The sequence below is a fragment of the Alicyclobacillus sendaiensis NBRC 100866 genome, assembly GCF_001552675.1.
In the GTDB taxonomy this organism is placed as follows: domain Bacteria; phylum Bacillota; class Bacilli; order Alicyclobacillales; family Alicyclobacillaceae; genus Alicyclobacillus; species Alicyclobacillus sendaiensis.
In genome coordinates this window covers 1-41482 of the sequence record NZ_BCRQ01000020.1, presented here as the reverse complement: position 1 = coordinate 41482, position 41482 = coordinate 1, and the positions used below count along the sequence as shown (strand labels likewise).

At 62.6% G+C, this 41482-nt stretch carries 43 protein-coding genes; 6 read left to right on the top strand and 37 right to left on the bottom strand.

The features are described from left to right. Window positions 1-143 precede the first annotated feature (143 nt). The gene (locus AS26_RS05890) at window positions 144-1376 is read left to right on the top strand and encodes an MFS transporter (RefSeq protein ID WP_062307139.1); all 1233 of its coding nucleotides are present in this window, start codon (window positions 144-146) and stop codon (window positions 1374-1376) included. Window positions 1377-1443: 67 nt separating this feature from the next. Continuing rightward, entirely contained in the window at window positions 1444-3414 is a 1971-nt protein-coding gene (locus AS26_RS05885; protein WP_245629640.1) for a glycoside hydrolase family 127 protein, read from the top strand. 58 nt (window positions 3415-3472) lie between these two features. Here the strand turns inward: AS26_RS05885 and AS26_RS05880 are convergent, their stop codons facing one another. The 3 genes from AS26_RS05880 to AS26_RS05870 form a co-directional block, all read right to left on the bottom strand. Beyond that, window positions 3473-4081 (bottom strand): nitroreductase family protein, encoded by a 609-nt coding sequence (locus AS26_RS05880; protein ID WP_062307132.1) that lies wholly within the window; start codon window positions 4079-4081, stop codon window positions 3473-3475. Window positions 4082-4252: 171 nt separating this feature from the next. Next, window positions 4253-6163: a DHA2 family efflux MFS transporter permease subunit gene (locus tag AS26_RS05875; RefSeq protein ID WP_062307124.1), complete on the bottom strand. Its 1911-nt coding sequence runs from the start codon at window positions 6161-6163 to the stop codon at window positions 4253-4255. Window positions 6164-6175: 12 nt separating this feature from the next. Next, window positions 6176-6871, bottom strand: coding sequence for an HlyD family secretion protein (locus AS26_RS05870; RefSeq protein ID WP_062307155.1), 696 nt, complete (start codon window positions 6869-6871; stop codon window positions 6176-6178). 206 nt (window positions 6872-7077) lie between these two features. Between AS26_RS05870 and AS26_RS05865 the strand changes: the two genes are divergently transcribed. Together AS26_RS05865 and AS26_RS05860 are read left to right on the top strand one after the other, a co-directional pair. Further along, window positions 7078-7755 carry a J domain-containing protein gene (locus AS26_RS05865; protein ID WP_245629639.1) on the top strand — a complete coding sequence of 226 codons (678 nt, stop codon included), beginning with the start codon at window positions 7078-7080 and terminating at the stop codon, window positions 7753-7755. Window positions 7756-7789: 34 nt separating this feature from the next. Continuing rightward, the gene (locus AS26_RS05860) at window positions 7790-8551 is read left to right on the top strand and encodes an SDR family oxidoreductase (RefSeq protein WP_062307121.1); all 762 of its coding nucleotides are present in this window, start codon (window positions 7790-7792) and stop codon (window positions 8549-8551) included. A 21-nt stretch (window positions 8552-8572) separates the two neighbouring features. Here AS26_RS05860 and AS26_RS05855 read toward each other — a convergent pair whose 3' ends face one another. Both AS26_RS05855 and AS26_RS05850 read right to left on the bottom strand, forming a co-directional pair. Then, window positions 8573-10651, bottom strand: coding sequence for a putative bifunctional diguanylate cyclase/phosphodiesterase (locus AS26_RS05855; RefSeq protein ID WP_169793473.1), 2079 nt, complete (start codon window positions 10649-10651; stop codon window positions 8573-8575). 237 nt (window positions 10652-10888) lie between these two features. Continuing rightward, on the bottom strand, window positions 10889-11998 hold the full coding sequence (locus tag AS26_RS05850) for a TDT family transporter (protein WP_062307116.1): 1110 nt from the start codon (window positions 11996-11998) through the stop codon (window positions 10889-10891). 106 nt (window positions 11999-12104) lie between these two features. Here AS26_RS05850 and AS26_RS05845 point away from each other — a divergent pair, with 106 nt between their 5' ends. Further along, on the top strand, window positions 12105-13022 hold the full coding sequence (locus tag AS26_RS05845) for a LysR family transcriptional regulator (RefSeq protein WP_062307113.1): 918 nt from the start codon (window positions 12105-12107) through the stop codon (window positions 13020-13022). A gap of 60 nt (window positions 13023-13082) precedes the next feature. On the opposite strand, the gene AS26_RS05840 is transcribed toward AS26_RS05845, so the two are convergent. The 19 genes from AS26_RS05840 to AS26_RS05750 all read right to left on the bottom strand — a co-directional run bounded on the left by AS26_RS05840 (window position 13083) and on the right by AS26_RS05750 (window position 29689). Then, a complete protein-coding gene (locus AS26_RS05840) occupies window positions 13083-13562 on the bottom strand; it encodes a 23S rRNA (pseudouridine(1915)-N(3))-methyltransferase RlmH (RefSeq protein WP_062307110.1) in 480 nt (159 codons plus the stop codon). Between the two features lie 52 nt (window positions 13563-13614). Further along, window positions 13615-14811, bottom strand: coding sequence for a S1C family serine protease (locus tag AS26_RS05835; protein WP_245629641.1), 1197 nt, complete (start codon window positions 14809-14811; stop codon window positions 13615-13617). Window positions 14812-14889: 78 nt separating this feature from the next. Then, the gene (locus tag AS26_RS05830) at window positions 14890-15696 is read right to left on the bottom strand and encodes an MBL fold metallo-hydrolase (RefSeq protein WP_062307105.1); all 807 of its coding nucleotides are present in this window, start codon (window positions 15694-15696) and stop codon (window positions 14890-14892) included. 47 nt (window positions 15697-15743) lie between these two features. Next, window positions 15744-16580 carry a two-component system regulatory protein YycI gene (locus AS26_RS05825; protein ID WP_062307101.1) on the bottom strand — a complete coding sequence of 279 codons (837 nt, stop codon included), beginning with the start codon at window positions 16578-16580 and terminating at the stop codon, window positions 15744-15746. Further along, the gene (locus AS26_RS05820; protein WP_062307098.1) at window positions 16577-17890 is read right to left on the bottom strand and encodes a YycH family regulatory protein; all 1314 of its coding nucleotides are present in this window, start codon (window positions 17888-17890) and stop codon (window positions 16577-16579) included. The genes AS26_RS05825 and AS26_RS05820 overlap by 4 nt, the downstream gene beginning before the upstream one ends. Further along, entirely contained in the window at window positions 17887-19653 is a 1767-nt protein-coding gene (locus AS26_RS05815) for an ATP-binding protein (protein ID WP_245629638.1), read from the bottom strand. Before AS26_RS05815 ends, AS26_RS05820 begins: the two co-directional genes overlap by 4 nt. After that, window positions 19653-20345, bottom strand: a complete 693-nt coding sequence (locus AS26_RS05810) for a response regulator (RefSeq protein WP_062307090.1) — start codon at window positions 20343-20345, stop codon at window positions 19653-19655. The genes AS26_RS05815 and AS26_RS05810 overlap by 1 nt, the downstream gene beginning before the upstream one ends. A gap of 14 nt (window positions 20346-20359) precedes the next feature. Further along, window positions 20360-20833 carry a hypothetical protein gene (locus AS26_RS05805; RefSeq protein ID WP_062307088.1) on the bottom strand — a complete coding sequence of 158 codons (474 nt, stop codon included), beginning with the start codon at window positions 20831-20833 and terminating at the stop codon, window positions 20360-20362. Further along, complete coding sequence (gene dnaB, locus AS26_RS05800; protein WP_062307086.1) at window positions 20830-22209, bottom strand: replicative DNA helicase; 1380 nt, start codon at window positions 22207-22209, stop codon at window positions 20830-20832. The genes AS26_RS05805 and dnaB overlap by 4 nt, the downstream gene beginning before the upstream one ends. Window positions 22210-22217: 8 nt before the next feature. Then, window positions 22218-22661 (bottom strand): 50S ribosomal protein L9, encoded by a 444-nt coding sequence (rplI, locus tag AS26_RS05795; protein ID WP_062307083.1) that lies wholly within the window; start codon window positions 22659-22661, stop codon window positions 22218-22220. Between the two features lie 92 nt (window positions 22662-22753). Then, window positions 22754-23059 (bottom strand): MazG-like family protein, encoded by a 306-nt coding sequence (locus tag AS26_RS05790; RefSeq protein WP_245629637.1) that lies wholly within the window; start codon window positions 23057-23059, stop codon window positions 22754-22756. A 191-nt stretch (window positions 23060-23250) separates the two neighbouring features. Next, entirely contained in the window at window positions 23251-23481 is a 231-nt protein-coding gene (rpsR, locus tag AS26_RS05785; RefSeq protein WP_012812131.1) for a 30S ribosomal protein S18, read from the bottom strand. An 87-nt stretch (window positions 23482-23568) separates the two neighbouring features. Continuing rightward, window positions 23569-24039 carry a single-stranded DNA-binding protein gene (locus tag AS26_RS05780; protein ID WP_062307081.1) on the bottom strand — a complete coding sequence of 157 codons (471 nt, stop codon included), beginning with the start codon at window positions 24037-24039 and terminating at the stop codon, window positions 23569-23571. Between the two features lie 17 nt (window positions 24040-24056). Then, the gene (rpsF, locus tag AS26_RS05775) at window positions 24057-24344 is read right to left on the bottom strand and encodes a 30S ribosomal protein S6 (RefSeq protein WP_012812133.1); all 288 of its coding nucleotides are present in this window, start codon (window positions 24342-24344) and stop codon (window positions 24057-24059) included. Between the two features lie 143 nt (window positions 24345-24487). Then, complete coding sequence (gene ychF, locus AS26_RS05770) at window positions 24488-25588, bottom strand: redox-regulated ATPase YchF (protein WP_062307078.1); 1101 nt, start codon at window positions 25586-25588, stop codon at window positions 24488-24490. A 364-nt stretch (window positions 25589-25952) separates the two neighbouring features. Further along, entirely contained in the window at window positions 25953-27989 is a 2037-nt protein-coding gene (locus tag AS26_RS05765; protein ID WP_062307077.1) for a molybdopterin-dependent oxidoreductase, read from the bottom strand. Beyond that, on the bottom strand, window positions 27961-28185 hold the full coding sequence (locus AS26_RS05760; protein WP_083515998.1) for a DUF951 domain-containing protein: 225 nt from the start codon (window positions 28183-28185) through the stop codon (window positions 27961-27963). Before AS26_RS05760 ends, AS26_RS05765 begins: the two co-directional genes overlap by 29 nt. A gap of 18 nt (window positions 28186-28203) precedes the next feature. After that, the gene (locus AS26_RS05755) at window positions 28204-29052 is read right to left on the bottom strand and encodes a mechanosensitive ion channel family protein (RefSeq protein ID WP_062307074.1); all 849 of its coding nucleotides are present in this window, start codon (window positions 29050-29052) and stop codon (window positions 28204-28206) included. Between the two features lie 34 nt (window positions 29053-29086). After that, entirely contained in the window at window positions 29087-29689 is a 603-nt protein-coding gene (locus tag AS26_RS05750; protein WP_245629636.1) for a hypothetical protein, read from the bottom strand. A gap of 86 nt (window positions 29690-29775) precedes the next feature. On the opposite strand from AS26_RS05750, the gene yyaC reads away from it, so the two are divergent. Next, the gene (gene yyaC, locus AS26_RS05745; protein WP_062307070.1) at window positions 29776-30393 is read left to right on the top strand and encodes a spore protease YyaC; all 618 of its coding nucleotides are present in this window, start codon (window positions 29776-29778) and stop codon (window positions 30391-30393) included. A 34-nt stretch (window positions 30394-30427) separates the two neighbouring features. Here the strand turns inward: yyaC and AS26_RS05740 are convergent, their stop codons facing one another. From AS26_RS05740 to rpmH, 13 genes are all read right to left on the bottom strand, one after another. After that, window positions 30428-30952, bottom strand: coding sequence for a DUF4446 family protein (locus tag AS26_RS05740; RefSeq protein WP_062307067.1), 525 nt, complete (start codon window positions 30950-30952; stop codon window positions 30428-30430). 108 nt (window positions 30953-31060) lie between these two features. Beyond that, window positions 31061-31765 (bottom strand): DUF554 domain-containing protein, encoded by a 705-nt coding sequence (locus AS26_RS05735; protein ID WP_062307065.1) that lies wholly within the window; start codon window positions 31763-31765, stop codon window positions 31061-31063. A 38-nt stretch (window positions 31766-31803) separates the two neighbouring features. Beyond that, window positions 31804-32652, bottom strand: coding sequence for a ParB/RepB/Spo0J family partition protein (locus AS26_RS05730; RefSeq protein WP_062307063.1), 849 nt, complete (start codon window positions 32650-32652; stop codon window positions 31804-31806). After that, window positions 32645-33412, bottom strand: coding sequence for a ParA family protein (locus AS26_RS05725; RefSeq protein WP_062307060.1), 768 nt, complete (start codon window positions 33410-33412; stop codon window positions 32645-32647). Before AS26_RS05725 ends, AS26_RS05730 begins: the two co-directional genes overlap by 8 nt. 208 nt (window positions 33413-33620) lie before the next feature. Further along, window positions 33621-34505, bottom strand: a complete 885-nt coding sequence (gene noc, locus AS26_RS05720) for a nucleoid occlusion protein (RefSeq protein ID WP_062307058.1) — start codon at window positions 34503-34505, stop codon at window positions 33621-33623. Between the two features lie 147 nt (window positions 34506-34652). Beyond that, entirely contained in the window at window positions 34653-35375 is a 723-nt protein-coding gene (gene rsmG / locus AS26_RS05715) for a 16S rRNA (guanine(527)-N(7))-methyltransferase RsmG (RefSeq protein WP_062307055.1), read from the bottom strand. Continuing rightward, complete coding sequence (gene mnmG, locus AS26_RS05710; RefSeq protein WP_062307054.1) at window positions 35368-37254, bottom strand: tRNA uridine-5-carboxymethylaminomethyl(34) synthesis enzyme MnmG; 1887 nt, start codon at window positions 37252-37254, stop codon at window positions 35368-35370. Before mnmG ends, rsmG begins: the two co-directional genes overlap by 8 nt. Window positions 37255-37270: 16 nt before the next feature. Continuing rightward, window positions 37271-38668, bottom strand: coding sequence for a tRNA uridine-5-carboxymethylaminomethyl(34) synthesis GTPase MnmE (gene mnmE / locus AS26_RS05705; protein ID WP_062307052.1), 1398 nt, complete (start codon window positions 38666-38668; stop codon window positions 37271-37273). Between the two features lie 75 nt (window positions 38669-38743). Continuing rightward, complete coding sequence (jag, locus tag AS26_RS05700; RefSeq protein ID WP_062307050.1) at window positions 38744-39394, bottom strand: RNA-binding cell elongation regulator Jag/EloR; 651 nt, start codon at window positions 39392-39394, stop codon at window positions 38744-38746. A gap of 69 nt (window positions 39395-39463) precedes the next feature. Further along, window positions 39464-40468, bottom strand: a complete 1005-nt coding sequence (locus tag AS26_RS05695; RefSeq protein WP_062307047.1) for a membrane protein insertase YidC — start codon at window positions 40466-40468, stop codon at window positions 39464-39466. Window positions 40469-40480: 12 nt separating this feature from the next. Then, window positions 40481-40699 carry a membrane protein insertion efficiency factor YidD gene (gene yidD / locus AS26_RS05690; RefSeq protein ID WP_062307045.1) on the bottom strand — a complete coding sequence of 73 codons (219 nt, stop codon included), beginning with the start codon at window positions 40697-40699 and terminating at the stop codon, window positions 40481-40483. After that, the gene (rnpA, locus tag AS26_RS05685; RefSeq protein ID WP_062307043.1) at window positions 40696-41058 is read right to left on the bottom strand and encodes a ribonuclease P protein component; all 363 of its coding nucleotides are present in this window, start codon (window positions 41056-41058) and stop codon (window positions 40696-40698) included. The genes yidD and rnpA overlap by 4 nt, the downstream gene beginning before the upstream one ends. Before the next feature lie 76 nt (window positions 41059-41134). Continuing rightward, on the bottom strand, window positions 41135-41269 hold the full coding sequence (gene rpmH / locus AS26_RS05680; protein WP_012812152.1) for a 50S ribosomal protein L34: 135 nt from the start codon (window positions 41267-41269) through the stop codon (window positions 41135-41137). Between the last annotated feature and the right edge of the window lie 213 nt (window positions 41270-41482).

The following is a 41482-nucleotide window of genomic DNA, read 5'->3' as shown; positions in this document are numbered from 1 at the left end:
GGAGAAGCCATGTTTGCATCACCATTTCTCAAACTTGAAGTTGGCCAGACAGCATTCGTTGCGATAGAGTCAAACTAGAACGTACATCGAAATCGCATTCGATATGACAAACCCGTTGCTTTGCGCGAAATGGGGTAACACGATTGGCTCTCAAGCTCCCGAAAAACGCCGTGACCTGTATTGTGGCTGAGCCTCTTTTTGTGATTCCCTACAACATGTATACCACATATGCGTCCGTCTACATGTTGCAACAGGGCCTGTCGAGCGTGCAACTCGGGTGGTTTACGACCATGAACTTGGTCGTTCAAATGATATCTGCCGCGGCTAGCGGATATCTCACAGACCGAATGGGGCGCCGTACAGCTCTGTGGGTGTTCGACGTCCTCAGTTGGTCGTGTGCGACACTCCTTTGGGCCATTTCGCACACCTGGATTGGATTTGGCCTTGCATTTCTCCTGAACGGATTGCAACGCATTCCGACGACGGCATGGTATTGCTTGCTCACCGAGGACACGCCCCCTCTCCAGCGAACGCGCGTCTTCACGCTGTTGCAGGTAGTCTCGACCGTCGCTGGCTTTTTGGCGCCGCTATCAGGCTACCTCGTGCACCGTCTAGGTTTGGTGCCCGCAACGCGAATCTTGTACACATACGCGTTTGTGAGCATGACGCTGATGATTGTCCTCAGGCACCTAGGACTCCGCGAGACGTCCATTGGACTTCAACGCCTGGCGGAAGCGCGGCCGTGGAATCTATCGGAGGAGATTCGCCGTATGGGGCGCGTGATCCGCGCGATTCAACAGAACAGAAACCTGTTCTGGCTGTTCAGTCTTTACGTCCTGTGGAATATTCAGGCGTCCATTCGCTCCACGTTCATCCCCGCCTACCAGATGGATGGCCTCATGATTCCTGCCTGGCTGATGGGCACACTCCCTGCCCTTTCGTCCCTCGTGATGGCGATTTGCCTCGTGTTATGGGCCTCGCGATTCCAGGACCATCATGGCTACCGGTGGATGCACCTCGGGCTGGCGCTCCTCACGGTCTCCGCCCTGCTTCTATGCATGTCTCCACCGCGTTCGTTGGCGCCAACACTCATGTCGACCGCCCTGGCGGCTGCTGGCACGGTGTTTGCAAATCCGTTTGTGGAGTCCATGGTGGCCAACGCGCTTGACGACAGCGAACGCTCCACAAGTCTCGCTGTGCTCAACACACTCATCCTACTCTGCAGTTCACCCGCCGGCGCAATAGCGGGCTACCTGTACGCCTGGCACCCCCGTTCGACCGCCGTCTGGACCGCCATCGTGATGGCTGCAAGTATGGTTTGCGTTGAAGCCGCCCGCCGCTTGACCAGACCCACGCCAACTCATCCCGTTCAGTAGACTTTTCGCGCAAATTAGTTTACGTTGAGCTCAAATGTTATACATTCATCCGAAGGGAAGTGGTGGCTTGGTCGCTCGAACCGCCAATCACTCATCCGTACAACTTCAGTCCCCCTTCTGGTCTCGCTATCAGGAACTCGTGCGCGAAACCGTCCTGCCTTACCAGTACGACATCCTGAACGATCGCGTCCCCGGCGTGGAGCCGAGCGGTGCCATCCGCAATTTCCGCATCGCCGCTGGCCTTGAGTCCGGTACCTTTACGGGCATGGTGTTCCAGGACAGCGATGTGGCGAAGTGGCTCGAAGCCGTGGGCCACGCCCTGAAGACCAAGCGCGATTCGGCGCTGGAACAGATGGCGGATGACGTGATCGATCTCGTCGTCGCTGCGCAGCAGCCCGACGGCTACCTGAACACCTACTTCACGATTCAGGAGCCAGGCAAGCGCTTCACCAACCTCATGGATTGCCACGAGCTGTACTGCGCGGGCCACATGATGGAAGCGGCCGTCAGCTACTACGAGGCGACGGGCAAGTGCAAGCTGCTCGACGCGATGTGCCGCTTCGCCGATCTCATCGCCGACACCTTCGGGCCAGGTGAAGGCCAGATTCACGGCTACGATGGGCACCAGGAAATTGAGCTCGCGCTCGTGAAACTGTACGGCGCCACGGGGGAGAAGCGCTATCTCGATCTCGCTCGCTACTTCCTCGACGCCCGCGGCACGGAACCGAATTTCTTCTTGCAAGAATGGGAGCAGCGAGGGGGAAAGTCATTCTGGTGGCCGTGGATGAAGGAGCCGGATCTCGCCTATTACCAAGCGCACAAACCGGTGCGTGAGCAGGACGTGGCGGTGGGCCACGCGGTGCGCGCGATGTACATGTACACCGCTATGGCGGACGTCGCGAAACTCACGGGCGACGACACGCTGGCCCAAGCCTGCGAGCGGCTGTGGAAAGACGTCACGCGGCGCCAGATGTACATCACGGGAGCCGTCGGATCGACCCATCAGGGCGAGGCCTTCACGTGTGACTATGATCTTCCGAACGAGACCGCGTATGCGGAGACGTGCGCATCGGTGGGTCTCATCTTCTTCGCCAAGCGCATGCTCGATCTCGCCCCCCGCGCCGAGTACGCCGACGTCATGGAGCGCGCGCTCTACAACACGGTCATCGGCAGCATGGCCCAGGATGGCAAGCATTACTGCTACGTCAACCCGCTCGAGATCTGGCCGCGCGCGAATGAGGCCAATCCTGATCGGCGGCACGTGAGGCCCACGCGGCAGGCGTGGTTTGGCTGCGCTTGCTGTCCGCCAAACGTGGCGCGGCTTCTGATGAGCCTCGGCGATTACGTGTACACGTGGGACGAAACACGCCGGACGCTCTATGTGCACCTGCACATCGGGAGCGACATCGCGTGGCGCGTGGACGGTGGGCACGTGCAGATGAAACAGCGGTCGGATGTGCCCTGGCAGGGGCGGACCACGTTGCGGTTCAGGTGCCCGGACGGATCGCGCCACTTCTCCCTCGCGGTGCGCATGCCGTCGTGGTGTGCGGGTGATCCGGTCATCCGGTTGAATGGCGAGCAGTTGCCGATCACGGACGTGCGAATGGAACACGGGTACGCCGTCCTGGAGCGGACGTTTGCGGACGGGGACGAGATTTCCCTGGAGTTCCCGATGCGCGCGCGTTTCGTGATGGCTCATCCCGAGCTCCGCGCCGCAAGCGGCATGGTGGCCATCGAGCGCGGCCCACTGGTGTACTGCGTCGAGGAGGCCGATCACGGCCCCAACCTCGCCGCGCTGTCCGTCGATCTCGACGCGCCGCTGGCGGAGGTGCCTTGCCGAATTGCAGGCGTGGATGCCATTGCGCTGGAATGCGACGCGTTTCGGCGCGACGAGGCGGCGTTTGGAGATGGCGCCCTGTACCGGCCGGCCACGGAGGAGGCTCGCCAGGAGCAGAGGGTGAAGATCCGCGCCATCCCGTATTTCCTCTGGGGAAACCGCGGCCAGGGCGAGATGCGCGTCTGGCTCAGGTGGCGCTGAAGGCGGCGCTAAGACTCAAAGGCCCCCGCAGGCGCTTCGGCCTGCCGGGGGCGATGCGTCATTTGAACACCTTGAACCGCTCTTCCACGGGCTGAATCTGCTTGTCACGCGGCGCGTTTTCCGGCGAGCCAAACGGCATCTGCGCCACGAGCCGCCATGTCGCAGGCAGCTTCCATTCCGCCTTCACGCGATCCTCCACGACGTTGTAGTGCTGCAGGCTCGCGCCGTAGCCATACGCCTCGAGCACCACCCAGACCGCGTACTGGTGCATAGCGTTGGTGTGCTCGGCCCAGACCGGGAACTTGTCCTGGTTGGCCGGGAACTTTTGCTGAAACGACTCGATCACGGCCTGATCCTCAAAAAAGAGCACCGTGCCGTAGCCGCCCCGGAATCCGCCGAGGCGCGCGGAGACCGCGTCCAGTTGCTCTGGGGCCACCACCGCGCGCATCACGTCGTGGACAATGTCCCAGAACTTCTCGTGCGCCGCGCCGAGGAGCAGCACGAGGCGCGTGGACTGCGAATTGTACGCGGACGGCATGTGCTTCACGATGTCCGCGAGAATTTGCTCAAGCTCGTGATCGGCGAGCGGAGATTTCTTTCCGACCGTGTGAATCGAGCGGCGATCTCGAATGGCGTCAAGGAATCCCTTCTCCGTCGTCACAGGCATGTGCTTTCCCTCCACTCATTTCTCTTTGAATTCGTAAGCAGGATATCACCCGGAAGCCTATCCATTGTAGCCCAGGCGCATGTGAAAATCACCCGCACCGGTCGTCGATCATGGCGAAAGCCACAAGGGGCGTGCCCCTTGTGGCTCTGCCTGTCCTCGGACGCCCGAGCGTCACTTCACCGGCTGTGGCTCGTCCTCCACGTCCGAGGGCGAATCTTCGTCTGTTGGCTCGTCACCCGGCGACTCGGCCGCCGCATCTTGCTCGGCTTCGCGCGGCGACTCTTCCGGCAGCGCGTCCACCACTTCTTCGGCTTCCGCCACGCTGTCCACAATCTGGATGTCGTGCTCGAGCGCTTGCTCCACCGGCCCTTCCGCGTGATGCGCGCCGCCGAGCGCAGCGGGCTCAGAAGTCGAGGGTGCCGCTTCGGCCTGCGCACGCCCCATGGTCACGGCGCCAGCGCCGGCCGCGGCCGCCTGCGCCAGCTTCGGCCGGCGGATGAAGAACGCCAACACAAACGCAACGAAGCTGGCCCAGGTCGCCCACCAGAACGCATCGTTGATGCCCATGATGGTGCTCTGCTGCTCCGCGAGGCCGTAGAGCACGTACCGAGCCAGTTCTTCAGCCGCCTGCAGCGAGTTGTGCAGGTGGATCATGAAGTACTCCACCATGGTCTGGTACATCGTGTAGATGTAGTGATTGTTCACGGTCACTGTGTTCTGGAAGTTGGCGTAGTGCACCTTTGCGCGATCCGTCATGATGGTGACGAGCACCGCCGTGCCGACCGACGAGGCCACCGTGCGCGCCGTGTTGGCTGCCGACGTGCCGTGGCGGTACAGGTGCCGCGGCAGCTGGTTCAGGCCGGCGGTCTGCACCGTCATCGCGAGCAGCGACATGCCAAACATGCGGAGCGTGTACAGCAGCATGATATGGCCGTAGCCGGTCTGCGCGTTCAGCTTCGTGAACTCCCACGTCGTCACCGTCGTGATGGCGAGACCCACCACCGCGAGCGGGCGAGCGCCGACGCGATCGAAGATGGCGCCCGAGACGGGCGACATGATGCCCATCAGGATGGCCCCCGGCAGCATCATGAGGCCGGACTGCAGCGCGGTGTAGCCGCGGATGTCCTGCAGATAGATGGGCATCAGGATCATCGCGCCGAACATCGCCATGTTCACGATGCATCCCACGATCGTGGTCATGGTGAACACGTCGTATTTAAACACGCGCAGATCGAGCATTGGCTCCTTCGCCGTCAGCTCGCGAAGGATGAAGAACACGAGGAACACGCCGCCCACGATAAGCGAGACCTCGACGGTCGCGTTGCCCCAGCCCTTGCTCCCCGCTTCGCTCAGCCCGTACAGCAGGCTGACAAACCCGACGATGGACAGCAGAAAGCCCGGGACATCGAGCTTGGGCCGCACCGGTTTCGAGACGTTGCGCAGCACCGCCACCGCCAGGATGATGTCGATGAACGCGAGCGGAATGATGATCCAGAACAGCCAGCGCCAAGACCAGTTGGTCACAATCCACCCCGAGAGCGTCGGACCCACGGCCGGCGCGAAGAACATCGCGATGGCCATTGTGCCCATGGCGCGTCCGCGCTGTTGCGGCGGGAACAGCTCGAGAATGACCGTCATCAAAAGCGGCATCATCACGGCCGATCCCGACGCCTGCACGATGCGGCCAAACACCATCACGCCGAAGTTCGGCGCGATGGCGCACAGGAACGAGCCCACGAGAAACAGCGACATGGCCGAGATGAACAGCTGCCGCGTCGTGAACGTCCCCATCAGGAACGCCGTGATGGGAATCAGCACGCCGTTCGTCAGCATGTAAGCAGTCGCGAGCCACTGCACCGTGTTGGCGTCCACGTTGAACGCCGACATCAGGTGCGGCAGGGCCACATTGAGCAGCGTCTGGTTCAGAATGGCAACGAACGCACCAAAGATCATCACAATCATGATGGGCGTCCGATGCGGATGTCCGTGCGCCGCCTCACCGCTTGGCGCGTGACTCGGCGCGTTGGGCGAGGCCGGCACGACCGCCTGGGACGCGGTCGGTTGCAGCGAATCGTTCGACATACGCCTCACCTCTTACTTGTGGATGCGAACCGTCGCGCTCATACCAGGAACCAAGCCACTGCCCGCCGTGGTGCCAATCGAAATCTCCACCGGAACGACCTGCGTCACAGGCGTGTAGTCCGCAGTCGTGCTCTGATCCGGAAGCAGCGAGAACGTGCTAGCCGTCGCATCGCCAATCTGCGTCACCGTGCCGCTGATGGAGCCCGCCTTGCCGGCGACCCAGACGTCCACCTGGTCACCCACCTTGACGTTCTGCAGCTGCGTCTCCTTGATGTTCGCCACGATGTACAGGTGGTTCATGTCGTACGCGTACGCCAGCGGCGTGCCCGCGGCGACGAATTCGTTGTTCATGACCTCGTTCTGCGCAATGGTGCCGTTGGCCGGCATGTCAATCGGCACGTCGACCGTCTTATTGCCGACCTGCGTCTGAATCTCGCCGATCTCGTCGCCCGCGCTGAACGTCGAGCCGTTGGTGCCCTGCCAGTTGATGAGCTTGCCGCTCGCCGGCGCGGACACGACAATCTGGTTGCCTGCGACCTGCGCGTCATCCGTCTTGAGATACAACGTCGACTGGTTGTAGAAGTAATAGCCTGTGATGGCTGCAGCGATGAGCACGATGAGGATGATCAAGTTCACCAGGATCATCCTGCGGAACGTGGCGCTCGAATTGTTCGGCGTGGGGTTCGCGTTAGCGCTCATGTTGGACATCTCCTCCTCGTCTCTCTTGTCGATCTCGGCGCCCTCACCATGCACCGCGATCATTTTAGAGATTCGACCTTTTAACCACTATGTATATTTAACCTATTTAGGTGTATGAGTCAAGCGCCTGGAGTGGAAATTGTTTCAGTTCTGTGTACGAAGCGTGGTACAATGGACGTAGAATGCCATTCTTCTGGCGAAAGGCTGGGCTCCGCGTGAGCGAATGGATGGTCATCAAGCAATGCGCGTCCTGCCGGGCGGTGAACCGCATCCGACTGGATTACGGCTTTTTGTGCCGCTGCGGCAGATGCAAAGCCCCGTTGGCCCTCACGCACTACGAGATCCTCGGCGTGCCGAAGAACGCCACGTTGCCCCAGATCAAGGCCGCCTATCGGCGAGCAGCGAAGCACTGGCATCCGGACGTCCACAAAGACCGGGACCGCGCCATGGCGGAACGGCACTTTCGGCGGATCCAGGACGCCTACCGCACGCTGTCCGAGCCGGAAGCCCGCAAGCGCTACGACCTTCTCCTTCACTTCGACGGATCGGAAGGAGCCTACCGAGAGACGGCGACGACACAGGCGAACGAAGCGCAGCGAGCGCCGGAGGACGTTTCCCGTCAGGCCACCGGTGCTCAGGGCCGGTTTCTGTTGCGCATCCCCTGGCGCCTCGCGGGCTTTGAGTGGACGGCTGGTCCTGGGCGGAATCGGCCCGTCTCGCTCTACACGGTGCTCGGCGTGGGCCTGTTCACCATCTGCACGATGGGCGGCGCCATCTTGACCGGACTTTTTGGCTCGAAGCTGGCACTCATGACCTTCTTGGGCCTGGGGATGCTCGGGGGTATGCAGCTTTTGTATCTGCTGACCAAAATGACACTCGACGCGGAATCCTGATGCGACACGGAACTTCGCTGGGAGTGAACGAAAGGTGAAATGGAACGGAAATACCATCCTTGTGACGGGCGGATCGAACGGCATTGGGCTCGCACTCGCCGCCCGCTTTCTCGCGCGCGGCAACCGGGTGGTCATCTGCGGGCGCAGACAGGAAAAGCTCGACGAGGCGAAAGCCGCTTACCCGGAACTCATCACGGTGCGCTGCGACGTCATGTTGCCGGACGAGCGGGCGCGCCTTTTGGCCTACATGAACGAGGCGCATCCCGAGTGGAATGTGCTCGTGAATAACGCAGGCATTCAGCAACACGTCAACGTGCGGCGCGCGGCGGAGCCGTGGGAACACTACGAGCGCGAGATCGCCATCAACTTCGATGCGCCCGTGCATCTGACACTCGCGGCCTTGCCGCACCTGCTCGAACAGCCGAGCGCAGCCGTGGTCAACGTGACCTCGGGCCTCGCGCTGGCGCCTGCGGCGTGGGCACCGGTGTACAGCGCCACGAAGGCGGGCCTCCGCTCCTTCACCCAGTCGCTTCGCCTGCAGCTTCGGGGTACCTCGGTGGAGGTCATCGAGATTGTCCCGCCCGCGGTCAACACGGATCTCGGCGGGCCTGGCCTTCACACCTTCGGTGTGCCGGTCGACGACTTCGCCGACGGCGTGTTCGAAAAACTGGAGGCAGGCGCCGAGGAGATTGGCTACGGGGACGCGGAACGCAGGCTTTCCCTCGTGCCTCGGGAACTGCAGAGCGCGGCCGAGCAGATGTGGGCCGGCTTCCGGTCGAGAAATCCGAACTTCTGATGCCCGTCCCCGGAGGCGCGCTCAGACCGTGTCCCCCTCCTCCGCCGCGACGCGCTTGCTCCAATCGGCCAGGTCATCGGCGGGGGCCGGGCGCGCCTTCCAAAATCCCTGCATCTCGTCGCACCCGGTGCGGGCGAGCAGCATTTCCTGCTCCCGCCGCTCCACCCCTTCGGCGATGGCGCGCATGCCGAGATCGTGCGCGAGGCGGACCACGCCGGCCATCAGGCGTTCCTGGCGCTCTCCCTCGGGCGCCACGGACAACAGCGACGGGTGCAGCTTGATGGCGTCGTACGATCCGGCCGACAGGGCCGCGAGCACCGCCTCGCCGTGGCCGAAATCGTCGATGGCGACGGAGACGCCCAGGCGATCGAGCTCCTGGGCGAGATCCCCGATGAGATCCGCGTACTGCGCGAGCAGGCTCGCATGCACCTCGAGCTGCAGGTGCCCGGGGGACAACTGAGCGCGCCGAAGGGCGTCCGCGACGCCGTCCAGGAACCGCGGATCCGCCATCTGCGAAAGCGACACGTTCACGGACACGCGCAGGCGGCGGTTCTGCCGCTGCCACCGCGCGGCCGTCTCACACGCCGTCTGGAGCACCCAAGCGCCTATCTCCTGCATCATGCCCCACTGTTCCGCAAACGGCACAAACACCCCCGGGGGAACAAACCCCAGCTCCGGCGAGTGCCAGCGCAAAAGGGCCTCGGCGCCCACCCACACGCCGCGGCGCACGTCGAAGATGGGCTGATAATCGAGGGAAAACTCGCCGCGATCGAACGCTTTCGCGAGCGCGTTGTGGAGGAGCAGCCGGTTATGGATGGCGCTGTCCCCGCTCTCGCTGTACAGGCACAGCCGGTGTCCGCCCTGCTCCTTGGCCGCGTACATCGAGATGTCCGCATATCGGAGCAACGTGTCGACATCGCGGCTGTGATCCGGATAGATGGCGGCGCCGATGCTGATGCCCATGGGGATCCATTCGTTCATCACGTGGAGCGGTTCACGAAACGCGTCCAGGCACCGCGCCGCGGTCTCCCGGACCTCCGCCTCGCCGCCGATCCCGGCTTGGATGACCGTGAATTCGTCCCCGCCCATGCGATACACCTTGGCTCGCCCGCGAAGGGTCTGTTGAAGGCGCTCGGCGATGGCGCGCAGCGTCGCGTCGCCGAACTGATGGCCGAAGGTGTCGTTCACGTACTTGAAACCGTCGAAGTCGAGGACGAACACGGCGAGCTTCTCCCCTCGCCGCTCCGCCTGCGCCACCGCCTCGCGGAGATCGTGCTCAAACTGCTGGCGATTCGGCAGGTGCGTCAGGGCGTCGGTGAACGCGAGCCGCTGCAGTTCCACCTGGTGAATCTTGCGATCCGTGATGTCCATGGCGAGCCCTTCGAGGTAGGTGACCTGCCCGTCCGGCCCGAAGTGCGGATACAAGTGGACGGCGACCCACCGCTCGGTGCCGTTCCGGTGGCGAATGCGGTACTCGCTGCGCCCGCCGGAGCCCGTGCGAACCGGTTCGGTGGCGACGGCGAGATCGTCCGGATGGACCAAGGAGAGCCAGAGGTGTGGGTTCTGCACGAGTTCGTCGCTCGAATAGCCGCACATCGCCTCGCACGCCTTGGAAGCGTAGATCAGCCGATTCGAGCCGACGTCGTAGGCAAACAAGCAGATGTCCGCCGCGTCTGCGATGCGCTCCATGAAGTTTCTGGACTGGGCCACTTCGGCGTACATCTCCGTATCGCGGACGTGGTCCGTCACCACGAAGACGAGCCCGCCTGCGCCGGTCGACCACGCCCACGTCTCCGACTCCAAGGCGATGCCTGCCTTCGTCCGCCATTTGACCAGGCGGCCGTTCACGCGGCGGCGTTGTTCGATCTCGCCGAGATATCGTTCGAAATCGCCGTCCGCCCACCAGAAGGGAGCTGCGCTGCCCAAAATCTCGTCGCGTTCCCATCCCAGCATGCGCGCGGCCGGGCTCGACCAGAGGTTCACGCGGTTGTCCCGGTCCACGCCGAATACGGCGAGAGGCGCCTCCCGGACGAGCCAATCTTCGAGCTGACGTGTTTGCAGACCGTGTTCATCACCGGATTGCGGAGAACGTGAATGCACCAGGACTCCCCATCCATTCGGAAACATAAAAAGTCCCCACCGGACCATGTCGTCGGGCCTTTCGGGGCAGACGCAGAGCCAAACACGCAAAATCCCGCTGGTCCGGCGGCACAAGGGCGTGCCGTCGGCCAACGCGGATTCCTAAGAGTTCTCTAACGATTATACTGCTTATCCTGCCAGCCTGACTAGTGTCTGTTGGATCCGGAAGCGGCGCTAAAATAACCTGTATCGGTCATTTCAAGCGCGCCGCGCCTTGAGTTCCGCACGATGGGCGTGATCGCGCCGCCACTGAATCAGGTGCCCTGCGACCACACCGTGTATCGTGCGCGCGATGACAATGACAAAGCACAGCCACAGAATCCCGAGTTGGACCAAACCGGCCACGGCGAAGAAAGGATGGCCTAGCAGGCGGTGCAGCGCGTACGTCCCATTGGTGAAGCTGCCGATGGGGAAGACGTAGCTCCACCAGCCGAGGTGAAAGGGCAGCCCGTCGCCCTTCGGCGACAGATGCAGGAACGTGTAGAGCGCCGAGAGCAGGATCCACCAGACGCCCACGCCCCACATGGCGATGGCGAAGACGGCGCCGAGATCGCGCAAACCGCCGACATACGGTCCGAAGACGTGCGGAGCGTTGAGCGGAATGCCGCAGAACGTTCCCATGGCCATCCCGATGGGGCCAATCTCAATCCACAAGGTCGGCGCCTCTTGGCCGCTCAGCCGCCTGTGAAAGACGAGGCGCGAGTACACCAGGGCGCTCGTCATAATGAACAGGAAGAAGGTCATCCCAAACAGGGCGAGAATGCCACTGGCCATGGAAAACTGCGCGGCGGGGCCGCCCGCGTAGGGAATCAGGTTGGTCCCGGTGGCCGCTGCGACGATGGGCGGCACGAGCGGGATCAGCCAGGAGGCCACCGTCTCGTCGCGCTCCACCTTGTGCTCGGTGAAGAGGAGATACGGGATCACGATGACGGAGAACACCGATGCGGCGACGCCGGCGAGCCAGATGACGAAGCTCGTGACGATGGCCGCGTGCTTCGGCATCATATGCGTGCCGATGAGGAAGTAATCGTTGCCGACGACGTTGATGCCCATCGCAAACGCGCCGTAGAACAATGCCCGGCCCGGGTGCCGGAAGTCGTCGATGGCGGCGTCCGGAGTCAAGAGCCAGCGCAAAAGCCACATCGCGAAGGCGAAGGCGAAGACCACATTGACGCAGATGAACAGGATCTCGCCGACCACGTGCTGGAACGGCAGGTGAATGGGCGATGTGTAGGTGAGCGCCGCCACAATGCCGATGCCCATGACGGTCGTAAACCAGTTGACGCCGAACTGACGTATGATGTGCATTCCGTCACCTCCCACTCATGTCAACTTCCATGGTATGAGGTGACTTGCATTAGGGGAAATACATCTTCTTGATGTAGACTATAAGAATAACTTATGTTGATGGGATGTGGAGCGCTTGGATCTGCAGTTGCGCGTGTTTGTCACGGTCGTGGAGGAGAACAGCTTCACCCGCGCCGCCGAAAAGCTGCACATCAGTCAGCCGGCCATCAGCCAGCACGTTCAGACGCTCGAACAGCGCCTCGGTGTCCGCCTGATCGATCGCGGCCGCAGGCGATTGCAGGTGAATCCAGCCGGAAAGATTGTGTATGAGCATGCCAGGGAAATCCTCGCCCTGTACCGCCGCATGGAGCGGCTCATCGCGGATATGCAGGAGGTCCCGGCGGGCCAGGTGCACGTGGGCGCCAGCCTGACCTACGGGGAATATGTCCTGCCGCACGTCATCGCGCGGTTTCGAAAGGCGTACCCCGCGGTAAAGCCGTCCGTGTCCATTGCCAACACCCAGACCATCGCCCATGGCGTGGCCACGCGCGATCTCGACATCGGCATCGTCGAAGGCCAGGACGTGGTCGAGGACGAAGTCGTGCTCACGCCGTTTGCGGAGGACGAAATGCTCGTGGTGGCAAGCCCTGCCTCGCCCTGGTGGGTCGAAGCGCCGGATCGCGCGCTGCTGGAGCGCGCCACCTGGTTCATCCGCGAGCCTGGATCTGGGACGCGGGAGATGACGGATCGCCTCTTTGCCCAGCTGGACATCCAGCCGCGCGATCTCGTCGAATACACGAGCAGCCAGGTGATCAAAGAATCGGTCGCCGCGGGCCTAGGGCTCGCGTGCCTGTCGCGCTGGGTGGTGGCACGCGAACTCACGTGGGGGATGCTCCGCGCCCTCCCCATTCCGTGCGCACCGGTGAAGCGGACTTTTTCCATCGTGACGCCGAAATCGGCGTTCGAGACGAAGGCGGCGAAGCTCTTGTACAGCTTTCTCATGGAACACGGATCGCCCGAGAACCCGAGTCTGACCGGCGCATGAAGAGGCACGCGCCGCGGCACGGCGCACCCCGCACGCCTCCGCACGCGCCGCTTAGGTCGGTCACTTGTGGTATGGCTCGCCGCGGAGAATCCGAATGCCGCGGTACAGCTGTTCCAGGAGCACGACGCGCGCGAGCGCATGCGGCAAGGTGATGGGACCGAAGCTCCAGCGGAAGACCGCCCGCCGCTTGATGCGCGGGTGCAGTCCGCGAGATCCCCCCACCACAAACACCAGCCGCCCGTACGAAGCGGCGCACAGCCTGTTGTATCGCTCGCTCCACGATTCCGAGGACAGCGCCTCGCCTTCGATGTCCAGCGCGATGACACCGTCCCTTGGGCGGAGCCGCCGCTCGATGCGATCCGCCTCGCGCGATAAAAGCGCCTCCACCTCGCCGGGCGACATCTCCTCGACGTCCGGCTCGTCGGCCACCTCCACCACCTCGAGGTCCACGTACGCCAAAAGGCGCTTCTCGTATTCGCGAAGCGCCTCCAGCCAGAATTTCTCTCGAATTTTGCCCACCGCTACCACGGCCACCCGCACGTCCGTCCCCTCCCTGTGGGGACGCCAGGTCACCCGCCGGCGCTCGCCCTGCCTAGCGCGCGAAGTCGAGCGCCGGCGCAATGGTGGGTCTCGTCCCCATCTGTCCGATTTTCACGCGGAGCGCCATCAACTTGTCGCCCCGATACACGCGCACCACCGCCACATCGCCCGGGTGCGTCTGAAACAGCGCGGTTCTCAGTTCCGCCATGGTTCGGACGGTCCGGTCATTGAACGAGACAATCACGTCCCCCGGCCTGATTCCGGCCGCGCGCGCCTCCGGCGAGGACACCCGCTTCACCCACACCCCGTAGTCCACCGGCACGTCGGGCCACATCTGCTGCGGCAGCGACGCGAGCGAGTATCCTTCCACGCCGAGCGCTGGGTGCACGGCGTGCCCCTTCTCCATCAGCTGCTTCGCGACGACCTTCACCTCGTTCGAAGGAATGGCGAATCCCATGCCTTCAAAATTCTGCGCCACGATTTTGCAGCTGTTGATGCCGATGACCTCGCCGCGGATGTTGAGCAAGGGGCCGCCGCTGTTGCCCGGATTAATGGCGGCGTCCGTCTGGATCACCGTCTGGTAGTCGAGCGTCTGCCCCGTCGCCTCATCCTGCACAGGCATGAGGCGCGACTTCGCGCTCACAATGCCGCTCGTCACCGTATCCGCAAAATCCAAGCCGAGCGGCGTCCCGATGGCGATGGCGGGTTCGCCCGCTTCAATCCGGCTCGAGTCCGCGAACGTGACCGGCTCGATGCCGCGAAACACCGACGCCGGCACGCGCAGCACGGCCAAATCCGTGTACGGATCCGTCCCCACCACGTCCGCGTCGTGATGCTTGCCCGGGTCCACCACGATGTCCACCTTGGCCGCGCCTTCCACCACGTGATTGTTCGTCACGATGTACGCGTGCCGCTCGTCTTTGTAGAACATCACGCCCGTCCCGAGTCCCGTGGCCTGCAGTTTCGACGTCTGGGAGAAGAAGTTGGAGACGAGTTGATAGTTCTCCACGCCGACGACGTCCGGCTCGACGCGCTTCACCGCCTGCGTGACGCCCGTAGAGAGGTTCACCACGCTCTCCGGGTCCGCCGCCGCATCCACGGCCCGAACGGCGACATGTTGCGGGGGCGCAGGCGCCATGATGGCTGGCTCGAGCCGCGATGCCGCAAGTCCCGCGGCCACCCCCGCGCCGCACGACACAAAGGCCACGGACAGCATCGCCCAGGTGCGCTTCCAGCGGAGTTCGCGCATCCCCCTCACAGCTCATCCCCCTCACGCGTATCCATCCTCGCGCTGTGCTGAGGGTAGTGTGAACGGGAACGTCTGGCATCATACGGTTGCCCGGGAAATTTTCATCGCTGCGCAGGGGGCCTGGCGGCTCGTCCGGTGCAGGCGAAGTCGATCCGCCAACTCCGGCCTCGCGTCGAGCACAATCTGTTCTACCGTCAATTCGGCGAGTTCCGGCAGATTGTTCTCCCCACTCAAGTGCGCAAGGTACACGTGCGCCGGTTGATCGGCCAAGATGTCGATCAGCGCGTAGGCCGCGTCGACATTCGACAGATGCCCCTTGTCGCCGAGGATGCGCCGCTTGAGGTGCCACGGATAAGGGCCCGCGCGAAGCATTTCCGTATCGTGATTCGTCTCCAACACGTACACGTCGCAGCCTCGCAGCAGTTCTCGCTGCCGATCGCTCACGTAGCCAAGATCGGTCACCACCGCGAGGCTGCCTTCCGCCGTGTCGAAGCGGAACGCGACCGGCTCCTCCGCGTCGTGCGACACCGCAAACGGCGTGATGCGCACCCCGCCCAGGTCAAACGGTTCTCCCGCCCGAATATGTACGACGCGATCCGGCTCGTCGAGCCGCGCCTTGGCCGGCAGGCCGGCGTATGTACCCTCGGTCATGTATAGCGGTGCCTGGCTCTTCTTCGCGAGCTGAACCAGCCCCTTGACGTGATCGTCATGCTCGTGGGTGAAGAGGACCGCCGTGAGATCGCGCAGCTCTCGCTGGCACTGGGCGCGCAGTCGCGCCTCCAGTTGTCTGCCGCTCAGCCCAGCGTCGAGCAGGATGCGGGTCTCGCCATATTCCAGGTACAGGCTGTTTCCATTGCTTCCGCTCGCCAGGACGCAGAATTCCACGCGCCCACCTCCTGTTGCCCCCGCCCCGCCGCGCGCGGCTCGCGGGGTCAGTAAGCGTTCTGCGTCTCGACCTCGCCGGTGAACGCATTGACAAAGTAGACGCCCGCCGTCGTCACAATCCGCCAGACCGGAAACCAGTAGCTGTGCAGGATGGCCTGACTGCCAGAGGCAACCTGAATTTTGCGGGCGTAGCCGAGATCGACCTTTACCACGCTGTTGACCTGGCCGGATCCAGCCTTGTCCACGGCCTCGGCGAAGCTGTCCAGGGCGTCGAGCGCGCTGATCACCGGTTTGGGAGAGCTGTTTGACTGAACATGATCGATATACGTCTGAGTATAGCCGATGAGCTGGCCTTTTTCCTGCACGGTGATCACGTCGGCGTCAAACACGGGGTAGCCGTTCACCACCTCGAAGTACACGGCGTGGACGGGATCCGACGTGACCGGATCCGGCGCGTAGTCCGCGCCTCGAAACACGTAGGCCAGCGCCCCGCGGTTCGGCGACAACTGCAGCGGGGGTTGATACTGTACCGCCCAGGTGCCCTGGCCGGTGACGGTGATCTGGCCTTCGCTTGTGGTGAGCGTGCCGCCCGCGATTTGCGCTTTGCCTTTTGCGCCGGGAAACGCCGCCTGTTCGAGCGACGCCCAGCGCGGATTGGCGAAATCGGCCTGGAACGTGACGAGGCTCGGCTGCCCGGAAGGAACGGACGTGGCCAGGCTGAATCCCTGGTTTGCCAACAGCGTCTTGGTGTTCGCCAGGGCGTCGGCGGGCGACTCGGCGTAGCCGCTCGCCAACTGGCGAGATTCGTACAGGAGCCACCCGAGGATCACGTCGAGCAGCGCAAACAGCGCGATGAGCCACGACTTGGCGACTTCCCAGTTCACGACAATCCCCCCGCGATGAGCGCGCCTGTCTCCGCGTTCAGCACCCACACGCCGCCGCTCGCATTGGTCACGTAGTCGATGGGCAGGAGGCGGATTTGCCCGGGCTTCGTCCCCTGGATGGACGGCCAGTAGCCGAGTTCCACGTGAAACGTCGAGAGCGACACGGCCTTCGCGCCCGTCACCTTGGCCAGCGCTTTGGCCAAGGCGTCCTCGCCCAGAATGGGCACCGAAATCGCCTGCACGGGCTTCGTGAGCTCCCAGAGCGGTCGATCAAACTCCATCACATGCCCGCTGTCCGTTTCGAAGTTGTAATCGGCGCCGTTGGAGAGAATGGGATAACCGTCCACGTACTGCGCGAACGAAAAGCTGGGACCGTTCAGGTTGACGGTCAGCATCCCGACGAGATCGAAGCCAAGGAGATCGCTCGGTCCACCGCCGTGGGCGTGCAGGAAGTCGATGGCGGCGATATAGTCCTCGGTATGCCCGGGCGCGGCGCTCGCGTTGGGGTCCTCGTATTGCAGCGTCATCCCGGCGCGGTCCACCTGAACTGCTCGGCTTCCGTCCGTCCAGATGGTCACGGTTTTGCTCTCCTGGATGCGGGTTAAGGCCTGCGGATTGACGAAGAACGACTGGACCAGCGGCATGATGGACGGTTCCGTGAACGCGTAGACATAGCTCGTCATTCGCCCGCGGACCGGCACAAAGCTTTCACCCTCGAAGTCGCTCCATGCGTTATACGGCGCCTCCGCGACGTCGCGTTCGGCTTGCCGTATGAAGGCGCCCGCCGGGAGCGACGCCGTGGCCTCGACGAGCTCGGGCTTGCCCGCGGCGTTCATCCCTTCGTACACCACGGTGCACGTCGACCCAGGCCCGGCACTGAGCGCGATGGCGCGGCAGTGGATGCTGCCGACCGACGCGGCGAGATCGCCGAGCCAGCTTCGGCCTACGGCCGGATCGAGCGGGATACCGAATTGAAACACCACGCTCGCCGGAGACCGTGACGGCATGGCGGCAATGGGCTCCGGCCGCTCCGCCTTCAGGCCCATCAGGAGGCCGGTCCACGCGGCGTACGCGGCGCTCCCGGGCCGAGCAACGGTGTACGCGTTCCCCGCGCGAATGTCGATCTCGTAGGGCTCTACGGTGGACGCGAGCGCGGGCGACGTGGAATACGGGATGGTCTGCGTCTGCGTCAGCCCGATCTCGGCGCCACCCTGAAGATTGCCGGACCACAGCGCGTAACTCAGCACGACGCTGCCCGCCACGAGCAGCGCGAGGATCACCGTCTTGGCCGTCCGCCACCAGGCTCTCATGCGGCATCCTCCTCCGCGCGGCGGAGCGTCACGTACACGGTTGTGCCGCGCTGTACCTCGCTCTCCATTCGGATGTCGCCGCCCATGCGCTCGACCATCTCCCGGGCCAGGGCCAGCCCGAGCCCGGTGCCCCCGCCCCGCCGGCTCCGCCCCTTTTCGACCCGGTAGAACCGTTCGAAGACGTGCGGCAGATCCTCGGCCGGAATGCCGATGCCGGTGTCCGAGATGATGAAGGTCACATGCTCGGCGGCCACGTCCGCGCGCACGTCAATGCGCCCGCCCGGCGGCGTGTATTTGAGCGCGTTCGACAGGACGTTGTCGAGCACCCGGTTAACCATGTCCTCGTCCCCATACACGCACACATCCTGGCGCGGCGTCAGGTGCACGCGAAGCGACAACTCCTGCTTTGCCGCCTGGAGCTGAAACCGCTCCACCACGCCTTTCAACAGCCCGTGCACCGGAATGGCCCGCATCTCCACGCTCCGCGGCCCTCCGCGGTCTAGGCCCGACAACAGGAGCAAATCCCGCGTCAGCCGCACCATGCGATCCGTCTCGCGCGCGATGACCTCGAGGAACTCGCGCTTCGTCTCCGCCTCGTCCTCGCCGAGATCGCGCATGACCTCGATGTACGATTTGACCGTGGTGAGCGGCGTGCGCAGCTCGTGCGACACGTTGCTCACGAAGTCCCGGCGCGCCTGGTCGAGTTTCTCCTGCTCGGTCACGTCCCGGACCACCGCGACGTAGCCGTCCACCTGGCCGCGGCGCTGCACGCTCGTCAGGATGACGTGAAAGATGGTGTCGCCAATCACCCGCACCTCGCGCACGCCCGTCGCCATATCGCCCTGCATCAGCCGGTCCAGTTCGAGCTGCCGGATGGCCTCCTCTTCGCCGCCCGCGGCCTGGGCCAACATCTGCCTCGCCGCGCGGTTCATCATGAGCACCTGCCCGGACGAATCGAGGACGATCACGCCCTCGCCCATCGACGTGATGACCGCTCGCAGCCGCTCCTGCTCCAACCGGTTCGCCGCGATGGCCTCCTCAAGCTCGTCGGCGAGGTGGTTGATGGACACGACGAGATCGCCAATTTCGTCGTTGCTCGTGGCCTCGAGGCGCTGCGAGAAGTCTCCACGCGCCATCACCTCCGCCTGGCGCGTGACCTCGATGACGGGGCGCGTCAGGGCGCGCGCGACGATGGCCCCGAGGATCATCACGATGGCCAGAACGCCGATGGAACCGGTGTAGAAGATAGTGGTGGCTTGGTGGATGGTCTCGTAGGTGGACTGGATGGACAAGACGTATTCGAGCACGCCGAGATACGTCCCGTGCAGCGTCACGGGCACGGCCACGGCGAGCAGGTGGCTCTTCGACAGGGGATCATAGCGCACGGACTGCGCAAAGGTGCGGTGGAGCAGCGCCTGCGTGGCAACCGAGTCAATCCGCTTCTGCCCCACGAGCGCGCCGCCGGCCGTGGTGTACATCACGTAGCCGCTCTGGTTGAGGACGTACACGGTGCCGTTCAAAAACTGGGGCACCGACTGCAGGAGATTGGCCACGGCGCTGTTGGAGGCGCGCGCCCCCGGCGCGAGCTCCGGCGCGATGAGGGTGGCCATGAGCTGCGCCTGCGTGCGCGCGGTCTGCGCCTGATTGCGCACGAGCGAGGACGTTAGCGCCTGGACGAAGTACGCGCCGATGAGCTCCACGGCAAACAGGATAAGCAGCGTGTACACCATGACGAGCTTCACGCGCAGGCTTCGGAACCGCATCATTCATTCCTCACATAGTAGCCGACGCCGCGGCGCGTCAGCACGTACCTCGGCTGGCTCGGATCGGGTTCCAGCTTCTCGCGCAGCCGCCGGATGGTCACATCCACCGCCCGCGTGTCGCCCACGTAGTCGGTGCCCCAGACCTGGTCCACCAGCTGATCACGCGTGAACACGCGCCCGGGATGAGCGGCGAGCACGGCGAGGACTTGAAACTCCCGGTGCGTGAGCGGAATCGGCTGGCCCGCCTTGGTGACCGTGTATTCGGCGAGATCGATCACGAGGTCCTGGACGACGTACCGCTCGTTGTCCCGGTGCTCCCGCAGCACGTCGGATGCGCGCCGCAGGTTGGCCTTGACGCGCGCCACCAGCTCGCGCGTGCTGAACGGCTTGGTGACGTAGTCGTCCGCACCAAGCTCCAGCCCGAGCACCTTGTCGACCTCGTCATCCTTGGCCGTGAGGATAATCACCGGCACGCCCGACGCCTGGCGGATGGCGCGGAGCACGTCGAAACCGTCGACCTCCGGCAACATCACGTCGAGCAGGACGAGGTCCGGCTGGAGGGCTCGCCAGCGCTCTAAGGCCTCCGCCCCGTCGTACGCGCAGGAGACCCTGTACCCCTCGCGCTCCAGCGCGAAGCGGAGGATGTTCGCGATGGGCTCCTCGTCTTCGACCACCAAAATGTGCGCAGGCATGTCATCCCCTCCTCTCAGGACGATCTCGCCCAGACGATGCGCGGGTGCGAAACAACGGACGCGTACGTGCCCATGTTCTGGAGGAGCACGTCATACGGGTTGGAGACGCTCAGGACTCCGAAATCCGGCTCATAGGCGGCCACGTCGATGACCGGCGGGCCGAACCACCAACTCTTCACCGTCACGTACGCCGTCACGTGCGGCGGAAGGTATGGCGCCACATACGCCGGGATGTCGTACACATAGGCAAATCGCGCCCAGAACGCGAACATGAGCGCCACGGCGAAGGCGGCGAGCGCCCGCGTCCAAAACCGCAGACTGCGTATCGCTCGCCACATCCGCACGCGCCGCATGCGCCGTCTGCGCCGCCTCTTCCGGCGCTTGCGCGCCTTTTCCATTCGCTTTCGCCGTTCCCGGCGCGTCAGGCGAAGCTCGCGTTCCGCCGCGTCCGCCGCCGAGTACAGCAGATCCGTCCGCTCTTCGTTCATGGCTCCGCGTGTACACGTTCGAGATTCACGAACTTATTGAAGTTCTTCAGGAACACGAGCTCAATTTTGCCCGTGGGCCCGTTGCGCTGCTTCGCGATGATCACCTCGACCACGTTCGGATTCTCCGTGTCGGGGTTGTAGTAGTCGTCGCGATACAAAAACGCCACCACGTCCGCGTCCTGTTCGATGGAACCCGACTCTCGGATATCCGACAGCATCGGCCGCTTGTCCTGGCGCTGCTCGACGGATCGGCTGAGCTGGGCCAAGGCGAGGATGGGCACCTCGAGCTCGCGGGCCAACTGCTTGAGCGAACGCGAGATGTCGGAGATCTCCTGCTGGCGGTTCTCCCCGGCCATCCGCCGCCCGTGGATGAGCTGCAGGTAGTCGATCACGACAAACCCCAGCCCGTGTTCCAGCTTGAGACGCCTGAGCTTACTCCGCATCTCCGGGACCGTGATGCCCGGCGTATCGTCGATGTAGATAGGCGAATTGCTGAGCGTCGTCACGCCCATCGACAACTTGGGCCAGTCTTCATCGTCGAGCGTGCCGTTGCGGAGCTTATGGCCGTCGATGAACGCCTCCGCACAGAGCATGCGTTGCACAAGCTGATCCTTCGACATCTCCAGCGAGAAGATGGCCACGGGCAGTCCAGCTTGAACCGCGACGTTTTGCGCGATGTTCAGCGCGAACGCCGTCTTCCCCACCGAAGGGCGCGCCGCCACGATGATGAGGTCGGACTTCTGAAAGCCGCTCGTCATCCGGTCGAGATCGCTGTAGCCGGTGGGAACGCCCGTGATGTTGCCGTCGCTCTCGTACAGCTGCTCAATCCGCTCGAACGTTGTCTGCAGGACGTCGGAGATGTGGGTGAAATCCCGCGTCCGCTGGTGTTGGCTGAGCTCGAGCACCAGCCGCTCCGCGTCCGCCAGCACCTCCATCGCGGACGCGTCCGGCTCATATGCCGCCTCCGCAATCCGCGTACCAGCGGCGATGATGCGCCTCAAAAGCGCCTTCTCGCGCACGATCTCGGCGTAGTGCACGACGTGAAGCGCGGTAGGCATGATCGCGGCGAGATCGGCCAGGTATTCGGGCCCGCCGACCGAGTCGAGCACGTCGCCGTACGTGCGCAGCCGCGACGCCACCGTGATGATGTCGACCGGATCGCCCGTCTCGTACACCTCGCGGATTGCGCGAAAGATGGCCTGGTGCGCGGAGCGATAGAAGTCGTCCGCCTCGAGAATCTCCAGTGCCTCGACGACCGCGTCCGGCGAAATGAGCATGGCGCCGAGAACCGCCTGCTCCGCCTCGAGATTGTGCGGCGGCATGCGAAGCGCTGCCTCGGCTTCCCTATCGCGCCACAGCGTCTCCTCTGCCGCCATGGTGGTCCTCACTCCGCTTCCACATACACGAGGATCTGGACATGGACCTCAGGATGAAGCTTGATGGTCACCTTGTGACCTCCGAGAGACTTGATGGGATCCGGCAGCGAAATTTTTCGCTTGTCCACGTCAAACCCTTGCGCTTTGAGAGCATCCGCGATGTGTTTCGTCGTGATGGCGCCAAACAGGCGGCCGTCCTTGCCCACCTGCGAGCGAATCGTGACCTTCAGATTGTCGAGGCGTTCCGCGAGGGCTTTCGCGTCCGCCAGTTCTTGCGCCTTGAGCCGCTCCTCCTTGCGCCGCTTGTCTTCAAGGGCCTTGAGCGCTTGTGGCGTAGCCTCCTCCGCCAGCTTGCGAGGAAACAAGAAGTTTCTCGCGTACCCTTCGCTGACTTCCTTGATTTCGCCCTGTTTGCCCTGTCCTTTCACGTCCTGAAGCAGGATGACCTTCACAGCGGCCACCTCCCTGTACCCTAGATCCTAACGACTGCCTTGCGCAGACGCAAAGCCGAAGATCCTGCGCCGAATCACCCGAAACGGCGCCATTACCCGCGATCCTTCAGGTATCGCGCGACTTCCTTCGCGGCCTTCTCGCCATCGCTTTCGGGATCAAACGGCATCGTCATCAGCGCGATGACCACTTCCCGGTCCAGACGCTCCGGCGGAATGCCAAGCTCCTGGGCCATCACGTACGCGATGCCCACCACCTTCGCCAACGACTCCACGAACATCGCGTGATTTCCCGTGAGGGCGTGCCGCATGACGTCCACAACCTGTTGCAAGAGGTCCATCTGCTCATGTTCGAGAGCCCGAAGGCGCTTCATCAGCACGTCTTCCATGCTTTCATCCACGGCCATTTCCCCCAGACGCCCGCAATTCGGCTTCATTCCACTTCCACAGGCCAGACCCATAGTCCTGCATGGAGGTCTTGAATGCCGAATTCGGGTCATCTGCCTCCGCGCGACCAACGCGGCATGCGCACAAACAACAAAGGGCCGCTCGCCGGCGGCTCACGCCACCCCGAACGGCCCTTGGCGCATCTTCACTCCGTGGTGTACGGCAGGAGCGCAACCTGACGCGCCCGCTTGATAGCCACCGTCACCTGGCGCTGATGGCGCGCGCAGTTGCCCGTGATGCGGCGCGGCAAGATCTTGCCTCGCTCCGTCAGAAACTTGCTCAGGCGGGCCACATCCTTGTAGTCCGCGTAGTCGATTTTGTCAACGCAGTACTGGCACACCTTGCGGCGCTTGCCGCCGCGACCCTTGCGTGGCATCGTGTTCCCTCCTTTGCGCGCTGTTGCCGCGGGCCGTCGCCGCGGCCATCCGCTTCGCATGTTCGCACGGGGTGTCCAGCGCGATGGTCAAAACGGAAGATCGTCCTCGGAGATATCGATCAACTGACTGTCATCCGCGAATGGATCATCTTCAAACGGAGGCGCCGACGAAGGCGTCGGCCGCTGCTGCCGAGTTTGCGCGCCGGCCGCACTGTAGCCAGACCCCTGGGCCTGGTCCGGACCGCGGTCCAGGAACCTGACCGTTTCGGCAACCACTTCGGCGACGCGAACGCGTTGTCCGTCGCGGTTGTCGTAACTCCGGATCTGCAGCCTGCCATCGACCGCCGCCAGTCTCCCCTTCTGGAGATACTGCGCGACCACCTCGGCCTGCTTCTGCCACACCACGACGTTGATGAAATCGGTCTGGCGTTCGCCGTTCGGTCCGGACCGCATGCGGTCTACCGCGAGCGTGAACGACGCGACGGCTGTGCCGTTGTTGGTGTATCGCAACTCCGGATCCGCCGTCAGGCGGCCGATCAGAATCACTCGGTTCAGCATCTATTTCCCCTCCGCGTTCACTCACCGACGCGGACCGTCAAATAACGAATCACGTTGTCGTCGATGCGCATGAGGCGCTCGAGCTCTTTCGGCGTTTCCGTGTCGCACGTGAACTTCATGAGCACATAGTAGCCCTCACGGTGGCCGTCGATCTCGTACGCCAAGCGGCGCTTGCCAATCTCCTGAAGTTCGTCGATTTGACCGCCCTTGTCAGTGACAATGGACTGGTACCGCTGAATCACCTCTGCGGTCTGCTCCGCTTCCAGAGAGGGATTCACGATGTACATCGTCTCGTACTGGCGCATCCCGTGACACCTCCTTCTGGTCTAATGGCCCCCGGTTGGGAGCAAGGATGGCGCGCCACAAACAAGTGTGCACCGTCGATCCATGCTAGCACGATCCGCCTGCCTGCACAAGGCCCAGTGCGCCAACCCGCCCAAGCCTCGGCTCACACGTTGAAGCGAAAATAGCACACGTCGCCGTCCTGGACCACGTAGTCCTTCCCTTCCAGGCGGATCTTCCCTTGTTCTCGAGCCGCCTGGAAGCTTCCCGCCGCGACCAGATCCTCGTACGCGACCACCTCCGCGCGGATGAAGCCCCGTTCGAAGTCGGAGTGGATGACGCCCGCGGCCTGCGGCGCCTTCGTTCCTCGGCGGATGGTCCAAGCCCTCACCTCTGGTTCGCCCGCGGTGAAAAACGTGATGAGCCCGAGCAGCTGGTACGCCTTGCGAATCAGGCGATGGAGTCCCGGCTCCTCGAGGCCGAGATCGCGCAGAAATGCGTCGCGGTCCTCGCCCTCAAGCTCCGCCACCTCGGACTCGAGCTGCGCGCACACCACTACCACTTCGGAGCCCTCAGACTTCGCCCTCTCCTCCACCTGTTGAACGTAGGGATTCGAAGACGGATCCAAGATGTCATCTTCCCCGACGTTGGCGGCGTAGAGGACCGGTTTCGCGGTCAGCAGGTGAAGATCCCGGAGGATGCCCGCTTCTTCCTCGTTCAGCTCGACCGATCTCGCCGGCCGCTCGGACTCGAGCGCAGCTTGAAGGCGCTCGAGCGCCTCCACTTCGATTTTGAACCGCTTGTCGCCGCTCTTCATGTTCTTGCGAGCCCGTTCCAGCCGCTTCGCGACGGTCTCCAGGTCCGCGAGGATCAGTTCCACGTTGATGATGTCGATATCCCGAAGAGGGTCCACCGTGCCGGCGACATGGGTGATGTCGCTGTTTTCAAAGCAGCGCACCACGTGCACGATGGCGTCGACTTCGCGGATGTGAGCGAGAAATCGATTGCCGAGGCCCTCCCCTTGGCTGGCCCCTTTGACGAGTCCGGCAATATCGACGAACTCAAAGGCCGTCGGAACAATCCTTTTGGGATGGACGATGTCCGCGAGGACCTGGAGCCGCGGGTCCGGAACCTCGACGACGCCGACATTCGGATCGATGGTGCAGAAGGGATAATTGGCCGCCTCCGCGCCGGCCTTCGTGATGGCGTTGAACAGTGTGGACTTGCCGACGTTCGGCAGGCCGACAATCCCAGCCTGAAGTGACATGTTGACACCTCGCCGCCTTGTTTGCAGGATTAAGTATAGAGATTCACCCGAAGCTCGACAAAGCTGTCGGGGAGAATTCTTGTCCATGTTGTACGAATGCGCGCATACAATATGGATGCAGAACGTTCCGGGACATCTGTCCGGATAAACGTTCTCCCCGTTGGAATACTCATCATCAGAGGAGGTGATAGCGATGCTGCGTCGGCTCTTGCGCCGCCTTCGCGTTCGCAAACTGTCGCCCAAGGCGCTGGCCTGCGAGCCAAAGCGCGCCTCCGTCTCGACTGCCCGCGCGTATCCCATGGCTTCATGATCGGGCGTGCCACCGGCCTTGTAATGGATACCCATGACACACCCATGGTGTTTTTCACATCTGCTGCGCGAGAGCTTCCGTCCTGGGCGCTCTCGCGTTTTCATCATCGGGAACCGAAGCGACCTTCTCCACGTCGCACAGACAGTCGTAGAGTGCCGCCTGGATTCCAAAATCAGCGAGACCGTCCGAGGTAAAGTCGTTCAGGGTCATGCCCTGCCCGTGCCATCCAATCTCCATCCTCACGACGCGCGGATGCCCCTCCGTCTGAACCCGAGCCCGCGCGATCACGCTCGCCTTCTTGTTTCGAACTCTCACCCAGTCCCCGTCCTGGATGCCGCGCTCTTGCGCGACATTCCAGCCCAGCTCCGCGACGGGATACGGTCCCTTTGCCTCGGGAAGCGTATCGCGCTGCGACATCTGCCACTTTCGCGGGTGCACGGTGAGCAACGTGTATGGCAAGCCTTCATCTTGCGGGAACCGCCCCACCTCAATTCGCGCAACCGGGGCGTGCCCGTCGCGCGCCGCCACCGACGAGGCGAACTCGAACTTGCCGCTTGGCGTGAGGAAGTGCCCGTCTTGCCACGGCACCTTCGGAACGTCGAGCCGGACAAATCCTCGCTCCTTGAGTTCCGCCAACTTGTCCTCCGGCCACCGCTTCAGCGCATGCCGGATCCAGGTCTCCACATCGCCCGCCATGATCTCGGGTCTTCCGAGCATCGCGGCGAGATCGCGAAAAATCTGCCATTCCGGCCGGGCCTCTCCTCGCGGCGGCACGACGGGGCGAGCGTAGCTGACACAGTCGTGCCACATCGTCGTGTAGACCACGTCCTCTTCCTCGAGCACGTTGGTGCACGGCAGCACGTAATCCGCGCATTCCGCCGTGGCCGTCATGAACGTGTCGATCACGACCTTGCAGCGTATCTGAGCCATGGCCTCGCGCAGGCGGCCGCTGTCCGGCACCTGAGCCACGGGGTTGCTGCGCGTGACAAACATCACCTGGACTGGCGGATCGGCCGCGAGCAAATCCGCGGCCAGGGTGGGCCGCAACATCTCCCGCACGTTCGCCCCGCGGCGATGGGTGATGGCCTCCTCGTCGTAAAATCGGCCGAGTTGCCGCTGAGCGTAGTTCACGCCACCCCCAGGAACGCCGACGTGGCCTGTGGCGGCAGCGAGCGCGTCGATGGCGCGGATGGTCTGTCCGCCCTGTGCGTACCGCTGCATGCCGATGCCAAGCAGCGTGCAGACAGGCCTCGTTTTCCCGTACAGCTCCGCCAAAAACCGAATGTCCTCCACGGGAACGTCAGTCCACCGCGACACTTCGCCGAGATCGTACCGGTCCAAATCCCGCGCGAGTTCCTCCCACCCCACCGCTCGATGGTGCAAGAAATCGCGATCCAGCCAGCCCTCATCGCGGCAGATGCGGAGCGCCGCCAACGCCAATAGGCCATCCGTGCCCGGGCGGGGATAGATGGCTTTGTCGGCTCGCCGCGCCAAATCCTGCGGCAGAGCGCTGATGACAACGAGCTTCGCTCCCCGAGCCTGCGCCTCGCGAATGAACGGGATCATGTGCACGTTGGTGTTGGCCACGTTGCGGCCCCACACCACGATGGCCTCGGCATGTTTCGCCATATCTTCGGGCGCATGGCTGTTCGCCTGACCGAAGTCGTACGTCTGAGCGCGGATGCCCGCATCCCAGCACAGGCTACCGACGGCCTCCGAACAGCCTCCGAGCCCGTAGAAGAACCGCTGGTTCAAGGACTTGAGCAGTCCACCCGAGCCCCAGTCGTAGTAGTGCAAAATGCCGTGATGCCCCACCTCTTCAAGCGTCCGCCGCACCTCGGCCGCGATCTCGCGCAGCGCCTGCTCCCACGGAATGGCGACCCATGCGTCCCCTTCCCGCTTGAGCGGGTGAAGGACGCGATCGCGGCTGTTCCGGCGAACCGCCAGCTGACGTCCGCGGTTGCAGATGGTCCCGCGCGTGATGGGGTGCTCGGGGTTCCCGCTCAAGCAGATCTCGCCGTCTTCCCCTACCTCGGCCACCAACGCGCACGCGTCGTAACAGTCAATCGGACACGCTGTCTTCACCTTCACCGACGGTTCCCCCCTTCTCCAAAACCGCGCGAATCAGCCGCTCAAAGCGCGAGCGCGGGATCAGAACGCTATGCCCGCAGCGCTGACACTTGATGCGGATGTCCATCCCCATCCGGATGACTTCCCAGCGGTTTTCGCCACACGCGTGCGGTTTTTTCATCCGGACAATGTCGCCCAGTCCAAACGAGACCGGCACGCGATCGCCTCCTCATCCTCACTCGGCAGCGAGCTCCCCGCCCGCCGTCCCTTGCGCGCCCTGGCTCTCGTGCAGCACCCGGTCCAGCTCCTCCTTGATGCGCTCGTGCGCCTCCCGCTCGATCTCGCCATTCTTGGTGGGCGCGCACACTGCCGTGGCCCGGATGACCAGATTCGAGTTGGAAACATCCTGGACACCGAGGACCTGAACCGGCCCCGTCACGACGTCGGGCCGCTCCTGTTGGAGCGTGAGCAACACGCGTTCCATCACAGATTTCACAAGGTCCACGTCCACATCGTAGGGGACGGTGACATCGATCACGGCCGTGGAGTTCGTGCGCGAGTAGTTGGTCACGCTCGTGATCTGGCCGTTGGGAATCACCTGAACCTCGCCCGTCCAAGCCTGGATCCTCGTGAGGCGAATGCCGATGGAAATCACCGTGCCCTTGAACCCGTTGATCTGCACGATGTCACCGACGCCGTACTGGTCCTCGAACAGGATGAACAGGCCCGAAATTAGGTCTTTCACCAAGCTCTGCGCTCCAAATCCAACGGCGACGCCGACAATCCCCGCGCTCGCGAGGATGGCGGACACGTTGACGTGGAAGAGCGACAGAATTTCGACCACCAACACAAAGTATACCGTGTAACGGACGACGTTCGTGAACAGCGATTCAAGCGTTTTTCGCCGGCGCTCGTCCATCCTGGTGTGCATCGACAACATGCGCCGTATGATGCGAACACCGACGCGGATCAGCAACTGCGCCAAGACGAAGAAGATGGCAATCCGGATGGCGGTCCAAATCACCACTTCGAGGCTCGGGATGTCCGCAAGCCCCTTTTGTTGTATGTTCGCCCAAAGTGTCACGGCTCTCCCTCCCGGCTCGTCTCATGATGTCCCATCATATCATAGTTCGAGCCGCGGATAGGGCTTGAAGACCGTGCAGGACGAGGTCGAGGAGGGGATTGGATTCGAGCGACTTGTCATGTCCAAAGAGGTGGAGAAGCGCCGCAAGCGTCCGCGCAGCCTGGAATACACTCCAGAGACCCGCGGACGCTCCGATGAGGCCACTCACCCATCTCGAAAAGCCCCCCACTTCAACAGGCTCGTCTTCGTCGAGCATGGATTGTAGGAAACGATGGACGCCCATGAACGCACACCAGACCGCGGCCCCAAGGAAGAGCGCCACCATCCAGTCCAGCGCGTGCAGGGCTGTCCAGTGGATCTGACCCGATATCTGCGACGGAACCCGCATGGAGCGGTGAACAAGTCCTTCCCCAAAGACAGGGACATTGGTTTCCGCGTGTTCCGCCATCCACTGAAGAACCGGCTGCGTGATGGACAAGTGAAGCACGAGCCAAGGCGCAACCTGTGCGGCGGCGTACATGCTGGCATAGAAGCCCGCGGCGTACAAGAGGGCGACTTCAGCCGGCTGTGCCCCAATCCAAAGCGCAATCCACAAAGCCTCCAACAAGAGCATCAGGTCCATCATGCGCGTCCCCACGCTTCTACTTCGCATCCTGTCAGGACAGGTATAGTCGATGATACGCAAACGTATACTGGGAATATTCCGTGCGAGGAGGAAATCAGGTGAATCGCTTGTCCACAGAGTCCTCTTGGGTAAACGCGCCGAACGTCGGCGGCCGCGTTTCGATGGAAAGCCCTGATGCCGTGTTGGCCCTGCAGCACCAGCTTGACGCAGCGCTCGCGCACCACGGCAGACTGCCGCTGGTCATCGTTTGCGTGGGAACGGATCGTTCGACGGGGGACGCCTTCGGCCCCATCGTCGGATCGCGCCTGACGCGGAGCGTCAAGCTGGCGGGCGTGCACGTGCTGGGCACGCTGGATGAGCCCGTCCACGCCGTCAACCTGCAGGCGACGCTTCAGAAGATTGACGAGTGGTATCCGGTCAAGCCGTTCGTGATCGCCATCGACGCGTGTCTGGGGAGGTTTGATCATGTGGGGCAAATTGCGGTTGACGTTGGGCCCTTGCGCCCTGGAGCAGGCGTGAAGAAAGCCCTCCCGGAGTTTGGCGATTTGTGCATCACGGGCGTCGTGAACGTATCGGGATTCATGGAGTACTTCGTCCTGCAGAACACGCGGCTCGCCATCGTGATGCGAATGGCCGACATCGTCGCGGACGCTCTCACGGCGAGCCTGATTCGGTGGTACGAACGGCATCCCGCCGCTATGAAATTGGGGATGTGACGAAAGCGCGGCTCGTCACATCCCCGTGGTTCCCTCACGAAATGCGGGCTGTGGTCCCTGTTCTCGCTGCACCGTGAAGGGCTTCCTCGATGACCGTTCGTTCTTCGTCCGTCAACATGTACGGAGAATCTCCCCCTTGAACTGGCTTTCCGTACGTGACGGAATCCTCCCGCCCATAGATCGACGTAATCACGACGCCATCGCCCTTGCCATCGATGAGTGCGACGGAGTAGCTCAGATCGCTGCCGACTTCGGCGAAGGGGTTATAGCGCAGAATGACTGGCGTCGAGACCTTCGACTGGAGCGCTTCTTCAACTTCACGAAGGTGCTCCTCAGCTTCACGCAGTTTCATCTCGAGTTTGCGAACCGCGTCTTTGGTCTCTTCAAACACTCGCTCGAGATCCGCTGCGCTCGTCAGCTCCTTCAGCCGATTGAACTTCCGCTTCAAGCGCGCGGAGCGCGATAGAGCGACGGACGCGATCACGAGACAGATGATCGCCAAGATTCCGCTGAACAGCGCGATGTCAAGCGCATATGGTTGTAGAACAGAAAGCCCCATGGCCATTCGCTCCTTCTGCTACAACTGTCCGTCACGATCCGCACGCTGTGACGTCACGTAGGATGACAAGCTCCCGAACCTTTCTCCCCCACCCGCGGCAGGACACACTCACAGGTGCGGGATGGCATGAATCACAACCTTGGCCACGGGCGCAAGGATCATGGCGGGTAGTAGGTTTGGAACCGAGATTTTGCGCAACCCCGCGAGCTGCATTCCGATGGCGACAATCAGAAGACCGCCGGTCGCAGTGATGGGTTCAATGATGAGCGGCGTGTCCAAGAAACTTCCGAACAGATGCGAGATGAGTGCGATGAGACCTTGATACACCAACACCGGGATCGCCGCGAGTCCCACGCCCGGACCCAGCGCAGAAGTGAGGACCACGGCAGAGAACCCATCAAGCACCGACTTGGCGAAGAGCGTCTTATGATCCCCTTGCAGTCCGTCCTGCACAGCGCCCACGATGGACATGGAGCCCACGCAAAACAAGAGCGTTGCGGAAATAAACCCCTGCGCAATCGGCCCCCGATACACTTGGTGAAACCGGTCCTCCAAGCGGTGAGCGAGGCGCTCAAACCAAGCCTCGATTTGAAGCAGTTCACCGGCGATGGCGCCCATCACGACCGAGAAGATGATGAGAACGATGTCGCTCATGTCGCTGAGCGCCATGCTCAGTCCGATGCAGATGACGCATAAGGCCACGCCGACCGTTACAGTGTCCCGCATGCGGTCCGGTATGCGCGGCAAAACGTAACCAATCGCGGTTCCGAATAAGATGGCGACGACGTCGACAATCGTACCCAGAAGAAACATGCATTCACCTCGCGGCACAACATGGTTTAGGGCTTTCCTCATGGAGCGTGCGCCAACATAAGGTCCATGATGCGCCGGAGATCGTCCTCCGAGTAATAATCGATCTCGATTTTTCCTCGTTTTTTCCCTGGTTGGATGCGAACCGAGGTACCCAAATAGGCTTGAACCTGTTCCTGATAACGCCTGTATTCGGTCGGAAGCGCGGGTTTGTTGGTTTCACGTGAAACCTTCTTCGGCTGGTAGATGACCATCTCCAGCTTGCGCACGCTCCACGCCTCTTTCACCGTCTGTTCGGCCAATCGGAGCTGCTCTTCCGCGTCCTCCACAGATAGCAGGGCTCGCGCATGCCCCATCGTCAACGTTCCACGTGAAACCATATCCTGAATTTGATCCGGAAGCTGCAGCAACCTCAACATGTTCGTGATGTGACTCCGGCTTTGCCCCACCCGTTTCGCGAGCTCATCCTGCGTGAGGTGGCATGTTTCAATCAGCTTCGCGTACGCATCGGCAATCTCGATCGGATTGAGGTCTTCGCGCTGCAAGTTCTCGATGAGGGCGATTTCCATCAGCAGAACATCGCTTAAATCCCGCACGACCGCGGGCACCACCTGGAGCCCGGCCATTTTCGCGGCGCGATACCGCCGTTCGCCCGCGACGATGTCAAACCCTTTCACCTGGCTCCTGCGGACGATCAGCGGCTGAAGAATCCCATGTTCGCGAATGGAATCGCACAGCTCCTGCAGCTTTTCTTCATTGAACGTTCGCCGCGGCTGATACGGATTCGGCCGGAGATCCCGAATGTCAATCTGCACAATCTGATCTTCGTCCGATACGTTGAGCTGAGGGATCAAGGCATCCAACCCGCGGCCCAGACCTCGCTTAGCCACGCGCGATCACTTCCTTCGCGAGTTCCATATACGACTCGGCGCCGCGCGATTTCGGATCATAGTGAATGATGGGCCTGCCGTGACTCGGCGCCTCGCTCAAGCGAACATTGCGCGGAATAATGGTCTTGTACACCTTGTCGCGAAAGAACTTTTTCACGTCCTCGATGACCTGCAATCCCAGGTTGGTGCGCGCGTCCAACATGGTCAGCACCACTCCCTCCACCTCGAGCGACGTGTTCAGATGCTTTTGCACGAGCCGCACGGTGTTCAGCAGCTGACTCAAGCCTTCGAGCGCGTAGTACTCGCATTGGATGGGAATGATGACGGAGTCGGCCGCCGTCAAAGCGTTCACGGTCAACAAACCGAGGGAGGGCGGACAATCGATCACGATGTAATCGTACCGACTCCGCATCCCTTGAATCGCTCTTCGAAGCCTCACTTCTCGCGAGATGGTCGGAACCAACTCGATCTCGGCACCCGCCAATTGAATCGTGGCCGGAAGCACGTCCAAATTGTCGAGGCCTGACGGCATGATGGCATCCGCGATATTCACGTCGTTGATAATCACGTCGTACACACAGTACTTCACGTCGGCTTTGTTGATACCGACCCCGGACGTGGTGTTTCCCTGCGGATCGATATCGATCAGCAGAACGCGTTTGCCCAACGTCGCCAGACAAGCCCCGAGATTCACCGCGGTTGTCGTCTTCCCCACGCCACCTTTTTGATTGGCGATGGCGATCACGCGGGCGCTCGACACGACAAGTCCTCCTTCAAACTCGAACGAAATTCCCTAGATACTGTAGATCATGTCTCGACTCCTCTCATTCTACTGCAAAACCTCGGGGATTTCCGCTTCAACGTTGTGCGGATCCCTTCATCGCCGGAAAAAACGCGAAAGCGGCCGTTTGGCCGCTTCAACCCCCCGCGCATGCGTTCCTCGGCACCGCCGCGTGTCATTCGCGCTTTCAAGACGACCTCGCTTCTCGCGGCGCCTCGACAGTCCCCTTCTCTGCTGGCGCCTTTTTCGGCACGCGAATGGTAAACTGATAGTATTCGTCGTCGTCCACCTCTTCACACACCACCTGCAACCCTGTCTGCTCAATCATCTGCAGGGACTGGCGGATGGTATTGACGGCCAGGCGGATGTCCTTGGACAACCCCCGCTTCCGTGGCTTCCTCCGGCGTTCAGCCGTTGAGCCCAGCGACTCGAGCTTGGCCTTGACCTTTTCCTCCATCTGCTTTACGTTCCAGCCTTTTTCGATACACTCGTTCAGCAGTTCTACCTGGAGATCCTCCGAGGGCAAGGCCAGAAGCGCGCGAGCGTGGCGCTCCGTGATCTGGCGCGTGAGCAGCGCGTCCTGGACGACCTGCGGGAGGTGCAGCAACCTGAGCTTATTCGCGATGGTCGACTGCCCCTTGCCCAGCCGCTGCGCCAAACTCTCCTGCGTCAGCCCGTGCAATTCCATCAGCTGTTGATATGCGACGGCCTCTTCGATCGGCGTCAATCCCTCGCGCTGAAGATTTTCGATCAGCGCCGCAGACGCCGTCTGCGCGTCGTTCAGATCCCGCACAATGGCCGGGATGGTGGGCCACCCCAGGTGGCGCACCGCGCGCAGGCGCCGTTCGCCGGCGATGAGTTCGTACACATCGCCCTTTTTGCGCACCACCACGGGCTGAATGACCCCGTGTGTGTGAATGGTCTTGGCCAATTCTTCAATCGATTCTTGATGAAAAATCGCTCGGGGCTGATACGGATTTGGGACAATGCGTTCCACCGGAATATCCACGACCTGCGTCTGCGCGTGTCCGACGTCGCGGAAGCTGATGAATCGTCCCCACGTTTCCCTCATCTTAGACCCCTCTATTCATGAACACACGAGGATCGACACTCAATGTCGATTTCACCAAGGCGTGCCCGCATTCCTGCTCTTCGACAAAAGTTCTCATGAATTTACAAAGATCGTATCTTCCAGACGCTATTCGACATCCTCCGCGCCCTACAGCGGCTGCCGGGAAGGCGTTCCTGCCTTTCTCGGGTACCGCTTCGGGCAGGGCTCCGCTTGCCGAAAGACCGCGATGACCCTATCCCCCTGCTCGTCCAACAGTTGATAGGCGATCACGCCTTCTGGACGCGCACCGAGAACGCGCGCCGCGCGCGCAGCGTCCTCCTCCTCGGCACCCAAATACGACGGCCCCTTGTACAAAAACGCCCAGCCGCCCGTCTTCAGCATCGGCGCCGCATACTCAAGGAGCACATTGGATCTCGCCACGGCCCTCGCCACCGCGGCGTCGAAGGAGCCCCGCGCCCCAGGGGCCCTTCCCAAATCCTCCATCCGCGCGTGCACCGCGCTGACGTTCGTGAGGCCGAGATCGCCAACGACGTGTTCCACAAACTGCACGCGCTTTCTTGATGCATCGCACAGCACAAACGACAGATTTCGCCACGTTATTGCCAGGGGAATACCCGGGATCCCCGCGCCACTGCCGATGTCGATCACGCGGCCGCCTCGCGCGGCGATTTCGCGCCACGCGGGCACCTGCGCGATGCCCGCGCTGTCGAGAAAGTGCTTGATCCACATCTCGCGCGATTCGACAATCGCGGTGAGATTCAACCGTTCGTTCCACTCCGCGAGCAGTTCGCCGTACCGCTCCAGCTGGCGCTCCATCTCGTCGGTCACCGGAACCCCCCAGGCGCGCATTTGCTCCATCACATCACGCATGGGCAGCGCGCCTCTCCTGAGCATCGAGGTACACGAGCAAGATGGAGATGTCCGCCGGCGTCACGCCCGGAATCCGCGCGGCCTGCCCCACCGTGCGCGGCCGGACGCGGGACAGCTTCTCTCTCGCTTCCATCGCGAGGCCCGTCAACTGCATGTAATCGAGATCCTCCGGCAGTTTCCGGCCTTCGAGCCGTTTCTGGCGTTCAATGAGCTCGTTTTGCTTTCGGATGTAGCCCGCGTACTTGATCTCAATCTCCACCTGTTCCTTCACCTCGGGGTCGATCTCGACGCCTCCGCTCGGATCGATTTCCCGAATCTGCTCGTACGACAACTCCGGCCGCTTCAGCAATTGCGCGAGGCTCATGCCCGACTCGATGGGCTGCGAGCCCCACTCGGCGAGGCGCCCGTTCACGTCCTGCGGCTTCACCTTCACGCGCGACAGGCGCGCGAGTTCCGCCTGAATGCCCTCCTTTTTGCGCATCACCCGGCTGTAGGCCCGCTCGGACACCAGGCCAATGCGATAGCCGAGCTCCGTCAGCCGCAGATCCGCGTTGTCGTGCCGCAACAAAAGCCTGTGCTCCGCGCGAGAGGTAAGAAGCCGATACGGCTCGTTCGTTCCCTTGGTGACGAGATCGTCAATCATCACGCCGATGTACGCGTCCGATCGCGACAACACCACTGGCTCCTCACCCTTCACCTTTCGCGCCGCATTGATGCCGGCCATGATGCCCTGACCCGCTGCCTCTTCGTACCCGGAGGTTCCGTTCAGCTGGCCGGCGGTAAACAGCCCTTCCACGAGCTTCGTCTCAAGCGTCGGCCACAACTGCGTGGGGATCACCGCGTCGTACTCAATGGCGTAGCCGGGGCGCAGCATTTCCGCGCGCTCCAGGCCGGGAATGGAGTGCAGGATTTTCAACTGCACGTCCTCCGGCAGGCTCGTCGACAGCCCTTGCACGTACCACTCGCTCGTGTGCGGACCCTCCGGCTCGAGGAAGATCTGGTGTGTGTCGCGATCCCGAAAGCGCACGACCTTGTCTTCGATGGAGGGGCAGTAGCGCGGGCCCGTTCCCTTGATCTCGCCGCTGTAAAGCGGCGACCGGTGCAAGTTCTCCAGGATGATGCGATGGGTCTCCTCCGTGGTGCCGGTCAGCCAGCACGGCACCTGTTCCCGCACTGGCGTGTCCGGATCGAAGGAAAAGTGGCGCGGGACGGGATCGCCGGGCTGGGCGATCAATTTGCTGAAATCGATGGAGTTCTTGTTGATACGAGGCGGCGTGCCGGTCTTGAATCGCACCAAGCGGAAGCCGAGATCGACCAGGCAATCCGACAGGCGGATGGCCGGCATCTGGCCGTTCGGGCCGCTTTCATACGACACTTCGCCGATGTAGATGCGCCCGCGGAGATAGGTGCCGGTGGTGAGCACCACCGCTTGCGCGTGAAACTCCTGACCGCTCTTCGTCACCACCCCGTAGATTCGACCGTTCCGGACGAGCAGCTCCTCCACCAGTCCCTGTTTCAGGTGAAGGTTGTCCGTCCGCTCGAGCGTCCACTTCATGTTCAGGGCGTAGTACGCCTTATCCGCCTGCGCCCGCAACGCCTGCACCGCCGGCCCCTTGCCGGTGTTCAGCATGCGCATCTGAATGTAGGTGGCGTCCGTGTTTTTCCCCATCTGTCCACCGAGCGCATCCACCTCGCGCACGACAATACCCTTCGCAGGCCCGCCAATCGACGGATTGCAGGGCATGTACGCGATGGTGTCCAAGTTGATGGTCAGAAGTAGCGTTCGGCAGCCCATGCGCGCCGCCGCGAGCGCCGCTTCACATCCCGCGTGGCCGCCCCCGATGACGATCACGTCATACGATCCGGCGAAAAACCGCATCTCCACCCACCTCCCGTCATTTGCCCAGGCAGAAGCGGGAAAAGATCTCGTTCAACAGATCCTCCCCGGCCTCTTCGCCGATGGTCTCTCCAAGTTTTTCATACGCCGACTGAAGCGCCACAGCCACCAAATCGAGAGTCTCCCCCGCGCGCGCCGCGTCCCGCGCCGTGCGCAGGTCCTCCTTCGCCTCTTCCAAGAGCCGCTTCTGGCGGTGGTTCGCCATGTAACTGGCGTCGAGATCGACCGCGAGATCTCGGCGAATCGCATCGACGATGGCGTCCCGCAACGCATCCAGGCCGATGCCCTCGCGCGCCGACACCCGCACGGCCCCTTCCGGCGCCATCTCGTCCGCAAATCGCGCCGCCTCCGGGTGGATGCCGCAATCCACCTTGTTCAGCACCACCATCCTCCGCGATCCGCTCGACTCGCGCGCGATGACCTCGTCCTCCTCGGTCGGCGGTTCGCTTCCGTCCAACACCAGGAGCACAAGCTCCGCGTCCTGCATCGACTGGCGCGATCTCGCCACGCCAATTCGCTCCACCACGTCCTCCGTCTCGCGGATGCCCGCCGTATCGATGAGCCTGAGCGGAATCCCGCGCAGGTTGATGTATTCCTCCAGCACGTCGCGCGTCGTGCCGGGCAGATCCGTCACGATGGCGCGCTCGCGCTCCACCAGGGCGTTCAAGAGCGACGACTTGCCCACGTTGGGACGCCCAACAATGGCCGTAGCCACGCCGTCCCGCAGCACTCGCCCGAGCTCCGCCGAGCGAATCAGCCGGTCGATCTCGCCCATCAGATCGTCGCACACGCGCACGACGTGATCGCAAGCCACGTCTTCCACGTCGTGTTCCGGGTAGTCGATGGTCACTTCGACGTGCGCCTCGAGTTCCAACAGCCGCCGCCTTAGCGCGCGAATCGCCTCGCCGAACCGCCCGCGCACCTGCCGTTCAGCCAGTTTGCCGGCAAACGCCGTCTTGGCGCGGATGAGGTCGATCACGGCCTCCGCCTGCGACAAATCCATGCGACCGTTGAGAAAGGCGCGCTTCGTGAACTCCCCCGGTTCAGCCATCCGCGCGCCCGCATCCAGGCACGCGGACAACACAGCCTCCACCGCATAGGCGCCGCCGTGGACCTGCAGCTCCAGCACGTCTTCGCCCGTGTAGCTGTGCGGCCCTGGCATCCACAGCACAATCGCTTCGTCGATCACGTCTCCCGACTTCGGATCGATCACGTGGCCGTACCGCATTCCTCGCTCGCGAAGTTTCACGGGAGCCCCTCGCTTCGATCTCACCAGCCGCTCCCCCACATCCCGCGCGCCGCGACCGCTCACTCGCACAATGCCCACGCTCGCCTCGCCCACCGCCGTAGCGATTGCCGCGATGGTGTCCTCCTGTTCAACAGCTTTCATCGCCATCCGCCACCCTCCCTTCTACACAAAAACCCCACTGCTTCGAGCGGGGTTCTCGTCTCACATCTTCTCCTCGACGCCTCATTCGATCCAATCGTGCCGCTTCGGAATGATCTTCACCCGACGGTACGGCTCCTGGCCTTCACTGACCGTCACGACGTCTCCTCTCGCCTGCAGGTGCGCGTGCACCCACTTGCGATCCTTTCGCGGCATGGGATCCAGCGCCACGGGCCTTCCGAGCCGAACCGCCTTGTCCGCCGCCTCGTCCGCCAACCGCCGGAGCGACTCCAGCCGGCGGTCGCGATAGCCCGCCGCGTCGAGCGTGAACCGCATCTTCTCTGCCGCGTCCCGATTCGCCACGATGTTCACCAAATACTGAAGCGCGTCCAGCGTCGCACCGCGCCGGCCAATGAGGATGGGCAGGGCGTCCTCGTCCGCCGAGATGGACAGCTTCACGTGACCTTCCTCATCCACATCATCTGCGACAATGACGGCCTGCCCCAGTCCCATCTTGGAGATAACCGTCCGAAGGAACTCCTTCGCCGCGTCGAGGGGCGTCTCGATGACCGTCACCTCGACCTCCGCCTCTCGGCCGCCGAGCCATCCGAGAAATCCGCGAGCCGGTTCCCGAATCACCCGCACCTGCGCCTGCGATCTCGGCACCCCGAGCCTCACAAGCGCTGACATCACCGCTTCTTCGATGGTCTTGCCCGTCGCCACCACTTTTCGCATCTCGCCTAAGCCTCCGACGCTTCTCACGCTGCGCCTGTTGAAACCGCGGCTCGCGCCTCTCTTGCCTCGTCACGAGTCCTGTGAGCGTTCGCCCTCGGAAGGCGATTCTCCGCCCGTCGCCTTCGCGCCATCCCCGGCTTTGCTCGTCCCTTGAGACTTCTTGCTGCTCGACTTCTGACCTGGTGCGCGCGATGCCCGCTTCTTAGCCGCTTTTTGATGGGTCCCAGCAGACGAGCGGTTCGATTTTCCTCCGCTCGTGGACGCCTGGTTCGCGGGTTTCGCATCGACGGACCTCACGGCCGCCCTTCCACCACCCGCGAGCGCCATCTCACGCTGTTCGCGCATGGTAGGCAGGGTGATAAACAGGTACACCTGCACAGCCACGAGGAGATTGGTGTAAATCCAGTACAGGACAAGACCTCCGGGCAACCGGAAGGCAAAGAAGAAAATCATCACGGGATACACGAACAACATCGACTTCTGTTGAACAGGCTGGCTTTGCATGGACAACCACGACGAAAGCAGCGTAGAGAGCGCCGCAAGCACGGGCAGGATGTAATGCGTGTCCCAATGCCCAAGCGGAAAGATGCCGAGGAACGTGCTCTGGCGCATGCCGACGTTTCCGATGATGGCGCCATAAAACGCCCACAGGAAGGGAAGCTGAATCAGCATGGGAAAGCAGCCGGCGAGCGGATTCATCCCCGCCTCCTGATACAGCTTCATGAGCTCTTCCTGCATCTTCTGGTTGTCGAACTTGTACTTCGTCCGGATCTTCTGGATCTCCGGCTGCAGCTTCACCATGGCGCGCTGAAAGCGGATTTGGCGAAGAAAAAGCGGCAACACGACCAGGCGGACCAGAATCGCCATGAACAGAATGGAGATCCCGTAGTCGTTGCCAAACAGATGGGCGAAGTAGTCCATCAAATCGGAGATGCCGTGGAGGATTGAGCCCCACGCGTTCTTCGGCCATTCGCCTGGCTTTGTGGGATACAGCCCGCACCCTGTCAGCGCCACCACGGCCGCGAGACTCAGGGCGATGGTCCATCTCTTGCTGGCTTTCCGATTTCCGTTCAAGCGCGCATCCCCCTACCTGACCTCCGGCACCTCATCCACGCCGCCCGGATGCCACGGTCCACACTTCAACAATCGCCGGACCGCGAGCCAGCCGCCATAGATCACGCCAAACCGCGAGATGGCCTGGACGGCGTACTCGGAACACGTCGGCGTGAACCGGCACGTGGGCAGCTTGGCTGGCGAAATGTAGAGCTGGTAAAATCGAATCAAACCAATCACAAGCCGCTTCACGGACGCTCATCTCCCGCTTGTTGCGGCAACAGTTTCGCCTTGATCAAAAGTCGCTCGACTTCTCGCTCGAGATCGTGAAAATCCGCGTCTGCCGCATTCGCCCGACAAACCACCACGATATCTACGGGCCTGTCGCACAGCTCGTCCAGTCTGCGCTGAAAAATCGCCCGTAGCAACCGCTTCAGGCGGTTGCGCACGACCGCTTTTCCAACTTTCCTGCTTATGGAAAACCCAACACGAACCCGAGCTACCCGATTGTCGCAATAATACAACACGAGCTTGCCGCTCGCAAACGACTTGCCCTTGCGAAACACGCGCCGGAAATCCCGGCTATCTCGAAGCCGATGCTGACTCTGCAATGTCCGCCCTCCAGTTCCTCGATGCCCCGGTATCCACCCACCCCTTCACAAAAAAAGGCCACTTCCGTGGCCCTTTTCACGCGGACAGCACCTTACGGCCCTTCGCGCGACGGCGCGCCAGCACGCGACGACCGCCCTTTGTCGCCATGCGCTTCCGGAAACCGTGGTTCTTCTTCCGCTTGCGAACGTTCGGTTGATAGGTCGGTTTCATCGAGACACCTCCCCCGTGCGGACACACGTAGCTACGATACAGAAAGATCCTGACCGTGTCAATGTTCGATTCTCCGCTGTCCACATGTGGACAAATCTCGCCGACACATGTCTTCCCTCATGGTTTTCCCCCGCTCATCCACAACCCATCCACACGTCCACAGTCTGTGGATGGCTCTGCATGTGGATCCGTGGATGCTGTGGAAAGACGTTG

Bases quoted from the DNA above. Each gene is read 5' to 3' on its own strand.
- AS26_RS05870 (WP_062307155.1), bottom strand. From the start codon at position 6,871: ATGTCCAACATGAGCGCTAACGCGAACCCCACGCCGAACAATTCGAGC.
- rpmH (WP_012812152.1), bottom strand. From the start codon at position 41,269: ATGAAACCGACCTATCAACCGAACGTTCGCAAGCGGAAGAAGAACCAC.
- AS26_RS05875 (WP_062307124.1), bottom strand. From the start codon at position 6,163: ATGTCGAACGATTCGCTGCAACCGACCGCGTCCCAGGCGGTCGTGCCG.
- rpsF (WP_012812133.1), bottom strand. From the start codon at position 24,344: ATGCGCCAGTACGAGACGATGTACATCGTGAATCCCTCTCTGGAAGCG.
- AS26_RS05820 (WP_062307098.1), bottom strand. From the start codon at position 17,890: ATGAGAGCCTGGTGGCGGACGGCCAAGACGGTGATCCTCGCGCTGCTC.
- AS26_RS05880 (WP_062307132.1), bottom strand. From the start codon at position 4,081: ATGCCTGTGACGACGGAGAAGGGATTCCTTGACGCCATTCGAGATCGC.
- AS26_RS05805 (WP_062307088.1), bottom strand. From the start codon at position 20,833: ATGAACGAAGAGCGGACGGATCTGCTGTACTCGGCGGCGGACGCGGCG.
- AS26_RS05810 (WP_062307090.1), bottom strand. From the start codon at position 20,345: ATGCCTGCGCACATTTTGGTGGTCGAAGACGAGGAGCCCATCGCGAAC.
- mnmG (WP_062307054.1), bottom strand. From the start codon at position 37,254: ATGCGGTTTTTCGCCGGATCGTATGACGTGATCGTCATCGGGGGCGGC.
- AS26_RS05815 (WP_245629638.1), bottom strand. From the start codon at position 19,653: ATGCGGTTCCGAAGCCTGCGCGTGAAGCTCGTCATGGTGTACACGCTG.
- AS26_RS05835 (WP_245629641.1), bottom strand. From the start codon at position 14,811: ATGCGCGAACTCCGCTGGAAGCGCACCTGGGCGATGCTGTCCGTGGCC.
- jag (WP_062307050.1), bottom strand. From the start codon at position 39,394: ATGCGAAAAGTGGTGGCGACGGGCAAGACCATCGAAGAAGCGGTGATG.
- rpsR (WP_012812131.1), bottom strand. From the start codon at position 23,481: ATGCCACGCAAGGGTCGCGGCGGCAAGCGCCGCAAGGTGTGCCAGTAC.
- noc (WP_062307058.1), bottom strand. From the start codon at position 34,505: ATGAGGGAAACGTGGGGACGATTCATCAGCTTCCGCGACGTCGGACAC.
- rsmG (WP_062307055.1), bottom strand. From the start codon at position 35,375: ATGCGTGATGTGATGGAGCAAATGCGCGCCTGGGGGGTTCCGGTGACC.
- AS26_RS05735 (WP_062307065.1), bottom strand. From the start codon at position 31,765: ATGTTTCTTCTGGGTACGATTGTCGACGTCGTCGCCATCTTATTCGGA.
- AS26_RS05850 (WP_062307116.1), bottom strand. From the start codon at position 11,998: ATGCACATCATACGTCAGTTCGGCGTCAACTGGTTTACGACCGTCATG.
- AS26_RS05740 (WP_062307067.1), bottom strand. From the start codon at position 30,952: ATGGGGCTTTCTGTTCTACAACCATATGCGCTTGACATCGCGCTGTTC.
- mnmE (WP_062307052.1), bottom strand. From the start codon at position 38,668: ATGGCGATGAAAGCTGTTGAACAGGAGGACACCATCGCGGCAATCGCT.
- ychF (WP_062307078.1), bottom strand. From the start codon at position 25,588: ATGTCACTTCAGGCTGGGATTGTCGGCCTGCCGAACGTCGGCAAGTCC.
- dnaB (WP_062307086.1), bottom strand. From the start codon at position 22,209: ATGGCGGCAGAGGAGACGCTGTGGCGCGATAGGGAAGCCGAGGCAGCG.
- AS26_RS05780 (WP_062307081.1), bottom strand. From the start codon at position 24,039: ATGCTGAACCGAGTGATTCTGATCGGCCGCCTGACGGCGGATCCGGAG.